This is a genomic window from Burkholderia guangdongensis, from assembly GCF_013403875.1.
GTDB lineage: Bacteria > Pseudomonadota > Gammaproteobacteria > Burkholderiales > Burkholderiaceae > Burkholderia > Burkholderia guangdongensis.
Genome location: NZ_JACBNX010000002.1, coordinates 1 through 57,671, shown reverse-complemented (window position 1 = coordinate 57,671; position 57,671 = coordinate 1). Strand labels below are relative to the sequence as shown.

The following is a 57,671-nucleotide window of genomic DNA, read 5'->3' as shown; positions in this document are numbered from 1 at the left end:
CGACGACGACGATCCGGTCCGCGCCGAAATGGATCGCCGGCGACAGCGGCGCGATCTGCCGGATCGAGCCGTCGCCGAAATATTCGATCTGACCGTCGAGCACGAGCGGCACGGCCGGGAACACGAACGGAATCGCCGACGACGCGAGCAGATGCGACGCCGACAGATCGACGAGCCGCGCGGTGCGCTGCGCGCGCCGCCACGCCTGGATCGGCTCGGCCGCCTGGTAGAACGTCAGATGCCGGCCGCTCGAATAGCTGAGCGCGGTCACCGACAGCGCGTGCAGCGTCCGCGCCTCGAGCATCTGCTCGATCCGGTGGAAGCTCAGCTCGCGCTGCAGCAGATGCGCGAGCGGCGCGTTGTCGAGCAGCCCGCGCGGCGAGCGGCGCGCGGCCCAGCCGAAGCTCATCGCCGCGAGCCAGCGCGCGCCGGCGGCCGCGATCCCGAGCCAGTCGGTGCGGTAGACGTAGTCCGCGCGCAGATGCTCCCAGAAGCCGAGCAGGCGCCGCACGCCGTGCGCGAAGTCGTCCGCGTGGCTCGCGACCGACGTCGCGTTGATCGCGCCGGCCGACGACCCGCAGACGACCGCGAACGGCAGCGTCTGCCGTTGCGGATCGGCATCGGCGGCGATCTCGGCGAGCGCCTTCAGCACGCCGACCTGATACGCGGCCCGCGCGCCGCCTCCCATCAGTACGAGCGCGATCCGCATCGGCCGGCCTGCTGCGTCGAACGCCGCCGCGAGCTCAGGTGCCGCGCTTCGGCGGACGGCTCGCGGGCGTCGACGCCGCCGCCGCGCGCGCCGCGGCGGAGCCCGACGGCTTCGCGCGCTTCGCGGCGGCGGGTTTTGACGCCGGGGCCGCCGAGGCCGCCGCCGGAGCTGCCCGAGTGGCCGGGGCCGGCTGCTCGGGCGCCGCCTCGGCCGGCGCGGCCGCCGGCTCCGCGCCGGGCTGCGCCATCGCGAAGTTCGCGAGCTGGCTGAACTGGGTCTGCAGCAAATTCCACCAGCCGGCCGGATCGAACGCGGCCGCGCCGTCACCATCGGCCGACGCGGCGGCCTCGGCCTTCGGCGGCGGCTCGGCGGCTTTCTCGGCCTTCGCGGCCTTCGCGCCGAGCGGCGCCGCGGCCGCCTGCGCGGCCGCGACGGCCACGTCCTCGGCGGCCGACATCGAGCTCTGCGCGAACGAGCCGAACGCGCGCAGCGTCGCGAGCGTCGCGCGCTGCACCTCGAGCGCCTGGATCGCGGACTGCAGCATGCTGAGATTGAGCTTCAGCCATTGCTCGACCGCGCGCATGTCGGTGATCCGCTTGTCGAGTTCCTCGACGCTCGTGAGCGGCGCCATCATGTCGGACATCGCCGACAGCGACGGCGGCAACCCTTGCGGCATGCCGGGGAAGGTCATCCCGCCGAACGGCGTCATGCGGATCATCTCGAACATCCTGTCGAACATCTCGGCAGGCTTGAAGCCGGCGAAGCCGGAGAACGGGTTGGCACCAGAGGGGTCGGACATTCGGCGTTCCTTCGTGACGGGGAATGGGGAGCGGTGCGCGCGGTTTCCCGGCCAGCCGCCTGACTCGATCATAACGCGCGTCAGAACGGCGCGCCGCCCGGAAAATCGGGCGGCCGGCGCTCGCGCAGCGACTGGATGCCCTCGCGCACGTCCGGGCCTGCGAAGCCCATGAATTCGAGCGCGAGCGACGTATCGAACGTCGGGCCGGCCATCCGCAGCCAGTTGTTCAACGCGTACTTGGTCCAGCGGATCGCGGTCTGCGAGCCGCGCGCGAGCTTCTCGGCGACCTCGTACGCCTTCGGCAGCAGGTCGTGATCGTCGACCGCGAGCGACACGAGGCCGATCCGCTCGGCTTCCTCGCCGCTGACCGGCTCGCACAGCATCAGGTAGTACTTCGCCTTCGCCATCCCGCACAGCAGCGGCCACACGATCGCCGCGTGATCGCCGGCCGCGACGCCGAGCCGCGTGTGGCCGTCGATGATGCGCGCGCTCTTCGCGGCGATCGACACGTCCGCGAGCAGCCCGGCGACGAGCCCCGCGCCGACGGCCGGCCCGTGCATCGCGGACACGATCGGCTTGCCGCAGTTGATCACGTTGTAGACGAGATCGCGCGCCTCGCGCCACACGCGCGCGCGCACGTCGAAGTCGTTCGCCATGCTCTCGACGAGCGCGAGATCGCCGCCGGCGGAGAAGCCCTTGCCCTCGCCGCGAATCACCGCGACGCGCGTGTCGGGATCGCGGTCGACGTCGCGCCAGATATCGGCGAGCTCGCGGTGCATGCGCTCGTCGGCGGTCGCGAGGCCGCTCTTGTTCGCGCCTTCACCGCTCATCACGATTTCGAGGATGCCATGCGGCTGGCGCCGCAGGCGCAGCGCTTCGTAGCCGCTGTACGCTGAGAGGTCCGACATGCGCCGCTCCTTGCCCGGTGGGCGATTTGAATGAAGCCAGTGTAGCGAAGGCCGGCGGGGCGGTCATCGGGCGTAACCCGCCATGCGATGCCGCCGCCCGCCGCCGGGTCATGGCGCACGTCATGCCACCTTCATGTCACCTTCATGCCCCCTTCACGCCACCTTCATGCCGCCCCGTCCACCGGCGCGACCGCCTGCTCGATCGCGCCGAAGATCGACTTGCCGGCGTCGTCGAGCATCTCGATGCGCACCGTGTCGCCGTAGCGCATGAACTCGGTCTGCGGCGCGCCGTGCTCGATCGTCTCGAGGCAGCGCTTCTCGGCGATGCAGCAGTACCCGCGCTTCGGATCCTGGTTCGACACCGTGCCCGAGCCGACGATCGCGCCGGCGCGCAGGTTGCGCGTCTTCGCCGCGTGCGCGATCAGCTGGCCGAAGTGGAACACCATGTCCGCGCCCGCGTCCGGCTGGCCGACCTTCTTCCCGTTCCAGTGGACGATCATCGGCCGGTGCACGCGGCCGTCGCGCCAGTGCTCGCCGAGCTCGTCGGGCGTGACCGCGACCGGCGCGAACGCGGTCGCCGGTTTGCTCTGGAAGAAGCCGAAGCCCTTCGCGAGCTCGGCCGGGATCAGGTCGCGCAGCGACACGTCGTTCGCGAGCGTCACGAGCCGCACCGCCTTCAGCGCATCGTCCGGCGACGCGCCCATCGGCACGTCGGCGGTGATCACCGCGACTTCGGCCTCGAAGTCGATCCCCCACGCCTCGGACGCGCAGACGACGTCGTCGCGCGGCCCGAGAAAGTCGTCGCTGCCGCCCTGGTACATCAGCGGATCGGTCCAGAACTCGGGCGGCATCTGCGCGCCGCGCGCGCGGCGCACGAGCTCGACGTGATTCACGTACGCGGAGCCGTCCGCCCACTGGAACGCGCGCGGCAGCGGCGCCATGCAGTTGCCCGGCTCGAACGCGAACACATGGCGCGCGCGGCCGTGGTTCAGCGCGTCGTACAGCTCGCCCAGCTGCGGCGCGTAGAACGCCCAGTCGTCGACGACGCGCTGCAGCGTCGGCGCGATCGCGTCGGCAATCGCCGCCGTGTGCAGGTCGCGGGACACGACGATCAGCTGGCCGTCGCGCGAGCCGTCCTTCAGCGTTGCTAGTTTCATGGGGGATTCAGCCGTTGTAGTGACGATGGAAGGAATCTATTTTACGATGGTGAATCCGTGCGGCGCGGCGCCGATGCATCCGCCGCGTCCGCTCCGAACACGCTTGCTCATCTTGCCCACCGCGCCCGCGCGCGCCGCTGCCTCATGTCCACCCGCTCCGCTCAAGACGACGATCTCGTCGAATCCGATACCGACTCCGCCGACGCCGGCGACGAAGCCGCCGAGGAAAAGGTCCGCTCCGGGATCCAGTCGATCGAGGTCGGCTTTCGCCTGCTCGACGTGCTGACGAGCGAGCCGCGCGCGATGATGCTGCGCGACCTCGCGCAGCGCGCCGGGATGAGCCCGGCGAAGGCGCATCGCTATCTGGTGAGTTTCCAGCGGCTCGGCGTCGTCGCGCAGGATCCGGTGTCCGGCCGCTACGAGCTCGGCGGCTTCGCGCTGCAGATGGGCCTCGCGCGGCTCGCGCGCGTCGACGGCGTGAAGCTCGCGCGGATCGCGCTGACCGCGCTGCGCGACCAGCTGGACCAGACGGTCGGCATCGCCGTCTGGGGCAACCAGGGGCCGACGATCGTCCACTGGATGGAGTCGAGCCATCCAGCGAAGGCGTCGCTGAAGCTCGGCGACGTGATGCCGCTGCTCGGCTCCGCGACGGGCCTGCTGTTCGCCGCGTATCTGCCGCGCGGCAAGACGGCCGCGATGCTCGAGCGCGAGCTCGCGGACACGCGCCGCTCGCCGCATCACGGCGGCCCGCGCACGCTCGACGAGGTCGACGCGGTGCTCGCCGACGTGCGCGCGCACCAGGCCGCGCGCGTCGAAGGAATGCTGCTGCCGACGATCCACGCGTTCTGCATGCCGGTGTTCGACGCGCTCGGCGAGCTCGCGCTCGCGATCATCGCGCTCGGCCACGAAGGCACGTTCGACATCCGCTGGGGCGGCGAGATCGACACCGCGCTGCGCGCGTGCGCCGGGAAGCTGTCGTACGAGCTCGGCCATCGCCCCGACGCGCGCGACGACTGACGCGGTTATACGGCCGACGCATCATGTGCATCGCGTGCATCATGTAGATCCCGCGCTTTCATCCGCCTTGCCGATGTCGTCTTCCGCCGTCCGCCTCCGTTCCGCTGCACCGCGCCACTGGCTGCGCGCGGGCATCGCGTTCGCGATCGTGATCGCGCTGCACGGGCTCGCGGCGCTCTGGTTCACGCGCCATCGCGAACCGTTCGCGCCGCCCGCGCCCGCCGACGTGCCCGTGCAGATCGCGCTGCTGAAACCCGAGCGGATCGAGCGACAACCGGCGAAGTCGGCCGCGCAACCGGCGAAGCCCGCCGAACCGAAGCCGCACCCCGCACCGGCACCGGCACCGGCGCCAAAGCCCGCGCCCGCGCCGCGCGAGCCCGTGCTGAGCGCGACGCAGACGGACGAGCACGGTGTGCCAAACACGGCCGCCGCGCCTGCATCGGGTGCATCGGGTGCATCGGGTGCATCGGGTGCATCGGGCGCATCGAACGCATCGGGCACCGGCAACGCGGCGGCCGCGAACGGCGCGTCAGCGAACGGCGTCTCCACGCCGGGGCCGGCATCGCACGGTGTCAGGTTCGTCGCGCCGCCGTCCGGCGATCTGCAATACGACAGCTTCTACAACGGCGTGCAGAATTCGATCGGCACGATCCGCTGGCGCACCGACGGACACACCTACGATCTGTCGGTATCGATGCCGGTGCCGTTCGTCGGCCCGTTCCGCTATCGCAGCGAAGGCCGCATCGACGGCTTCGGCATCGCGCCGGACCGCTACGTCGAGCAGCGCGGCCGGCGGCCCGAGGACATCTCGATCTTCAATCGCGAGCTGAAACAGGTGATCTTCACGCGCACGCCGAACAGCGTGCCGCTGCCGGACGGCACGCAGGACCGCTTCAGCATGCTGATCCAGCTCGCGGGCCTCGTGCGCGGCGATCCGGGCATGTACCGGCCCGGCGTGACGCGCGAGTTCTTCGTCGTCGACAACAACAGCGGCGAGACGTGGCCGCTCACGGTAATCGGCGACGAGACCGTACAGACGGCCGCCGGCTTCGTGAGCGCGCGGCACTTCATGCGGCTACCGCGTCGCGCGGGCGACACGCGCCGCATCGACATGTGGCTCGCGCCGTCGCTCGACTGGCTGCCCGTGCGGCTCGTGCAGACCGAGCCGAACGGTTCGCAGATCGAGCTGCTGTGGCACGGGCGCCTCGCCGCGCCCGATGGCGGTGCGGACACGGACAATGCCGGATCGACGTCCGTCCGGCCGGCCGCACCGGCGACGGGCGCATCCGGCACGAACGCGCCGGCGCCGGCGGTCGGGCCGTCGGCGGGCGATTCATCGGGCGATTCGTCGGGCAATTCGGCAGGCGATTCGGCCGATAATTCGACAGGTAATTCGCGGGCCGCGCCGCCGGCCGCAACGTCGTCCGCCACGCCCTCTGCAACGCGCGCTAACATGGGCAACACCCCATGACATTCTTTAACAACTATTTCGGTGCACTGGCGGACAATGAGAAACGTTTTAAAGATGCAAGTGTTCTAACCGTAATACCCCTTGTAGTCGCGGGATCGGGGTACGCAGCGCCAGCCCCTTGAAACCGGCACGGCCCGCCCCAATTAGGGATCAAGGCCAAAGCCACTGCTAAGAGGAGTGCCGCCATGCAAATGATCTACAACAGCCCGAACTACTGCGTCGTCGAATTCGCCCCACAGATCGGCCACCACGCGATGAATGCGGGCGGCTACGAAATCGTCGACAAGAACGCGCAGCGCGAAATCTTCATCGACGGCGAACTCGCCGCCCGCTTCCGCGAACACGTGAAACAGCTGATCGAGGACGAACCGTCGCTCGACGAAGTCGACGAATTCCTCGGCCAGTTCGACAGTCTGATGAATCAGCCCGTCGTGCTGCACTGACGACGCCCCGGCGGCGCGCGAACCGCGCCGCCGTCCGAGCACTCCCATTGACCCCCGCCCGGTCCGCCGCGCGGGGGTTTTGATTGGCGGCGCGCGCAATCGTCGAACGAATGAACGGGCGCCGCGCGAACCCCCTGGCCGAACGGCCAACGCGCGGCGGCACGCGGGCGCACCGGCTACAATGACGGTTTTCCCGATTCGCCGCTCATCCGCCATGTCCGCGCCCGCCACCGCCCGCCGTCCCGCCACGTCCGCCGCGCTCGCCGCTCCGTACACGCGCGGCGCCCAACTCCCCGCGCTGCTGCAACGGCGCATCCTGATCCTCGACGGCGCGATGGGCACGATGATCCAGCAGCACAAGCTCGGCGAGGCTGCGTATCGCGGCGAGCGCTTCAAGGATTTCCCGCGCGACGTGAAGGGCAACAACGAGCTGCTGTCGATCACGCAGCCGCACATCATTCGCGAGATCCACGACCAGTATTTCGCGGCGGGCGCCGACATCGTCGAGACCAACACGTTCGGCGCGACCACCGTCGCGCAGGCCGACTACGGGATGGAAGATCTCGTCGTCGAGATGAACGTCGCGTCCGCGAAGCTCGCGCGCGAATCGGCGGAAAAATACGCGACGCCCGACAAGCCGCGCTTCGTCGCCGGCGCGATCGGCCCGACGCCGAAAACGGCGAGCATCTCGCCCGAGGTGAACGATCCGGGCGCGCGCAACGTCACGTTCGACGAATTGCGCGACGCTTACTACGCGCAGGCGAACGCGCTGCTCGACGGCGGCGTCGACCTGTTCCTCGTCGAGACGATCTTCGACACGCTGAACGCGAAGGCCGCCCTCTTCGCGCTCGACCAGCTGTTCGAAGACACCGGCGAGCGGCTGCCGATCATGATCTCCGGCACCGTCACCGACGCGTCGGGCCGCATCCTGTCCGGCCAGACCGTCGAGGCGTTCTGGAACTCGCTGCGCCACGCGAAGCCGCTGACGTTCGGCCTGAACTGCGCGCTCGGCGGCGCGCTGATGCGCCCGTACATCGCGGAGCTCGCGAAGCTCTGCGACACCTACGTGTCGTGCTACCCGAACGCCGGCCTGCCGAACCCGATGAGCGACACCGGCTTCGACGAAACGCCCGACGTCACGTCCGGCCTGCTGAAGGAATTCGCGCAGGCCGGGCTCGTGAACGTCGCGGGCGGCTGCTGCGGCACGACGCCCGAGCACATCGCCGAGATCGCCAAACGGCTGGCTGGCGTGAAGCCCCGGACGTGGGCAAACTATCGGGAAGAGGTCTGACGGCCTCGATCGACTTTGGGATATCAGAGCATGCCCGCTGTCAGCAAATTGACCATTCAGGGATACAAGTCGATTCGCGACCTGCGCGATTTCGAGTTGACCAATCTCAACGTGCTGATCGGTGCAAACGGCGCCGGGAAATCCAATTTCATCGGCTTCTTTCGCATGCTTGCGGAAATGTATGACCAGCGCCTTCAGCTATATGTACAAAAGCAGGGAGGGCCGGATGCATTGCTGCATTTCTCGCGTAAAACGACTTCGTCACTTCATGCCGAACTCGTCTTCGACAAGTACCGTTATCGCTTCGATCTGGCGCCGACCAACGACAATCGGCTGATCTATGAAAACGAGCGAATCGGGCTCGGCAGCGATTTCCCTCTCAGCCCGGAAGAACTCCCTCCCCCGCTCGGCACGGGACACGCGGAATCGCGTATCAGGAACGCAAAAGACGCGCATTTTCAGACCGTCGGACGCGCGATCGAAAACTGGCGCGTCTACCATTTCCACGATACGGGCGAAACGGCCAAGGTCAAGCAGCCGCACAGCATCAACGACACCCTGCGACTCAAAGCGGATGGCGCGAACCTCGCCGCGTACCTCCGGATGTTGCATACGAAACATGAAGCGCAGTACCGCCTCATCGTCGACTCTGTCCGGCTCATCGCACCGTTTTTCGACGACTTCGTCCATCGCGACGACGACGCCCACGTCATCGAACTGGAGTGGACCGAAAAAGGCAATCCGGACACGCCGTTCAAAGCACACATGCTGTCGGACGGCACGCTACGCTTCATCTGCCTCTGTACGCTTCTGTTGCAGCCCTGGGCGCTGATGCCATCGACCATCCTGATCGACGAACCCGAACTCGGGCTGCATCCGTATGCGATCAACGTTCTCGCCGATCTGCTCAAGCGTACGTCGGAAAGAAGGCAGCTCATCGTGTCCACTCAGTCGGTCGAATTGCTGAATTGCTTCGAGCCATCGGACATCGTGGTCGTCGATCGGGAAGACAATGCGTCGGCTTTTCGGCGCCTCGATGCGGCTTCGCTCGAAAACTGGCTCGAAGAATACTCGCTCGGCGATCTCTGGGAGCGAAACGTGCTTGGCGGGAGACCTTCCTGATGGTCGAATTGATTGTCATCGGCGAAGGCCAGACCGAGGAAGCGTTCGTCAACAGGGTTCTGGCGGCAGCGCTCGCGCCGCGAGGCATCTACGTGACGCCGAGACTTGTCCGCACGTCGTCGGGCCAACGCGGCGGCGCACTCAATCTGGACAGGATCGGCCGCTTCATCGAACGGACGCTCAAGGAGCGTCAGGACACCTACCTGACGACGCTGTTCGATCTTTATGCGCTGGATAAAACCTTCCCGGGAGTCGTGGAAACGCAAGGTTTGCCACCCGCGGATCGCGCCGCGCGCATCGAGGATGCACTTCACGCGCACATCGCATTGACCGGTTGCAGAAGGGAACGATTCCTTCCCTATATTCAGCCTCACGAATTCGAATCGCTGTTGTTCTCCGACACAACCATGCTCTGCCAGATCGAACCGGAATGGGCTGTCCACGCGCCTGAGCTCGCCGAGGTTCGAGCCGGCGTCGCCGATCCCGAATGGATCAACGATTCGCCTCATACCGCCCCGTCGAAGCGACTCGCCATTCTGACGCCTCGTTATCGAAAAGTGCGGCACGGTCCGCTTGCCGCAGAAAAAATCGGACTGGATACAATTCGCGCCCAGTGTCCGCATTTCAGCCAATGGTTCGACCGGATTGCCGCTCTCGAACCGCTTTGATCCATTTTTGTCGCTTTTCTGCCTTTAAAGCCTGATGTCCACAGCCATGACCGATCACACGATGCGCCTCGCCGGCCTCGAGCCGTTCAACGTCACGTCCGGGACGCTCTTCATCAACGTCGGCGAGCGCACGAACGTCACCGGCTCGAAGGCGTTCGCGCGGATGATCCTCAACGGCCAGTTCGACGACGCGCTCGCGGTCGCACGCCAGCAGGTCGAGAACGGCGCGCAGGTGATCGACATCAACATGGACGAGGCGATGCTCGACTCCAAGGCGGCGATGGTGCGCTTCCTGAACCTGATCGCGTCGGAGCCGGACATCGCACGCGTGCCGATCATGATCGACTCGTCGAAGTGGGAAGTGATCGAGGCCGGCCTCAAGTGCGTGCAGGGCAAGGCGATCGTGAACTCGATCTCGCTGAAGGAAGGCGAGGACGCGTTCCGCCATCATGCGAAGCTGATCCGCCGCTACGGCGCGGCGGCCGTCGTGATGGCGTTCGACGAAACGGGCCAGGCCGATACGTTCGAGCGCAAGACCCAGATCTGCAGGCGCTCGTACGAGATTCTCGTCCGCGAATGCGACTTCCCGCCCGAGGACATCATCTTCGACCCGAACGTCTTCGCGGTCGCGACCGGCATCGAGGAGCACAACAACTACGCGGTCGACTTCATCGAGGCGACCCGCTGGATCAAGCAGCACCTGCCGTACGCGAAGATCAGCGGCGGCGTGTCGAACGTGTCGTTCTCGTTCCGCGGCAACGATCCGGTGCGCGAGGCGATCCATACCGTGTTCCTGTACCACGCGATCCAGGCCGGGATGGACATGGGGATCGTGAACGCGGGCCAGCTCGGCGTCTATGCGGATCTCGACGGCGAGCTGCGCGAGCGCGTCGAGGACGTGATCCTGAATCGCCGCGCCGATTCCACCGATCGCCTGCTCGAGATCGCCGACAAGTTCAAGACGGGCGCAGCGAAGAAGGAAGAGAACCTCGAGTGGCGCAACCAGCCGGTCGAGAAGCGCCTCGCGCACGCGCTCGTGCACGGGATCACGAACTTCATCGTCGAGGATACCGAGGAAACGCGGCAGAAGATCGACGCGGCCGGCGGGCGCCCGATCAACGTGATCGAAGGCCCGCTGATGGACGGGATGAACATCGTCGGCGACCTGTTCGGCCAGGGCAAGATGTTCCTGCCGCAGGTCGTGAAGTCCGCGCGCGTGATGAAGCAGGCGGTCGCGCATCTGGTGCCGTTCATCGAGGAAGAGAAGCGCCTGCTTGCCGAAGCGGGCGGCGACGTGCGCGCGAAGGGCAAGATCGTGATCGCGACCGTGAAGGGCGACGTGCACGACATCGGCAAGAACATCGTGTCGGTCGTGCTCCAGTGCAACAACTTCGAAGTCGTCAACATGGGGGTGATGGTCCCGTGCAACGAGATCCTCGCGAAGGCGAAGGAGGAAGGCGCGGACATCATCGGGCTGTCGGGCCTCATCACGCCGAGCCTCGAGGAAATGGCGTACGTCGCGTCCGAGATGCAGCGCGACGACTACTTCCGCGGCAAGCAGACGCCGCTGTTGATCGGCGGCGCGACGACCTCGCGCGTGCACACCGCGGTGAAGATCGCGCCGAACTACGACGGGCCGGTCGTCTACGTGCCGGACGCGTCGCGCTCGGTGTCGGTCGCGTCGAGCCTGTTGTCCGACGAAGGCGCGCAGAAGTACCTCGACGAGCTGAAGACCGAATACGAGCGCATCCGCGTGCAGCACGCGAACCGGAAGACGACGCCGCTCGTCACGCTCGAGCAGGCGCGCGCGAACAAGACGAAGCTCGACTGGGCGGGCTACGCGCCGGTGAAGCCGAAGTTCATCGGCCGCCGCGTGTTCAAGAACTACGACCTCGCCGAGCTCGCGCGCTTCATCGACTGGGGCCCGTTCTTCCAGACCTGGGATCTGGCCGGGCCGTACCCGGCGATCCTGCAGGACGAGGTCGTCGGCGAATCGGCGCGGCGCGTGTTCGCGGACGCGAAGGAGATGCTCGACAAGCTGATCCAGGGCCGCTGGCTCACCGCGAACGGCGTGATTGCGCTGTTGCCCGCGAACACCGTGAACGATGACGACATCGAGATCTACACCGACGAATCGCGCTCGGACGTGCTGCTCACGTGGCGCAACCTGCGCCAGCAGACGGTGCGGCCGGTCGTTGACGGCGTGATGCGGCCGAACCGCTCGCTCGCCGACTTCATCGCGCCGAAGGAATCGGGCGTGGCCGACTACATCGGCATGTTCGCGGTCACCGCGGGGATCGGCGTCGAAGCGAAGGAGAAGCTGTTCGAATCGTCACACGACGACTACAGCGCGATCACGCTGAAGGCGCTCGCGGACCGCTTCGCGGAAGCGCTCGCGGAAGCGATGCACGCGCGCGTGCGCCGCGAGTTCTGGGGCTACGCGAGCGGCGAGACGCTCGACAACGACGCGCTGATCGCCGAAAAGTACGTCGGCATCCGCCCGGCGCCGGGCTATCCGGCGTGCCCGGATCACCTCGTGAAACGCGACATGTTCGCGGCGCTGAACGCGGAGGAAGTCGGGATGAGCCTCACCGATTCGCTCGCGATGCTCCCGGCCGCTAGCGTGTCGGGCTTCTATGTCGCACACCCGGACAGCACGTACTTCTCGGTCGGGAAAATCGGGCAGGATCAGCTCGAAGACTACGCGCAACGGATGTCGCTGTCGCTCGAGGACGCGCGGCGCGCGCTCGCGCCTCAGCTTTGAGCGAGTGGCTAGGATTTAAATCGGATCGTCCGACTCATTGTTCGGCGCGACTTTAACCCCTCCGAGAGGGGGCAAATCATGGCTTAATGGGCTGCTTTTCACGCCCAAAGTGCCGATATTGGTGTTTGACGGTTGGATCAAGCATGTTGCGGCGTCTATCGTTGCCGCCGTGATGGTAGTGTCCCCTTCGTCGGTAATATCTTTGCCGCCGATGCTTTCGCAGTAGCGCTGATGCAACTCATTCAGATCGCTCGGTCGCGAGTGTGGAAAAATGGTAATCGTGCCGTCTGCGTTCTTTTGCGATGGGATTTGTTGATAGAGCTCAGCAATTGAAGCTGCATAACCCGTTGCCGCTATCATGAAAAGCAGCATGCCAACCGTTTTCCTGATCATTAGCGACCCATTGGTTCAAGAGCGGACAATCCCGACAAAAGGCACCCGTTGCGAAAATTCAACAGCCATCCGGTGGGCAGGCTACATTTAACCTAAACATATTGAAAGGTGGCGATCAGCTACTTTTGCATCAGATCAATTTGTGCCTGGACAACGAATTTCATCTGATTGACCCGCGCCCGATCCCTGGTATCAGCCGAAAGCCACGCATACTCGGGCAGCGTCAGCAGCGCAAGCGCGCCGCCCGGCGGCGGACGAAAAAAAACCCGCCTGGCAAGCGGGTTTTTTTGTCACACTCCGGCGCAGCCGGATCGCGTCGCGGGCGGCTCAGAACCCCCAGTGGACGTCGGCGTTCTGCGATTTCGCCTCGCGCAGCATCCCGAGGAACGGCGCGATGCGTTGAGCGAGGCTCGGCGGCACTTCGTGGTGCGGATGGTCCGGTTCGTTCTCGTGGAAATGGCCGGCGTGCTCGCTGCGCTCGTGATTCGCGCGCGCGACCGCGTCTTCCAGCTTCGCAATCGCACCGTCGAGTTCGTCGTACGCGATCACGCCGCGCTCGTCGAGCGACTTGCCGACGAGGCCCAGCACCAGCACCGCGAAATCCTTCAACACCTGGAGGTCCTGTGCCGCCCTGCTCTTGAATGTAATCATCGCAATTTCCCAATCATCTTGTTGTGCGCGCCCCGCGTTCACGCCGGGCACCTGGCCGCATATTAGCACCTGTTAAAATTCCGCGATCCCTGAAAAATGTGCGCCCCGACGGCGCGCCGGCGGGGCCGCGGTCGAGCCCCGCCACCAACGAAGCCTTCTACCAGCATGCTGCCAGCACACAAACTGACTCTCGAAACCCTGCTTGCCGATAGCGTCGAGCAGGTCGCCCACGCGCTGAAGGGCGACGCCGACGCGGCGTTCGTCGTGCCCGCGATCACGCTGGAGCGCCCGAAGGTCGCCGCGCACGGCGACGTCGCGTGCAACGTCGCGATGCAACTCGCCAAGCCGCTCGGCACGAACCCGCGCCAGCTCGCCGAGAAGATCGTCGCCGCGCTCATCGCGCAGCCGGGCGCGCAGGGCCTCGTCGACGCCGCCGAGATCGCCGGCCCCGGCTTCATCAACCTGCGCCTCGCGGCCGCCGCGAAGCAGGCGGTGATCGGCGCGGTGCTCGAGCAAGGCCGCGCGTTCGGCCAGTCCGAGCGCGAAAAGGGCAAGCACGTGCTGCTCGAATTCGTGTCCGCGAACCCGACCGGCCCGCTGCACGTTGGCCACGGCCGCCAGGCGGCGCTCGGCGACGCGCTCGCGAACGTGCTCGGCAGCCAGGGCTGCGCGGTGCACCGCGAGTTCTACTACAACGACGCCGGCGTGCAGATCGGCAACCTCGCGATCTCGACGCAGGCGCGCGCGCGCGGCCTGAAGCCGGGCGACGCGGGCTGGCCGGAAGCCGCGTACAACGGCGAATACATCGCCGACATCGCGCGCGACTACCTGAACGGCGAGACGGTCGCCGCGAAGGACGGCGAGCCGGTCAAGGGCACGGGCGACCCGGACGATCTCGACGCGATCCGCAAGTTCGCGGTCGCATACCTGCGCCACGAGCAGGACATGGACCTGCAGGCGTTCGGCGTGAAGTTCGACCAGTACTACCTCGAATCGTCGCTGTATACGGAAGGCCGGGTCGAGAAGACCGTCGACGCGCTGATCGCGGCCGGCATGACCTACGAGCAGGACGGCGCGCTGTGGCTGCGCACGACCGACGAAGGCGACGACAAGGACCGCGTGATGCGCAAGTCCGACGGCACGTACACGTACTTCGTGCCGGACGTCGCGTACCATGTGACGAAGTGGGAGCGCGGCTTCACGAAGGTGATCAACATCCAGGGCTCGGACCACCACGGCACGATCTCGCGCGTGCGCGCGGGCCTGCAGGGGCTGCACGTCGGGATTCCGAAGGGCTATCCGGACTACGTGCTGCACAAGATGGTCACCGTGATGCGCGACGGCCAGGAAGTGAAGATCTCGAAGCGCGCGGGCAGCTACGTGACGGTGCGCGACCTGATCGAATGGTCGGGCGGCGCCGCGCCGGGCTCGGAGAAATCGCCGGACCAGCTCGACGCGGCGACGATCACGCGCGGCCGCGACGCGGTGCGCTTCTTCCTGATCTCGCGGAAGGCGGACACCGAATTCGTGTTCGATATCGATCTCGCGCTGAAACAGAACGACGAAAACCCGGTCTATTACGTGCAGTACGCGCATGCGCGGATCTGCTCGGTGCTGAACGAGTGGAAGTCGCGCTACAGCGGCAATCTGTCGCAGCCGTCTCAGTTCTCGGGCGCCGACCTGTCCCAGCTCACGAGCAAGCAGGCGACCGCGCTGCTGCAGAAGCTCGCCGAGTACCCGGACATGCTCACGCACGCGGCGAACGAACTGGCGCCGCACGCGGTCGCGTTCTACCTGCGCGACCTCGCTGGCGAATTCCACTCGTTCTACAATGCGGAGCGCGTGCTGGTCGACGACGAGGCGCCGCGCACCGCGCGCATCGCGCTGCTCGCCGCGACCCGGCAGGTGCTCGAGAACGGTCTGGCGATGCTCGGCGTCTCCGCGCCCGAGAAGATGTAAGCCGTCCGCGCCGGGCGACGACCGGCCGGGCCGCGATAGGCCGGGCCGCGAGAAGCCGGACCACGGCAGGCCGCGGCCTGTTGCGGCCCGGCCGTTCCACGATTCTTTTTGCAGGTGACTCAAGCAATGGCACAACCACGCCGCAAGCCGCAACAGTCGAAACAAGCCGGGGGAACATTCATCGGGGTCGTGCTGGGCCTGATCGTCGGCCTGGCGATCGCCGTGGTCGTCGCGCTGTACATCACGCGCTCGCCGTCACCGTTCGTCGCGAAGGTCGCGCCGCCCGCCGACAACGGCGCGAGCCAGCCGCAGCAGATCGACCCGAACCGCGTGCTGCAGGGCAAGACGCCCGGCCAGCCGGTCCCGCAGACCGCGCAGACGCCGCCGAACACCGCGCCCGGCCAGGGCGCCACGTCCGGGTCCGGCATGCTGCCGGCGCCGCAGATCGTCGAGATGCCGCCGTCGGGCAACAACGCGGCGCCGTCCAGCAGCAACGACAGCGAAAACGGCAACGGTAATGACAGCGTCGTGCCGCCGCAACCGGCCGACGTGACGCCGCCGAAGAAGAAGTCGTCGCAAGCCGTCGCAAGCTCGAACGACATCGAGACCGAAACGGCGCGCCAGCCGCAGCCGCGTCCGCAGGCGCCCGCGAAGGCCGCGCAGACGCCGTCGCAGGCGCAGGCCGCCGCGCCGAAATCGCCGTCGCCGGCCGCGATTCTCGCGAACAACATGCCGCAGAAGGCGCCGTCCGCACCGAGCGCGTCCGACACGAACACCGGCTACTTCCTGCAGGTCGGCGCGTACAAGACCGAAACGGACGCCGAGCAGCAGCGCGCGCGCCTCGGCTTCCAGGGTTTCGAGTCGAAGGTGTCGAAGCGCGACGTGAGCGGCGTCACCTATTTCCGTGTGCGCGTGGGCCCGTTCTCGAAATTCGAGGACATGAACTCGGCACGCCAGCGGTTGTCCGACGCTGGTGTCGACACGGCGGTGATCCGCTTCACGAAGCAGTAAGCCCGGCCGCGCCCACGCAGATCCCGTTTCGTTACCCCAGCAACCGATCGACAGTCATAACATGAAAAAACTGCTTAGCACGCTTCTGCTGTCCCTGAGCCTCGCGGCTGGTTTCGCACAGGCATCGCCCGCCGCGCCGGTCGCGGGCAAGGATTACGAAGTGATGAAGTCGCCGCAGCCGACGTCCGCGCCGGCCGGCAAGGTCGAAGTGATCGAATTCTTCTGGTACGGCTGCCCGCACTGCAACGAGTTCGAGCCGACGCTCGAGGCGTGGGTGAAGAAGGACGCCGACAAGATCGACTTCAAGCGCATCCCGGTCGCGTTCCGCGACGATTTCGTGCCGCACTCGAAGCTCTACTACGCGGTGTCCGCGCTCGGCATCGCCGAGAAGGTCACGCCGGCGATCTTCAATGCGATCCACAAGCAGAAGAACTATCTGCTGACGCCGCAGGCGCAGGCCGACTTCCTCGCGACCCAGGGCGTCGACAAGAAGAAGTTCATGGACGCGTACAACTCGTTCAGCGTGCAGGGCGAAGTGAAGCAGGCGGCCGAGGCGATGAAGAACTATGGCGTCGACGGCGTGCCGACGCTCATCGTCGCGGGCAAGTACAAGACGGGCCCCGCGTATACGAACAGCCTCGAGGGCACCGCGCAGGTCCTCGACTATCTGGTGAAGCAGGTCCAGGACAAGAAGCTCTAAGCCCCCTGCCGTCCGATCCCGCGCCGGCATGACCGCCCCGCTGAAGGTCTTCATCACCGGCGCGTCGAGCGGCCTCGGCCTCGCGCTCGCCAGCGAGTACGCGCGCCAGGGCGCGACGCTCGGCCTCGTCGCGCGGCGCGGCGACACGCTCGCCGCGTTCGCGCAACACTTCCCGTCGCTGTCCATCTCGGTCTATCCGGTCGACGTGCGCGACGCCGACGCGCTCGCGCACGCGGCCGCCGCGTTCATCGCCGAGCACGGCTGCCCGGACGTCGTGATCGCGAACGCGGGCATCAGCCAGGGCGCGATCACCGGCCACGGCGATCTCGCCGCGTTCCGCAACGTGATGGACATCAATTACTTCGGGATGGTCGCGACGTTCGAGCCGTTCGTCGGCCCGATGACCGCCGCGAAGCGCGGCACGCTCGTCGGCATCGCGAGCGTCGCCGGCGTGCGCGGGCTGCCCGGCTCCGGCGCGTACAGCGCGTCGAAATCGGCCGCGATCAAGTATCTCGAAGCGCTGCGCGTCGAGATGCGGCCGCACCAGGTCGGCGTCGTGACGATCGCGCCCGGCTACATCCGCACGCCGATGACCGCGCACAATCCGTACCGGATGCCGTTCCTGCTCGACGCCGACCGCTTCGCCGCGCGCGCGGCCCGTGCGATCGCCGAGCGCCGCGCGTTCAGCGTGATCCCGTGGCAGATGGGCGTCGTCGCGAAGGTGCTGCACGTGATGCCGCGCTGGCTCTACGACCGGCTGTTCGAACGCGCGCCGCGCAAGCCGCGCGCGAAGGACTAGGGCCGGTTCACGCCAATAACCGGCTTGCGCTGGCCGCCGGAAGGCGCGCGCGCGATGCCGCCCGTTCTCGCGCCCGTTCTCGCGCCCGTTCTGGCGCCCGTTCCCGCGCCCGTTCCCGCACCCGTTCTGGCGCCGTTTTTCACGCGCGCCGCGCTTTGACGGTATGCTAGTCGTCCGCCGCGCCGCCGCCGGGCGGTGCCCGCATCCCGTCATCGAAAAACCAAAAGCCACGTGGGAGAACCTATGCGCATCAAGCCGTACGCCGCAGCCGCGCTGATCGCCGCCCTGCCGGCCTTCGTCGCCGCGAAACCGCTGACCGTCTGCACCGAATCGAGCCCCGACGGCTTCGACGTCGTTCAGTACAACTCGCTCGTCACGACCAACGCGTCGGCCGACGTGATCTTCAACACACTCGTGTCGTACGACGAAGCCGACAAGAAGGTCGTCCCCGCGCTCGCGGACAAGTGGGAAGCCAGCGCCGACGGCCTGATCTACACGTTCCACCTGCGCCCGAACGTTGCGTTCCAGACCACCGACTACTTCAAGCCGACCCGGCCGCTCAATGCCGACGACGTCGTGTTCACGTTCACGCGGATGATCGACGACTCGAATCCGTGGCACAAGGTCGCCGGCCCGAGCGGCTTCCCGCATGCGCAGTCGATGGGCCTCGCGAAGCTCGTGAAATCGATCGTGAAGGTCGACGACAGCACGGTGAAGTTCGTGCTGAACGAGCCGAACGCGACGTTCGTGCCGATCCTGACGATGGGCTTCGCGTCGATCTACTCGGCCGAGTACGCGGACCAGCTTCAGAAGGCCGGCAAGCAGGCCGACCTGAACGCGAAGCCGGTCGGCACCGGCCCGTTCGTGCTGCGGAGCTACACGAAGGACGCGCTGATCCGTTACGACGCGAACCCGACCTACTGGGGGCCGAAGCCGAAAGTCGACCGGCTGATCTACGCGATCACGCCCGATCCGTCGGTGCGCGCGCAGAAGCTGAAGGCCGGCGAGTGCCAGATCGCGCTGTCGCCGAAGCCGCAGGACGTGCTCGCCGCGAAGACGGACGGCGCGCTGAAGGTCGTGCAGACGCCCGCGTTCATGACCGCGTTCGTCGCGCTGAACACGCAGAAGAAGCCGCTCGACAACGAGAAGGTGCGCCAGGCGCTGAATCTCGCGTTCGACCGCGCGACCTATCTGAAGGTCGTGTTCGACAACACCGCGACGCCGGCGAACAACCCGTATCCGCCGAACACGTGGAGTTACGCGAAGAGCGTCGCGCCCTATCCGTACGATCCCGCGAAGGCGAAGCAGCTCCTCGCGGCGGCGGGCTTCCCGAACGGCTTCTCGACGACGATCTGGGTGCGTCCGGCCGGCAGCGTGCTGAACCCGAACCCGAAAGCGGGCGCGGAGCTGCTGCAGGCCGACCTCGCGAAGATCGGCGTGAAGGCGGACGTGCGGGTGATCGAATGGGGCGAGCTGATCAAGCAGGCGAAGCAAGGGCAGCACGACCTGCTGTTCATGGGCTGGGCCGGCGACAACGGCGATCCGGACAACTACCTGACGCCGCAGTTCAGCTGCAACGCGGTGAAGTCGGGGATCAACTTCGCGCGGTTCTGCGATCCGCAACTCGACAAACTGATCTCGGACGGCAAGGAGACCGCCGATCAGGCGAAGCGCGCGAAGGACTATGAAGCCGCGCAGAAGATCATCCACGACCAGGCGCTGTGGATTCCGCTCGGCTATCCGACCGCGGCCGCGCTCACGCGCGCGAACGTGAGCGGCTACCGCGTGAGCCCGTTCGGACGGCAGAATTTCACGGCGGTGTCGGTGCAGTAAGCCCGCCCGCGCCAAGGCGATCGGGCTTGCCGCCCGATCGTTCCGCTACCTTCCGCTACCTTCCGCTACCTTCCGCTACCTTCCGCTACCGGGAGAAACGCAGCACGCCGTCGTCGCCTTGCGTGCGCTTCAGCTCGCCCGCGAGCCACAGCAGGTTCAGGTGCGCGATCGCCTCGCCGAGCGCGAACGTGATCTGGTGCGTGTCGAGCGTGCGACCCGGGAACATGATCGGCACGATGTCGGCCCCGCTCATCGGCTTCGCGCCGCAGGCCTCGCGCACCTCGGCGAGCCGCGCGTCGTGGTGCGCGCGCAGCTGCGCGACGCGCGTGTGCAGCCCGCGGAACGGCTTGCCGTGCGACGGCAGCACGAGCGTGTCGCCCGCCATCGCCTCGTAGCGGCCGAGCGACTGCAGATACAGCGCGAGCGGATTCGCCTCCGGCTCGAGGTCGAACACCGACACGTTCGTCGAGATTCGCGGCAGCACCATGTCGCCGGAGATCAGCACGCCGTCGGCTTCGCTGTGCAACGCGCAATGTTCAGGCGAATGGCCGAAGCCCGTCACGACGCGCCACGTGCGCGCGCCGATCGTCACCGCGTCGCCTTCGCGCAGCCGCCGATAGCGCGGCGGCACCGCGGGCACGAGATTCGAGTAGTAGCTGGTGCGGTTGCGGAGCTTGTCGAGCGCGGCCGGATCGGCGAGCCCGTGCCGCGCGAAGTGCTCGGCCGCGCCCGGCCCGCCCGCGTTCGAGCCGTTGCCCGACGCGAGCAGGCAGCCGAACGCGTATTCGCCGAGCGTCATCCACAGCCGCACGTCCCAGCGCTTCCGGTCGCCGCCGCCGCAGAGCCAGTCCGCGAGCCCGAAGTGATCCGGGTGGCAGTGCGTGACGATCACGCGCAGCACCGGCAGCCCGTCGAGCTGCGTATCGAAGATCCGCTCCCAGTGCGCGCGGATCGTGTCGGACGAGATGCCGCAGTCGACGATCGTCCAGCCGGGTTGCCCGTCGATCTCGTCGCGCAGCAGCCAGAGGTTGATGTGGTCGAGCGCGAACGGCAGCGGCATGCGCAGCCAGCGCACGCCGGGCGCGACCTCGAACGTTTCGCCTTCGGGCGGCAGCGTGTTCGAGAACGGATAGTCGAGTTGGTGTTCCAGAGCGTTCATCGGTGGGGTGTCTCGTCGTGTCGTGTCGTGTCGTGTGTCCGTCCGGCGCGGCTAACCGCCCGCCGCGCGCCGGCCGCATCCGGTCGATTCTAGCGCCCAACGCCGATCGGCGTCGGCCGGCCCGGTCGCGCATCAAAATAAATTCGCGCCACAATAATCCCCGTACGCGCATCTTTGCGAGAAGATGCACGAAACGTCGACGAACGCCGCGCAACGTGCCACGCCCGGCGCCGGCGCGCGGCGCGGACCGGATGCCATCGGTGCGCCGCGCGAGCGCTAAAATGGCGGTGCTTCCAGCCCCCGTGAGCATGCCCGTTCATGAATCACTTTCCCAAACTGCTGTCGTCGCAGATCGGTTTCGACGTCGCGCAGACGATGCTCGAGAACTTCGACCGCCACTACCGGATCTTCCGCGAAGCGGCCGTCGAAGCGAAGACGCTGTTCGAGCGCGGCGACTGGCATGGGCTGCAGCGGCTCGCGCGCGACCGGATCACGTCGTATGACGATCGCGTCTCGGAATGCGTCGAGCTGCTGGAAGACGAATACGACGCGGAGAACATCGACGACGAGGTCTGGCAGCAGATCAAGCTGCACTACATCGGCCTGCTGACCTCGCACCGCCAGCCCGAGTGCGCGGAGACGTTCTTCAATTCGGTCTGCTGCAAGATCCTGCACCGCTCGTACTTCAACAACGATTTCATCTTCGTGCGGCCGGCGATCGCGACCGAGTATCTCGAGAACGACGAGCCCGCCGGCAAGCCGACCTATCGTGCGTACTACCCGGGCACCGACGGGCTCGCGGTCACGCTCGAGCGCATCGTCACGAACTTCCAGCTCAATCCGCCGTTCGAGGATCTCGCGCGCGACACCGCGTGCGTGATGCAGTCGATCCACGACACGTACGGCAAGTTCGACGAAGCGGTGAATTTCCAGATCCACGTGCTGTCGTCGCTGTTCTTTCGCAACAAGACCGCGTACATCGTCGGGCGCATCATCAACGGCGAGCGCGTCGTGCCGTTCGCGATGCCGATCCGCCATACGCGAGCCGGCGTGCTCGCGCTCGACACCGTGCTGTTGAGCCGCCAGCAGCTGCAGATCATCTTCAGCTTCTCGCATTCGTACTTCCTCGTCGACATGAACGTGCCGTCCGCGTACGTCGAGTTCCTGTGCTCGATCATGCCGGGCAAGCCGAAGGCCGAGATCTACACGTCGGTCGGACTGCAGAAGCAGGGCAAGAACCTGTTCTACCGCGACCTGCTCCATCACCTGTCGCATTCGAGCGACCGCTTCGTCATCGCGCCCGGCATCAAGGGGCTCGTGATGCTCGTGTTCACGCTGCCGTCGTTCCCGTACGTGTTCAAGATCATCAGGGATCACTTCCCGCCGCCGAAGGACACGACGCGCAAGCAGATCATGGAGAAGTATCAGCTCGTGAAGCGCCATGACCGGCTCGGCCGGATGGCCGACACGCTCGAATACTCGAGCGTCGCGCTGCCGCTCGCGCGGCTCGATCACGCGCTCGTGCGCGAGCTCGAGAAGGAAGTGCCGTCGCTGCTCGAATACGAGGGAGACGATCTCGTGATCCGGCATCTGTACATCGAGCGGCGGATGATCCCGCTGAATCTGTATCTGCAGAACGGCACCGACGACGAGGTCGAGCACGGCGTGAAGGAGTACGGCAACGCGGTGAAGGAGCTGATGAAGGCGAACATCTTCCCCGGCGACATGCTGTACAAGAACTTCGGCGTCACGCGGCACGGGCGCGTCGTGTTCTACGACTATGATGAAATCGAGTATCTGACCGACTGCAACATCCGCCGCGTGCCGCCGCCGCGCAACGAGGAAGACGAGCTGTCCGGCGAGCCGTGGTATACGGTCGGCGCGCACGACGTATTCCCCGAGACGTTCGGCCCGTTCCTGCTCGGCGACCCGCGCGTGCGCCGGTATTTCCTCGCGCATCACGCGGACTTCTTCGAGCCCGAGCTGTGGCAAGACAGCAAGGACTCGCTGCTGCGCGGCGAGCTGCCCGACTTCTATGCGTACGATCAGGCGCTGCGCTTCGCGGTGCGCTATCCCGCGCGCTTCGCGACGCCAGGCGCCGGCAACAGCATCGGCAACGACACCCGCAGCGGCGCCGACGATGCCGGCGCCGCACAGCGCGCCGCCTGAGCCCGCCCTTTTATCGACCGGTTTTATCGACCGCTTTTTTCGCCCCGGAATCCACCGCGATGAACACCCAAGACCACCCGCTCTCCCATCTGTTCGCCAACAACGACGCCTGGGTCCAGCGCATGCTCGCCGACGATCCGCAGTACTTCTCGCGCCTCGCCGACCAGCAGGCGCCCGAGTATCTGTGGATCGGCTGTTCCGATTCGCGCGTACCGGCGAACCAGATCATCGGCCTGCCGCCGGGCGAAGTGTTCGTTCACCGGAACATCGCGAACGTCGTCGTCCATACCGACCTGAACTGCCTGTCGGTGATCCAGTTCGCGGTCGACCTGCTGCGCGTGAAGCACATCATGGTCGTCGGCCACTACGGCTGCTCGGGCGTGAACGCGGCGCTGCACAGCCGCCGCGTCGGCCTCGCGGACAACTGGCTGCATCACGTGCAGGACGTGCGCGAACGGCACGCGGCGCTGCTCGACGAATGGCCGGTCGGCGAGGCGCGCTACCGCCGCCTGATCGAGCTGAACGCGATCGAGCAGGTCGTCAACGTGTGCCGCTCGACGATCGTCAACGACGCGTGGGCGCGCGGCCAGCCGCTGACCGTGCACGGGCTCGTGTACGGCGTGCACGACGGCCGGATGCGCAACCTCGGGATGGCGGTGTCGAGCCCCGAAGCGCTCGACTCGACTTATAAACGCTGCGTGACCGCGCTGACCGTGCACGGCCGGCATTCGCCCGATAACGACGTGATCGAGGCCGATGCCGCGCAGTTGACCGACGTCGCCCAAAAGGTGGCGGATACCCTGAAGGAGACGAAACATGGCTGTTGAACACGATTCCATCGTCATCGCGTCCGCGGCGCGCACGCCGATCGCGGGCTTTCAGGGCGACTTCGCGTCGCTCACCGCGCCGCAGCTCGGCAGCGCCGCGATCGCCGCGGCGCTCGCGCGCGCGGGCCTGAGCCCGGAGCAGATCGACGAAGCCGTGATCGGCTGCGTGCTGCCCGCCGGCCAGGGCCAGGCGCCCGCGCGGCAGGCCGCGCTCGGCGCGGGGCTGCCGCTCGGCACGGGCTGCACGACGATCAACAAGATGTGCGGCTCCGGGATGCGCGCGGCGATGTTCGCGCACGACATGCTCGTCGCGGGCTCGGCCGACGTGATCGTCGCGGGCGGGATGGAGAGCATGACGAACGCGCCGTACCTGCTGCCGAAGGCGCGCGGCGGGATGCGGATGGGCCACGGCCAGGTGCTCGACCATATGTTCCTCGACGGCCTCGAGGATGCGTACGAGCGGGGCCGCCTGATGGGCACGTTCGCCGAGGAATGCGCGGGCGAATACGCGTTCACGCGCGAGGCTCAGGACGCGTTCGCGATCGAATCGCTCGCGCGCGCGAAGCGCGCGAACGAGGACGGCTCGTTCGACTGGGAAATCGCGCCGGTGACCGTCGCCGGCAAGAAGGGCGATACCGTCGTGTCGCGCGACGAGCAGCCGTTCAAGGCCGATCCGTCGAAGATTCCGACGCTCAGGCCCGCGTTCAGCAAGACCGGCACAGTGACCGCCGCGAATTCGTCGTCGATCTCCGACGGCGCGGCCGCGCTCGTGATGATGCGCGCGTCGACCGCCGAGAAGCTCGGCGCGACGCCGATCGCGCGCGTGGTCGGGCATTCGACGTTCGCGCAGCAGCCGTCGAAGTTCACGACCGCGCCGGTCGGCGCGATCTCGCGGCTGTTCGCCAGGAACGGCTGGCGCGCGTCCGACGTCGATCTATACGAGATCAACGAGGCGTTCGCGGTCGTCACGATGGCCGCGATGAAGGATCACGACCTGCCGCACGGCAAGGTCAACGTGAACGGCGGCGCGTGCGCGCTCGGCCATCCGATCGGCGCGTCCGGCGCGCGGATCCTCGTCACGCTGATCGGCGCGCTGCGCGCGCGCGGCGGCAAACGCGGCGTCGCGAGCCTGTGCATCGGCGGCGGCGAGGCGACCGCGATGGGCATCGAACTGATCTGAACGCCCGCGGGCGCGAGGGAGGCTGACATGAAAACCGTACTGATCGTCGGCGCGTCGCGCGGCCTCGGCCGCGAATTCGTCCGGCAATACCGGCGCGACGGATGGAACGTGATCGCCACCGCGCGCGACGAAGCATCGCTCGCCGCGCTCCGCGCGCTCGGCGCGCTCGCGCATGCGCTCGACATCACGCAGCCCGCGCAGATCGCGGCGTTCGGCGCGACGCTCGACGGCGAGCGGCTCGATGCGGCCGTCGTCGTGTCGGGCGTCTACGGGCCGCGCACCGACGGCGTCGACGCGATCACCGCCGATGACTTCGACGCGGTGATGCACACGAACGTGCGCGGGCCGATGCAGTTGCTGCCGGTCGTGCTGCCGCTCGTCGAGGACGCGCGCGGCGTGCTCGCGGTCGTGTCGAGCCGGATGGGCAGCATTTCGGAGGCGACCGGCACGACCGGCTGGCTCTATCGCGCGAGCAAGGCGGCGCTCAACGACGTGCTGCGGATCGCGTCGCTGCAGACCCGCCATGCGGCGTGCATCTCGCTGCATCCGGGCTGGGTGCGCACCGACATGGGCGGCGCGCAAGCGGCGATCGATCCCGAAACGAGCGTGACCGGGATGCGCCGCGTGATCGCCGAGGCCGCCGCGGACATCACGCAGGCGAACGGCCGGTTCTTTCAATACGATGGCGTCGAGCTGAGCTGGTGAGCGCCCACTTTCTTTCCTTCCGATGACGGCTTCCCGACCCGATACATGCCCGTGCGGCGGCGCATCGCCGCAGGCGGGCGCCGCCGCGCGCGCGCCGCGTTATGCCGCGTGCTGCGGCCGCTTCATCGACGGCGACGCGTTCGCGCCGACCGCGCTCGAGCTGATGCGCTCGCGTTACAGCGCGTACGTGCTCGGCGCGAACGACTATCTGCGCGCGACGTGGGACCCGCGCACGTGCCCCGCCGATCTCGACGCCGATCCGGATGCGGCCGATGCGCCGAAGTGGATCGGGCTCGCGGTGAAGCGGCATCAGCAGATCGACGAGCGGCATGCGGTCGTCGAGTTCGTCGCGAGGTACAAGATCGGCGGACGCGCGTATCGGCTGCATGAGGTCAGCCGGTTCGAGAAGGGAACGGACGACCGGTGGCGATACGTCGACGGAGAAGTGACGGAGCGGTGAGGAATTGCGTCAACGCAACGCGCCGAATATCGATCCACTATGCCGATTCCCGCATCGCAAAATCGAACGCGAACCCATCGGGTCTCCCATTGATGACTTATGCGAACGACTCGATACCAATAATAAGAAACCCATCACCTCCGCCGTTACCGTCGATTACGACTTCCCGCTCGTCGCCCGCGCGATACGCGCAAATCGATTCGCTCCCCACCCGCAACACCCCGTCCGGCCTGGCAGCGCGCTTGATCGCCAGTATTGCGCACCCTAATTCGAACGCATACTCGCGCCTCAATTAAGCGAACGCTGACAAATACTTGTCGTATCAAACGCCGGGTAATTCCCGCATTGCACAACCCGAAATTGTCCAGCTACGATGAGCGCTCGGTTTCGTCAAAGGACATGGCGGGTTTTGCGAATGGCGTTCAGCAAAGTATTGGTGGGATGGATGGCGGCCTGTGCGCTGTCGGCCGCGCTGGCCGATACGCTGCCGCACGCCGATACCGCTACGACCAGCCCGTTCGCGCACGCCGAGCGCTTCGACTACGAGGGCTCCGGCCTGCCGCAGGTCGCCGCGAATCTCAATGAGCAGATCGTTCGCATTCCGGCCGATGCATCCGGCACGGTGACGCTCGAAGCGACGCTGTTCAAGCCCGACGGCCCCGGCCCGTTCCCGCTCGTCGTGTTCAACCACGGCAAGAACACCGGCGATCTGCATCAGCAGCCGCGCAGCCGCCCGCTCGCGTTCGCGCGCGAATTCGTGCGCCGCGGCTATGCTGTGATCGCGCCGAACCGCCAGGGCTTCGCCGGCTCCGGCGGCACCTATCAGCAGGAAGGCTGCAACGTCGCCCGCAATGGCATCGCGCAGGCCGACGACGTCGCCGCGACGATCCGCTACATGGCGCATCAGCCGTATGTCGACGCATCGAAGATCGTCGTCGCCGGCACGTCGCACGGCGGCCTCGTGTCGCTCGCGTACGGCACCGAAGCCGCGCGCGGCGTGCGCGGCATCATCAATTTCTCGGGCGGGCTGCGCCAGGATCTGTGCGACGGGTGGCAGCACAATCTCGTCGCCGCGTTCGATCAGTACGGCGCGCACACGGCGGTGCCGTCGCTGTGGTTCTACGGCGACAACGACTCCGTCTGGACGCCCGCGCTCGTCGCGCAGATGCGCGACGCGTACCAGTCGCACGGCGCACAGGTGCGGTTCGTCGACTACGGCAGCTACAAGGACGACGCGCATCGGCTCGTGATCGATCGCGACGGCGTCGACGTCTGGTGGCCCGCGGTCGACGCGTTTCTCGCGCAGCTGAACATGCCGACCGCGGTCCGCTTTGCGGTCGCGGAGCCGCACGAGCCGAAGGCGAGCGGCTATGCGTCGATCGACTCTGTCGACGCGGTGCCGTTCGTCGACGAGGCCGGCCGCGACGGCTATCGCCATTTCCTGAGCCAGCATCCGAGCCGCGCGTTCGCGGTGTCCGCCGAAGGCGCGTGGTCGTGGGCCGAAGGCGGCGACGATCCGATGGCGCTTGCGCTCGACAACTGCGCGAAACAGGGCATGGGCTCGTGCCGGCTCTATGCGGTCGACAACCGCGTCGTCTGGCATGCGCCGGAGCAGACCGCCGATCGCGACGACGACGCGCAGGTCGCGCATTCTTCGCTCGCGTCGCGCTGAGCGGCGCCCCCTTTCTTCTCGCGTCGCGCTGAGCGGTTCCTCCCTTCTTCCATCCCTCGGATTCGTTGCGCTTGCATGTGCTTGCTTGTACGTACTTTGCTGCGCATCGCGTCGTCATGTCCGCCGCATCGCGATCGCGCACTCATTTTTCCGTCACGCTCCGCCGTTCCATCGCCCGCGCCGCCGCATGATTTTTTTCGCTGGGGGGTGTCACTCTGACGTCGTCAACTGCGGGCATTTTCCCTGATCGGAATCGTTCCGTCCCGAGCCGCTCCGATCTGCCGCCAACTCCCGCCCAGCAAGGCTTTACGGGATTTTTCGCCGCTAGTGCATCGGCACGCGGAACGCGCTAATCTCTGCCCGTTTGCCGTTCGCACGGCCGGGCGCCGGCCGGCCGAACCATGCCCATTCGCGCGAACGCCACGTCGATCGCGCATCCCGCAACGGAGTCGTCTTGAACACGCACGCACCCGACGCCTGGGTGGCGCGCAGCCTGCGCGCCGTCTGGCATCCCTGTACGCAGATGAAGCATCACGAGCGCCTGCCGCTCATCCCGGTCGCGCGCGGCAGCGGCGCGTGGCTGTATGACCACGACGGCCGCCGCTATTTCGACGCGATCAGCTCGTGGTGGGTCAACCTGTTCGGCCACGCGAATCCGGACATCAACGCGGCACTGAAGGATCAGCTCGACACGCTCGAGCACGCGATGCTCGCCGGTTGCACGCACGAGCCCGCGATCTTGCTCGCGGAGCGCCTGTCCGCGCTGACCGGCCACACGCTCGGCCACGCGTTCTTCGCGTCCGACGGCGCGTCGGCCGTCGAGATCGCGCTGAAGATGAGCTTCCATTCGTGGCGCAATCGCGGGCACGCGCAGAAGAACGAATTCGTCTGCGTCGCGAACGGCTATCACGGCGAAACGATCGGCGCGCTCGGCGTCACCGACGTCGCGCTGTTCAAGGATGCCTACGATCCGCTGATCCGCCACGCGCACGTCGTCGCGTCGCCGGACGCGCGGCAGGCTGCGCAAGGCGAGACCGCCGCCGACGTCGCGAGCCGCGCGCTCGCCGACGTGCGCCGATTGTTCGTCGAACGAAGCGACCGGATCGCCGCGCTGATCGTCGAGCCGCTCGTGCAGTGCGCGGCCGGCTTCGCGATGCACGATCCATCGTACGTGCGCGGGCTGCGCGCGCTCTGCGACGAATTCGGCGTGCATCTGATCGCGGACGAGATCGCGGTCGGCTGCGGCCGCACCGGCACGTTCTTCGCGTGCGAGCAGGCCGGTATCTGGCCGGACTTTCTGTGCCTGTCGAAGGGGATCAGCGGCGGTTATCTGCCGCTGTCGCTCGTGCTCACGCGCGACGACGTGTTCGCCGCGTTCTACGACGACGACACGGCGCGCGGCTTCCTGCATTCGCACTCGTACACCGGCAATCCGCTCGCGTGCCGCGCGGCGCTCGCGACGCTCGACCTGTTCGCGCGCGACGACGTGCTCGCGAGCAACGCGCGCAAATCCGCGGCGATGCGCGACGCGCTCGCGCCGCTCGCCGCGCATCCGAACGTGCGGCACATGCGCGAGCGCGGCACGCTGTTCGCGTTCGACGTGGCGTTCGACGGCGATGCCGCGCGCGACGCTTCTCGCACCTTCTCGCGCCGCTTCTTCGAGCACGCGCTCGAGCGCGAAGTGCTGCTGCGCCCGATCGGCACGACGGTCTACCTGATGCCGCCTTACATCATCGACGACGCGGGCATCGCGTGGCTCGCGCAACGCACGCGCGACACGCTCGATGCGACGCTTGCGGAGCACTCCGAATGAATTTGCTCGAATCCGTGCAACGCGGCCTCGCCGAGCTCGACGCGCAAGGGCTGCGCCGGCGGCTGCGCGTCGCCGATTCCGCGTGCAGCGCGCACATGACCGTCGACGGCCGCGACATCATCGGCTTCGCGAGCAACGACTATCTGGGCCTCGCCGCGCATCCGGCGCTCGTCGCCGCATTCGGCGAAGGCGCCGAGCGCTACGGCTCGGGCAGCGGCGGCTCGCATCTGCTCGGCGGCCACTCGCGCGCGCACGCGAAGCTCGAGGACGAGCTCGCCAGCTTCGTCGGCGCGTTCTCCGACGCGCCGCGCGCGCTCTTCTTCAGCACCGGCTACATGGCGAACCTCGCCGCGATGACCGCGCTGACCGGCAAGGACGCGACGATCTTCTCCGACGCGCTCAATCACGCATCGCTGATCGACGGCGCGCGGCTATCGCGCGCGAAGATCGAGATCTATCCGCACGCGGACACGGCCGCGCTCGCCGCGCTGCTCGACGCATCCGATGCGACGACGAAGCTGATCGTCACCGACACCGTGTTCAGCATGGACGGCGACATCGCGCCGCTCGCGGCGCTCGTCGCGCTCGCGGAGCGGCATGGTGCGTGGCTCGTCGTCGACGACGCGCACGGTTTCGGCGTGCTCGGCCCGCAAGGGCGCGGCGCGCTCGCGGCCGCCGCGCTGCGCTCGCCGCATCTCGTGTACGTCGGCACGCTCGGCAAGGCGGCGGGCGTCGCGGGCGCGTTCGTCTGCGCACACGAAACCGTGATCGAATGGTTCGTGCAGCGCGCGCGCAGCTATATCTTCACGACGGCCGCGCCGCCGGCGGTCGCGCATGCGGTATCCGCGAGCCTGAAGGTGATCGGCGGCGACGAAGGCGACGCGCGGCGCGCGCATCTCGCCGAGCTGATCACGCGCACGCGCGCGTTGCTCCGCGCAACGCGCTGGACGCCGGTCGATTCGCACACGGCCGTGCAGCCGCTCGTGATCGGCAGCAACGAAGCGACGCTCGCGGTGATGGACGCGCTCGACGCGCACGGCCTGTGGGTGCCCGCGATCCGGCCGCCGACCGTGCCGGCGGGCACGTCGCGGCTGCGCGTGTCGCTGTCGGCCGCGCATTCGTTCGACGATCTCGCACGACTCGAAGCGGCGCTCGTTGCCGCGAGCGAGGCATCGGCATGACGAAACAGCCCCCACGCTCACTTCGTTCGCTGCCCCCCGAGGGGGCGGCTGCCGCCCTTGGGGCGGCCCGGCGGACGTCAGCGGCGCTTTCACTTTTCGTCACCGGCACCGACACCGAGATCGGCAAGACCTTCGTGTCCGCCGCGCTGCTGCACGCGTTCACGCGCGCGGGCCTGCGCGCGGCTGCGATGAAGCCGGTGGCAGCCGGCGCATACGAGCGCGACGGCGTGTGGCGCAACGAGGACGCGGACCAGCTCGACGCGGCCGCGAGCGTCGTACTGCCGCCCGAGCTGCGCACGCCGTTCCTGCTGAAGGCGCCGGCCGCGCCGCACATCGTCGCCGGGCAGGAAGGCGTCACGCTCGACATCGACACGATCGTCGCATGCCATCGCGAAGCGGTGCGGCGCGCGGACGTCGTGGTCGTCGAAGGCGTCGGCGGGTTTCGCGTGCCGCTCGGCGCGAAGCATGACACCGCCGACCTCGCGGTCGCGCTCGGGCTGCCGGCGGTGCTCGTCGTCGGCGTGCGGCTCGGCTGCATCAACCACGCGTTGCTGACCGCCGACGCGATCGCCGCCGCCGGCCTGCCGCTCGCCGGCTGGGTCGCGAATCACGTCGATCCGGCGATGTCGTTCGCTGATGAGAACGTCGCGACGTTGCGCGACTGGCTCGCGCGCGAGCACCGTGCGCCGATGCTCGGCCGCATCGCATACATGAGCCCGCCGTCGCCCGAATCCGCCGCGGCGTCGCTCGACGTCGCCACGCTCACCGACGCGCTGCGCGCCGCCGCGCAACGCTGAGCCCCTTACCCGTTTCCACGATTCCACGTTTCCAGGATGAACACGATGACCGAAGCCCAGACCGTCGCCGCGCCGACCCATGCGTCGACCGACGCGCAACCGATCGCCGCGCCGGCCGCGCCGCGCTGGAAAGTCGCAGACGTACTCGCGCTGTTCGAGCTGCCGTTCAACGATCTGATCTTCCGCGCGCAGCAGACGCACCGCGAGCACTTCGACGCGAACGCGATCCAGCTGTCGACGCTGCTGTCGATCAAGACCGGCGGCTGCGAGGAGGACTGCGGCTACTGCTCGCAGTCCGCGCATCACGACACCGGGCTGAAGGCGGAGAAGCTGATGGACGTCGACACGGTGCTCGATGCCGCGCGCGCCGCGAAGGCGAACGGCGCGACGCGCTTCTGCATGGGCGCCGCATGGCGCAACCCGAAGGAGCGCCACATGGCGCCGCTGACCGAGATGGTGCGCGGCGTGAAGGCGATGGGGCTCGAAACGTGCATGACGCTCGGGATGCTCGAGGACGAGCAGGCGCAGCGGCTTGCCGACGCGGGCCTCGACTACTACAACCACAACCTCGACACGTCGCCGGAGTTCTACGGGCAGATCATCTCGACGCGCACGTACCAGGACCGTCTCGACACGCTCGACCGCGTACGCGACGCGGGGATCAACGTGTGCTGCGGCGGGATCATCGGGATGGGCGAATCGCGCCGCGAGCGCTCGGGGCTGATCGCGCAGCTCGCGAACCTGGATCCGTATCCGGAGTCGGTGCCGATCAACAACCTCGTCGCGATCGAGGGCACACCGCTCGCGCATGCGGAGAAGCTCGATCCGTTCGAGTTCGTGCGCACGATCGCGGTCGCGCGGATCACGATGCCGAAGGCGATGGTGCGGCTGTCGGCCGGCCGCGAGCAGCTCGACGATTCGATGCAGGCGTTGTGCTTTCTGGCCGGCGCGAACTCGATGTTCTACGGCGATCAGCTGCTGACGACGAGCAATCCGCGCTCGGAGCGCGATCGGAAGCTGCTCGCGCGCCTGGGGATGCGGGCGGAAGGGGCGGAGCAGTTGCCGGTGGAGACGGCGGAAAAGTGCGGGCGCGCTTCCGCGTAATCGGTTGACGGCGGTTGACGGGCCGGCCGCGTTCGACCGCGCGGCACGTCGGGCGGGGCGGCGGCGCGCGCCGTCACCGCCGCGCGCTCACGCACTCAACGCCTGCTCCCCGTCGATCCAGTCGATATCCCCACACAGCACCCGCAGCACATCCCCCACCCGCACCGCGATCGACAGCGTCACGCACGGCTGCGCCTCGTTGATCGACAGATACGGCCGCGTGACCTGCACGCGCCCCGGCTCCACGATCGCCGAGCGGAAGTACGGCCGCCGCAGCCAGTTCGCGCCCTGCGCGTCCGACAGCGGCAGAAAGCGCGTCTCCGGCGATGCGCGATCGACGCGCAGCACGACGTTGCGCCCCGCCTGCCGCCCGTGCGCGTCGAGCAGAAAGCAGCGCGCCGCATCGTCGAGCGCCAGAAAATTCCAGCAGACCTCGTCGAGCGATTCGCCCGCCGCGAGCCGCTCCGCCGCGCGCTCGAAAGCGCGCAGGTACGGCGCGAGGCGCTGCGCGTCGCGCCGCTCGCGCGCGTCGGCCTGCTGCCGGTAGCGCTCGGTCAGCTCGCCGATGCACGCGGTCGCCGCCGCGCTGTCCGGCAGCCCCGGCGCCGGCCGTCCGAAGAAATGCCCCTGCACGAAATCCGCCTCGCACGCGAGTGCGATCTGCGCCTCGTGCTCGGTCTCGATCCCCTCGACGAGCACGAGCTTGCCCGCCTCGTGCAGCAGCGTGACGAGCCCGTGCAGGATCGCCTCGCGACCGTTGCCGTGCCCGGCATGCGACAGCATCATCCGGTCGAGCTTCACGATGTCCGGATTCATCTGCCAGATCCGCTCGATGTTCGAATGCCCAGCGCCGAAATCGTCGAGCGCGATCAGGAAGCCGAGCGCGCGGAACTCGCGCGTCGCCTCCGCGAGCCGCTCGAGGTCGTCCGCGCGCTGCTCGAGCACTTCGAGCACGATCCGGCGCGGCGCGATCGCGAGCCGCTTCAGGTTCGCGAGCAGCGCCGCCGCCTGGAACGGATCGGTCAGCACGCCCGGATGCACGTTCAGGAACAGCCACTCGCGCTCCGCGCCGAGCAGCGCGAAGTTCTCCAGGTGCAGCGCCTGCGCGAGCCGGTCGAGCTGCAGCAGCTCGCCGTGGCGCGCGGCCTCGCCGAACACGTCGAGCGGCGGCACCGTGCGATCGAGCGTGTCGTGCGCGCGCAGCAGCGCCTCGTAGCCGACCGCGCGCTGGTGCGACAGGCTGAAGATCGGCTGGAACACGCTCGTGAGCGTCAGGTCGTGATGCTGCGCCGCAAGACGCTCGTATCCGGACGTCATCTCGCGTTCGAAACGGTACGGCGACGCGGCGGCGGGGCGCTCCTGATGCGCGGTCGTCATACGGCCCTCCTCCTGTTCCAGTCGCGCGCGCAAGCGCCCGTCGACGGGCGGCACGGCTCGCTGTGTCTCATCGGTATTCCTCGGTGTTTGTGTCGACGTTGCCGTGCTTCAAGCAAACTCCGTGCGCACGCGCTCCATCGGCGCGCGTGAGCGCACCGGCCGCCACTCACCACCCTGCACCGCCTCGCACCGAAAAAGTGCATCCAGCACGTGCACGGCGCACCGTTTCGGTGCCGCCCCCGGATCGCGCGCGCGCGACAGGCTTCGCGGCGCCACGCTACACTCCGTACGGCCGTCTCATTGTCCGACCCCGACGCATCGATGGAAATCGTCTTCACCGTCCTGATCCTGCTGCTGAGCGTCGCGCTGTCCGGCGCGCTCACGCGCGTGCTGCCCTGGCAAGCGCCGCTGCCGCTGATGCAGATCGCGTTCGGCGCGCTGCTCGCGTGGCCGAAGCTCGGTCTGCACGTGGCGTTCGATCCCGATATCTTCATGCTGCTGTTCATCCCGCCGCTGCTGTTCGCGGACGGCTGGCGGATCCCGAAACGCGAGTTGTACCTGCAGCGGCGCGCGATCCTGATGCTCGCGTTCGGACTCGTTTTCATGACGGTACTCGCAGTCGGCTACTTCGCGCATTGGCTGATTCCCGAGTTGCCGCTGCCGATCGCGTTCGCGCTCGCCGCGGTGCTGTCGCCGACCGACGCGGTCGCGCTGTCCGGCATCGCCGGCAAGGGCAGGATTCCCCCGCAGCTGATGCACATTCTCGAAGGCGAGGCGCTGATGAACGACGCGTCCGGCCTCGTCGCGCTGAAGTTCGCGGTCACGGCCGCGATGACCGGGATGTTCTCGCTGCGCGACGCGTCGGTCACGTTCGCGATCGTCGCCGCGGGCGGGCTCGCGACCGGCGCGGCGGTCGCGTGGCTGTTCAGCGCGCTGTCCACGCGGCTGCTGAACGCCGAGCAGGAAGGCGATCCGGCGCCGGGCATCGTGATGACGCTGCTCGTGCCGTTCGCGTCGTACCTGTTTGCCGAGCATCTGGCGCTGTCCGGCGTGCTGGCCGCCGTGTCGGCCGGGATGATGATGAACTACACGAGCTTCTCGCGCCGCAGCACGGTCGCCGCGCGCGTGCGCGCGGAAAGCACGTGGGCGATGATCGAGTTCGTGTTCAACGGGATGGTGTTCATCATGCTCGGGCTGCAGTTGCCGCACATCATCGGCCGCGCGCTGCTCGACGCGCATCAGACGAGCGACGTGCTCGTCGGGATGATGATCGGCTACGTGCTCGCGATGCTGGCCGCGCTGTACGCGATCCGCTTCGCGTGGGTCTGGCTGCTGCGCTGGTTCGAAAGCCGGCGCGCCGCGCGCCGCGGACTGTCGGGCGCGGTGACCGGGCTGCGCACGATCGCGGTGATGACGGTCGGCGGCGTGCGCGGCGCGGTGACGCTCGCGGGCGTGCTGTCGATCCCGGTCGCGCTCCGCAACGGCACGCCGCTCGTCGGGCGCGACATCGCGGTCTTCGTCGCGTCGGGTGTGATTCTCGGCTCGCTCGGCATCGCGGTCGTCGGGCTGCCGCTGCTGCTGCGCGGCATACGCACGACACAGAACCCGCTCGCGGGCGAGGAGCGCGCGGCGCGCGCGGCTGCGTCGCAGGCGGCGATCCGCGCGATCGACGCGTCGCATGGCGCGATCCTGGTCGATCTCGACGAAACCGGCTCCGCGCGCTGCGCGGACGTCGCCGCGCGCGTGATGGACCTCTACCGCCGCCGCCTCGCTGCGCTCGACGACGACATCGGCGCGTCGTCACGCGCGCACGCGAAGCAGGCCGAGACGATGGAGCTGCAGATGCGCATCGCCGCGATCCGCGCCGAGCGCGCGATGCTCTATCAGTTGCGCCGCAAGGGGCAGATTACCGACGTCACGCTGTCGAAGCTGCTGCGCGAGGTCGATCTGTCGGAATCCGCGCTGTCGACGCGCAGGAAGGGGCTCGTCTGACGGGAGACGGCGGCGCCGTATTTCCTCCACCCGGCCCGCCCGGCCGGATTGCCCGGCGCCGGTAAACGGCTTGTTAAGCACATTCTTGAGTTGCTGTATGTGATAGGTGTCACAGCAATCCTCAGCTTGATATTATCCGAGCGCCTGACCGGTTCTTGCCGGGCTTCACCGCCGCACCCTGACAACCCCGCCCTCGCCCGACCGCGCGCTCGCGCCGACTCTCGGGCGCCCGGGGTCGATCCATTCGGACAAAAAACGGGAACCGCGCGCCACACGGGCGTCCCACGCTACAAGGACAGAAAAAATGCGCCGCACTCGCAAGGAAGCCCGCAGCGAATATCCGAAGTTCGTCCCGTGCGCGGGCGTCTTTCTCGCGCTGGTCGGCGCGGGCATCGTGCCCGCGCACGCCGGCTGCAGCCAGGCCGGCACGACCGTCACCTGCAGCGGCATCGCCAATCCGCTCCAGCCCGACTACGCGAACAGCGCCGACAACCTGAACGTCACCGTCAATCCCGGCTCGAGCCTCGGCGTGCTGCTCGGCATCGGCGGCACGTCGCTGGCGCTGCAGGGCAGCGGCGTCACGCTCACCAACAACGGCACCATCGACCCGACCGCGCTCGGCGCGGGCCTCGGCGTGCTGTCGAGCGGCCTGCAGATGGGCAACGCGTCCGCGAGTACCGCAACCGTGACCAACAACGGCACGATCAACGGTACGACGGGCGTCGCGCTGGCGGGCGTGACCGGCATGGCGATCGGCGTCCAGAACGGCACCGGCGGCGTCACGAACATCACGAACACCGGCTCGATCGGCTCGAACCCGTTGATCGGCGCGACGCTGGTCGGCGCGGACGCGCCGGTGGTCGTCGCGTACGGCGGCAGCCTGGTCAACTTCAACAACAGCGGGACGATCAACGGGCGCGTCGCGTTCGAGCCGTCGGGCACGCCCGGGGCCGGCAACACGTTCGTCAACTCGGGGACGATCAACGGCAGCGTGTCGATGGGCGCGAACAGCACGAACAGGTTCACCGCGGACACCGGCTCGTCGGTGAACACGGCCGGCGGCACCGGGTCCGCGATCAACCTGGGCATCGGCGCGACGACGGTCAGTTTCGCGGCGACCGGCACCGTCGACGGCGGCGCGGGCGGCAACAACACGCTCGTGCTGCAGAAGAGCAGCGGCGGCCCGGCCACCGGCTCGATCAGCAACGACACCTATGTGGACTTCGAGCATCTGCAGGTCGACAGCGGCACGTGGACGATCAGCGGCGCGGGAAACTACAACGATGCGACGCTCGCTGGCGGCGTGGCGGTCATCGACAACGCCGCGTCGCTCGGAACCGGCACGATCATGGCCAACGGCGGCGCGATCGAAAGCGCGACCAGCGGATTGAACGTCAGCAACAACGTGAACCTCGCGCTTGGCAGCGGCCTGACGGTGCAGGGAGCAAACGACCTGACGCTGTCGGGCACGATCGGCGGCGCCGAGCAGCTCACGATGAACGGCACCGGCGCGCTGACGCTGACGAACGTCAACTCATACATCAGCGGCACGAACCTGAACAGCGGCAGCCTGATCGTCGGCAACGACGGGGCGCTCGGCACGGGCATGCTGACGGTCGGCGGCTCGGCAACGCTCGACGCCACTTACGCCGCCACGCTCGGCAACGACATCACGATCAACACCGGCGCGGCGCTCACGCTCGGCGGCAGCTACGGCATGACGCTGGCCGGCCAGATCGTGGGGGCGGGCAGCCTCGTCAAGGACGGCCCCGGCACGACGACGCTGACCGGCTTGGACAGCTATACCGGCGGCACGACGATCAACGGCGGCACGCTCGCGCTCGGCGCCGGCGTCAGCCTTGCGGCGACCGGCTCGGTTGATCTCGCGGGTGCCGGCGCCACGTTCGACATCAGCGGCTCGGGTGCCAATCAGACGATCGGCGCGCTGAGCGGCGCGGCCGGATCGAACGTCGCGCTCGGCGCGAACACGCTGACGTTCGGCGATTCGACGAACCAGACGTTCGCGGGCGTCATCGCCGGCACGGCCGGCATCGTGAAGCAAGGCACCGGCACGGAAACGCTGACGGGCACGAATACCTACAACGGCGGCACGACGATCGACGCCGGCACGCTCGCGCTCGGCGCCGGCGGCAGCCTCGTGTCGACCGGCTCGGTCGACCTCGCAGGGGCCGGCGCCACGTTCGACATCAGCGGCTCGGGCGCCAGTCAGACGATCCGCGCGCTGAGCGGCGCGGCCGGGTCGACCGTCGCGCTCGGCGCGAACACGCTGACGTTCGGCGATTCGACGAACCAGACGCTCGGAGCGAGCGTCAGCGGCACCGGCGGTCTCGTCAAGCAAGGCAGCGGCACGCAGACGCTGACAGGCGCGAACACCTATACCGGCGGCACGACGATCAACGCCGGCACGCTCGCGCTCGGCGCCGGCGGCAGCCTCGCGTCGACCGGCAGCGTCGATCTCGCCAATGCCGGAACGGCTTTCGACATCAGCGCCGCCGGCAATCAGACGATCGGCGCGCTGAGCGGCGCGGCCGGATCGAACGTCAATCTCGGCGCGAACACGCTGACGTTCGGCAATTCGACGAACCAGACGCTCGGGTCGAGCGTCAGCGGCACCGGCGGCCTCGTGAAGCAAGGCACCGGCACGCAGACCTTGACGGGCGCGAACACCTATACCGGTGGCACGACGATCAGCGCCGGCACGCTCGCGCTCGGCGCCGGCGGCAGCCTCGCGTCGACCGGCAGCGTCGATCTCGCCAATGCCGGGACGACTTTCGACATCAGCGCGGCGGGCGGCAACCTGACACTCGCCGGCTTGAGCGGCGCGGCCGGGTCGACCGTCGCGCTCGGCGCGAACACGCTGACGTTGAGCGGCACGACGAACGCGACGTTCGCGGGCGGCATCGGCGGCACGGGCGGCCTCGTGAAACAGGGCAGCGGCACGCAGACGCTGACGGGCGCCAGCACGTACGGCGGCGGCACGACGATCGACGCCGGCACGCTCGCGATCGCGCAGGATGCGAGCCTCGGGTCGACGACGGGCGCGCTGACGCTGAACGGCGGCACGCTGCAGACGACGAATACGCTGAGCACGTCGCGCAACGTGACGCTGGCCGGCACCGGCACGTTCGACACGAACGCGGGCACGACGCTGACGCTGTCCGGCAACGTGTCGGGCAGCGGCGCGCTCGTCAAGACGGGCGGCGGCACGCTGACACTGACGGGCGCCGGCACGCACACCGGCGGCACGACGATCGACAGCGGCACGCTCGAAGTCGGAGCCGGCGGCACCCTGTCCGGGCTCGTCACGCTCGCCGGCCCCGGCGCGGTATTCGAGCTCGCGCCGGGCGGCTCGCAGACCGTATCGAGCCTGACCGGCGCGAGCGGCGACATCCTCGTCGGCGGCGGCACGCTGACGGTGGGCAGCGACGGCACGAACCAGACGTACGGCGGCACGGTGAGCGGCGGCGGCACGCTCGTCAAGCAGGGCGCCGGCGCGTGGGTGCTGGACGGCACGAGCAGCGGCTTCAGCGGCACGACCGAAGTCGCCGCGGGCCTGCTCGAGGTCGGCGACATCGACACGCCGGGCGCGGTGCTCGGCGGCAACGTGCTCGTCGATGCGAACGGCACGCTGCGCGGCCACGGCACGATCGGCGGCAACGTCGTGAACGATGGCGTCGTGATGCCCGGTGGCACGATCGGCACGCTGACGGTGAGCGGCAACTACAGCCAGGCCGCGAGCGGCACGCTGTCGATCGAGGTGAGCCCGAGCGCGGGCTCGGCGCTCGCCGTCGGCGGATCGGCCACGCTGAACGGCGTGCTCGCGATCGTCTACGATCCGGGCACCTACTCGGCGCGCCAGTACACGATCCTGAGCGCGGCCAACGGCGTGAGCGGGCGCTTCACCAGCGTGACCGGCACCGCGCAGAGCGGCGCGAATCTCGGGTCGCTCCAGCAGTCCGTCTCGTACGGCAGCAACGCGGTCGATCTCGTGCTCGCCGCCGCGCAGACGACGTCGCCGACCTCGCCGACACCGCCCGTCGTCGTCGCGCCGACCGGGACGAGCATCTACACCGCGCTCGGTACGTCGGCCTCGGTGGGCGCGCAGTCGGCGAACGCCGCGCTGCTCGAGCGGCTCGGCCGCGGGTCGCCCGCCACCGCGGGTTCGCCGAACGGCTGGGTGAACGCGACCGCGTCGCAGACGAAGGTCGGCGGCAACGACGTGCAGCCCGGCTTCCAGTCCAATCAGTACGGCTTCATGGCGGGGCTCGACAACGCGCTGGGCGATGCCATCGTCGGCGTCGCCGCCGGCTACACGCACACGGACATCGACGAGCAGGGCACCGGCGACTCGGGCACGATCGACACGCTGCGCGCGGCGCTGTACGGAAGCCGCCAGGTGGGGCCGGTCGGCTTGTCGGCAACCGCGGGCTACGCGCTCGACTTCCTGTCGCAGAAGCGGCCCTTCGACTCGATCGGCACCGCGCAAGGCGATCACATCGGCCAGGAGTTCACGGCCGCCGGCGAAGCGAGCATGCCGCTGACGCTCGGCAGCCTCGTGCTGACGCCGCGCGTGGGGCTGCGCTACGCGTACTTCCACGGCAACGGCTTCGACGAGAGCGGCGCGAACGGCCAGAACCTGGCGGTCGGCACCGACAACGCGCACAGCCTGCAGCCGTATGCGGAGCTCACGCTGGACCAGGCGTTCGGCAGCACGCTGAAGCCGGTGAACGTGCAGTTACGCGCCGGCTACGCGCGCGAGCTGCTGGACGCGGGCCGGACGATGACGGTGACGGCGCAGGACAGCACGGTATTCGCGGCGCCCGGCACCGGACTGCCGCGCAGCTACCTGACGGCCGGCATCGGCGTGAGCATGCAGCCGCTCAAGTCGCTGACGGTGGCGGTGCGGTATGACGCGCTGATCAATACCGGCCACGCGTCGGCGCAAGCCGCGAACGTGCAGGTGGGGTATCAGTTCTGACGACGTACGCGCGGGCCGCGGACGTCGGTCGACGTCAGCGGCCCGCCTGTTTGCTGTATCGGGATCGTTGTCCGGTGCGGCGTCACTTCGCGACGACGACCGGAATCCCCTTCAGCGCCCCCGCGCCCTTCATTTCGTCGAGCGCGTGCTGCACGGCCGCGCTCGTCGCCGCGTCGATGCCGAGCCGCAACGCGAGTTCGCGCTCCGTGCGCTTCGCGCCCGCGAGATTGCGCAGCTTCACGTGGCCAAAGCCGCGCACGCGCGACGGCAGCTCCGCGAGCTGCGCGACCTGCGCCGCGTTCTCCGCATTCTCCGCGCTCAGCGCCGCGAACGCACGCGCCATCGTCGCCTCGTAGTCGTCGGCGAGCGCACGCTCCATCTTCCGCTCGACCGTGCGGCCGAACGGATCGAGCCACGTGCCGCGCAGCCCGCGCACGCGCGCGAGCGCACCGAGCACCGGCCACATCCACTGGCCGAACACGCGCTTCGCGGGCACGCCGCCGTCGCGGCCCTTCGCGATCGTCGGCGGCGCGAGATTGAACTTCACGCGATAGTCGCGGCCCGCAACACCGTCGAACTGCGCGGCGAGCGACGTGCGGAACGCGTCGTCCGAATAGAGGCGCGCGACCTCGTATTCGTCCTTCACCGCGAGCAGCCGATAGAACGTCGTCGCGACCGCGCGCGCGATCGCGTCGTCGCCGGTCGCGCGCGCCGCCGCGACGAGCGCGCGGTAGCGCTCGACGTAGCGCGCGCCGCCGTAGACGGCGAGCCGCGCTTCGCGATCGGCGACCAGCGCGTCGAGCGAATCGAGCACGACCGGCTGCTGAACCGTGTGACGCGCGTTCCACAGCGCGTCGAGCGCGACCGGATCGCCGGCCGCCATCCGGCCGATCGAGAACGCGAGCTTGTTCATCGGGACCGCGACGTTGTTCAGCTCGATCGCGCGCATCATCGCGGCGAGCGACACCGGCACGAGGCCCAGCTGCCACGCGTAGCCGAGCATCAGGATGTTCGCGCCGATCGTGTCGCCGAGGAACTTCGCGGCGAGCGCCTGCGCGTCGCAGCTCGACAGGAAGCCGTCGCCGGCCGCGTGATGCATCTTCGCGAGCAGCGCGTCGGCGTGCAGGTTCGCGTCCGGGTTCTGCACGAACGACGCGTTCGGGATCTGATGCGTGTTCACGACGATCCGCGAGCGGCCGTGCCGCACCGTCTGCAGCGCGTCGGCGCTCGCGCCGACGACCATGTCGCACGCGAGCAGCACGTCGGCCTGCTGCGTGTCGATGCGCACCTGGTTCAGCCACCGGTCGCTCGACGCGATCCGCACGAACGACAGCACCGAGCCGCCCTTCTGCGCGAAGCCCATGAAGTCGAGCACGGACGCGCTCTTGCCTTCCAGATGTGCGGCCATGCTGACGAGCGCGCCGACCGTCACGACGCCGGTGCCGCCGACGCCCGTCACGAGCATGTCGTACGGCGCCGCGTCGAGATGCGTCGCCGGCTGCGGCAGCGCGTCGATGCGCGCGGCGAGCGCGGCCTCGTCGAACGCGGCGCCCGCGGCTTTCTTCAGCTGTGCGCCCTCGACGGTGACGAAGCTCGGGCAGAAGCCGTTCACGCACGAGAAGTCCTTGTTGCACGACGACTGGTCGATCCGCCGCTTGCGACCGAGCGGCGTCTCGAGCGGCTCGACGGACAGGCAGTTCGACTGCACGCCGCAGTCGCCGCAGCCTTCGCACACCGCGTCGTTGATGAACAGGCGCTTGTCCGGGTCGGGAAACTCGCCCTTCTTGCGGCGGCGGCGCTTCTCGGCCGCGCAGGTCTGGTCGTAGATCAGCACGGTCACGCCGGGCGTTTCGCGCAGCTCGCGCTGCACCGCGTCGAGCTCGCGACGGTGATGGAACGTCGTGCCCTTCGGGAACAGACCGTGATGGCCGTCGTACTTCTCGGGCTCGTCGGAGACGACGACGAACCGCGACACGCCCTCCGCCTCGACCTGCCGCGCGATCTGCGGCACCGAGATGCTGCCGTCGACCGGCTGGCCGCCGGTCATCGCGACCGCGTCGTTGTACAGGATCTTGTACGTGATGTTCGCTTTCGCGGCGACGGCCTGACGGATCGCGAGGATCCCCGAGTGAAAATACGTGCCGTCGCCGAGGTTCTGGAACACGTGCTTCATGTTCGTGAACATCGCGTGCGCGGCCCAGTCGACGCCCTCGCCGCCCATCTGGATCAGTCCGGTCGTGTCGCGCTCCATCCACGACGCCATGAAGTGGCAGCCGATCCCCGCCTGCGCGATCGAGCCGTCCGGCACCTTCGTCGACGTGTTGTGCGGGCAGCCCGAGCAGAAGTACGGCGTGCGGCGCACCGCGTCCGCGTCGTTCGACAGGATCTGCGGCGCGACGAGATCGACGACGCGCTCGCGGCGGTCGAGCGCCGGCTTGTGCCGCGCGAGCCACGACGCGAACACCGGCAGGATCCGCGACGGGCGCAGCTCGCCGAGCTCGGTCAGCAGGCACGCGCCGTCGGCGTCGTGCTTGCCGAGCACGCGCGGGCGCGCGCCGTCCGTGCGGTTGTACAGGTGGTCCTTGATCTGCTGCTCGATCACCGGGCCCTTCTCCTCGATCACGAGCACTTCGGCGAGGCCGTCGACGAACGTGTCGATCCGGTGCATCTCGAGCGGGAACGACAGCCCGACCTTGTAGATCCGCACGCCGGCCGCGTCGAGATCGTCGACCGTGAGGTCGAGCCGGCGCAGCGCTTCCATCAGGTCGAGATGCGCCTTCCCGCACGTGACGATGCCGACGTTCGCGTGCGCGCTCGGCGCGATCCACTTGTCGATGCTGTTCGTGCGCGCGAAGTGGCGCACCGCGTCGAGCTTCGCGGCGAGGCGCGCCTCGATCGTCAGGCTCGGCAGGTCGGGCCAGCGGTTGTGCAGCCCGCCCGCCGGCGGTGCGAAGCCTTCGGGTGCCGGCCAGTGCGTCTGCAGCGCGTCTAGATCGACGGTCGAGCCCGATTCGACGGTCTCGGAGATCGCCTTGAAGCCGACCCATGCGCCGGAGAAGCGCGACAGCGCCCAGCCGTACAGGCCGAATTCGAGCATGTCCGCGATGTTCGCCGGATTCACGACCGGCATGTGCCAGCCGATCATCGCGAAGTCGCTCTGATGCGGCATCGACGACGACACGCAGCCGTGATCGTCGCCCGCGACGACGAGCACGCCGCCGTGCGGCGACGAGCCGTACGCGTTGCCGTGCTTCAACGCGTCGCCGGCGCGGTCGACGCCCGGCCCCTTGCCGTACCACATCGCGAACACGCCTTCGACGGTGCGCTCGGCGTCGGCCTCGACGCGCTGCGTGCCGAGCACCGCGGTGCCGCCGAGTTCCTCGTTGATCGCGGGCAGGAAGCGCACTGCGCTCGCGTCGAGCAGCTTCTTCGCCTTCCACAGCTGCTGATCGACCATCCCGAGCGGCGAACCGCGATAACCGCTGACGAAGCCGGCGGTGTTCAGGTTCTGCGCGGCGTCGAGCGCGCGCTGCATCAGCAGCAGCCGCACGAGCGCCTGCGTGCCGGTCAGGAAGATCCGGCCGCGCGTCGCGCTCAGGTTGTCGGTCAGACGATAGTCGGAAAGGGGGGGCAGGCCGTCGTCGGGCAGGCGGGCGGTCATGGGGCGTCTCCAGAATTGTGCTGTGTCGGCTCGCGCGGTGCGGTCGCGCGTAGTCAGTGGGCTCTATTCTTGAGCGCCGAATGAAGAATGTTTTTTCTCTTCTTGCCGGGATGGGCGGGAGGCGAGAAGAATGGCTTCGTGTTTCGGGGGGATTGAGAAGAATCTTGCGGGAAGGAGACGATGGGGGATCGACCTGGCGCTCGGCGTGCAAAAACAAAACCCCTGTGACACGGGTCACAGGGGTTCGGTTGCTGTAAATCGGTGAGGTCGTGGTGCGGCGTGTCCGCCCCCGTCCGCAGGCAGATGCGTCAGCGGATAATCAGATGGCCGGTAACCGCCACTGCCAGAATGGCTGCAATGACAGCCACGCCGCCGCCTAGCCACTTCGCCACCAGGTCGATGTTCTTCTGCGACCCGGCGAATTCGAGCAGCTTGTTCGTTGCGGACGAATGCAGGATTTTTTCCATAGCGGACTCCTTCGACCACGCGAGTATACCACCGTTGGCGGACCGGCCTTGCCTCAGCCAATCAGGAAGTGCATGGCCGCGAACAGGAACGATGACGTCAGGGTAAGCCAAAACGACACTTTCAGGTTCGTAGGCCAACGCGTCGAAGATGCCGTCACTGCTGGTGCGGGTGCCGCCGGGGCGGCTGGCTGGGCCGCCGCCGGAGCTTGCGCGGCCGTGAGCTGCCGCTCGCGTTCGTCGTGGTACGCCTTGATGCCCATCAGCATGACAAGACCGGCGCTGACAATTGCTATCGCAAAGAAGACCACGATAGCAACCTGCACGACAAAGATGAGATCCGGGCTGGGGGCCGTATCGGCCGCCACTGCGCTGGCGGCAACTGCCCCCTTCACCGCCGCCTGCTGTGCCGCAGCCAAGGCTGCGGCGATTGGCGTCTTCACCTTGTCCAACCAGGTAAATAGCTCGTAAAGCGCCGAAGCCGAGAGTGCGATAGCCGCCCAGAACAACTGCCCGTCCTTGACCGCATCAAAAATCATCCGCTTCGCGACCGGCCAGCCGTACGACGGCGAGACGAGCGCCAGCATGAATATGGGGCCGAGAACGGGAACTCCAATATTGAGCAGCAACCAGTAAAAGGCGTTCATCAGCGGGTCGGATTCCGAGGTAGTGCGAAATCATAGCCGGGACAGAGCACTGCGCTTCACTGGATGACAGGCGTGATGACGATGGTGGGTAAATTGTGCACGCTCCCCGTGGCGCTCGGCCGCGCGTTCGCGCTCGTGTGCGCTCCAGTCGACACCGTGCGGCGGATGGCCCTATTTTCGATTCCGGAGACACATTTTTCGATATTCCCCCAACTCCGCGCCAAACACGACGGATGAGACGTACATCAAACCGTCGATCTGTCCGACGGTAATCGTTTTGAAAACACCCAATAACGAAAACGCGCTCGGCAAGAACCCCGCTGCATGATAGGCCGCACGTGAGGCCAGAATGCGGTTCTCATGCAGATAATTTGGCCAACTGACGATATATCTGCTGATGAGGTACATGCACGAAGCACCGGCAGACTCATAGGCGACGTAGTTCGAGACAAACTGCGCGGAAAACAGCCATAGCAAACACAAGCCGCTTATGCACGCCGCAGCGTTGATTGCCAGCATTCTTAGCACACCTTGCTCGGGCGATATCATCATGATGGGTGATTCAAATATCAAGGAAAGGTGATGGGTGGCGAGCCAGGAGGGTATTCAACCAATGCTCGCCATCTTGAAGTCATCCTAACGAATTACATTGCTAACCGTTAGAACCTGTCAGCGTCGCCACGGAATGTTGCTCCCGATGTAGCCACCTAACGTTGCGCCAAATCCCCCTCCATAGATCGTCCCCGCAGTAGCACCGATTATCGCGCCGCCGACAGTGCCAATACCAGGTACGACCGACCCCACGCCCGCACCGACAAGCCCCCCCGCTTGCGCTCCGCCCCATCGGCCGGCGAGCCAACCCAATCCAGTACCAATCAGCATCCCTTCCCCTTCCGCGCCGGAAACCAAATCGATTTCGCTCCTGCTGAGTTCTTCAACCATCAAGTCACCTCGCAAGTTTGTTTGCAACATGGAGAAAGTCGGACTCCTTAAAAATCACGACAGCCAGATCCTAACAAGAAGCACCAACACACACCCACAATCTCCTTTCAAACCAGCGAGGACTTTGATCCGCCTCAATCTTTCCGATGTGCCGTCGCGCACGCCATTGATGTGTCTGCCAGAAAACGAATCATGGCAAACCATTGCAGACGCCATGGATCAAGCGGTCCCCGCCATCGTCAGCCTGACACCGCCGACAAACGACGCCGATTCGCCCGCTCCACCTCGATTACACTGAAACATTCCCCCACAAGGAGCCGCGATGAAACTCTATTACTGGCCGAAAACCCGCGCGTTCCGTGCGCTGTGGATGCTGGAAGAAATCGGGGCCATATATGAACTCGTGCCGATCGATCTGCACACGCATGAACAAAGCACTGACGCGTTCACGCTCGTCAATCCGATGGCGAAGCTGCCCGCGCTCGACGACGGCGGCGCGCCGTTCGCCGAATCCGGCGCGGTGTTGCTGCATCTCGCCGACCGCTTCCCCGACGCGCGGCTCGGCGTCCCGCCCGGCGATCCGCTGCGCGGGCGCTTCCTGCAGTGGCTGTTCTTCACGCCGTCGTGCCTCGAGCCGGCGATGGCCGAAAAGCTCTCCGGCGCGCCGGGCAATCCGTCCGCGTTCGGCTGGGGCGATCTCGCCCGCGTGCAGCGTGCGCTGATCGAAACTCTCGGCCGCGCGCCGTGGCTCATCGGCGATCGCTTCACCGCCGCCGACCTGCTCGCCGCGAGCACGCTGAAGATCGCGTTCGCCGCACGACTGCTGCCGAACGAAGGTGTGCTCGGCGACTACGTCGCGCGCGCCGAGGACCGCGACGGCTATCGCCGCGCGCTAGCGATCGAACAACGTGAGGCAGAACGGCTGCTGCACCGCTGAAAGCACCTGCGTGCTGCACACCACCGCAGCACGCCAGCCGCCGCATCAATCATGCAGATGCGTGAACACGAAATTCCGCAGCATCGGCATCAACGGCGCCTCGCTGCGCCCGGCCAGCGTCACGATCGCGAGATTCGCATGGCCGGCGGCGACCGGGCTCACCTGCAGCTCGGCCAGCTCGCCGCGCGCGATGCGCTCGCGCGCCGGCGCGACGATCCCGAGAAAGATCGCGTCGCTCGCCTGCGTCACGTCGAGGCACGACAGGATCTCCTCGCAGCGCAGCGTGATCAGCTGCTGCGGATCGCCGTCGGGCCCGAAGCGCTCGCGCATCATTCGCGCCGCCATCTCGCTCAGCGCGGTCGACACGATCGGGTAGCGCCGCATCTGGTCGAGCGTCACGCCGGCCCGCCCCGCGAGCGGGTGCTGGCCGCGCGCGACGAAGCCCGCGCGCAGGTCCGGCAGCCGCTCGATCGCGAGATCCCCGGCGGCGCCGAGCGAATGCACGTCGACGACGATCGCGTCGACGTTGCGCGCGCGCAGCGCCTGGAGCTGCAGCTCGATCGCGCCGCGCGCGATGCTGAGCTTCGCGCGCGGATAGTGATGCGCGACGTGCAGCATCAGCGGCACCGTCAGCATCGCGCCGGGCCCGGAACCGAAACCGACCCGCAGCGTCGTCTCCGCCCCCTGCCGCAGCCGGCTCCCGCTCTGCATCAGCTCGGTCGCCTCGAACACGATCCGCCGCGCGCGCTCGACGACCGTCCGCCCGAACGGCGTCAGCTCGTTGCGCCGCCCGATCCGGTCGACGAGCTTCTCGCCGAGCGCCTCCTCCAGCGCCTGGATGCTGCGGCTCAGCGCCGGTTGCGTCACGTGCGCGCGCTGCGCGGCCTTGCTGAACGACTGCGTGTCGGCGAGCGCGATCAGATGCTGGAGCTGCGCGAAATTCATGGCGTGGTCGGCCCGCCGTTCGATGAGTTCCAGTAATACTAATCCATAGAACAATGCATTGGATTTATTCTCCGGCGCTGTCTAGCATGAACGGCAATTTCACTCGTACCGAGCCCGACATGTACACGGAAGAACTGTTGCAGCACGTGCGGCGCCATGCCGACGAATTCGTCTCGATCCGGCGCGACATCCATCGCCATCCGGAGCTGTCGTTCGACGAGCGGCGGACCAGCGATCTCGTCGCCGAGCGGCTGCGGGAATGGGGCTATCGTGTCGAGCGCGGGCTCGGCGGCACCGGTCTCGTCGCGCAGCTGCGCCGCGGCGACGGCGCGCGCGCGATCGGCATCCGCGCGGACATGGACGCGCTGCCGATCCACGAGGCCACCGGGCTCGAGCACGCGAGCTGCCACACCGGCGTGATGCACGCGTGCGGCCACGACGGCCACACCGCGATGCTGCTCGGCGCGGCGCGCACGCTCGCCGAGCGCGGCCGTTTCTCCGGCACGCTGAACCTGATCTTCCAGCCGGCCGAGGAGTACGGCAAGTCCGACAGCGGCGCCGCGCGGATGCTCGACGACGGCCTGTTCGACAAGTTTCCGTGCGACGCGATCTTCGCGATGCACAACGCGCCGGGCGTGCCGCAGGGGCATCTCGTGTTCCGCGACGGGCCGATGATGGCGTCGTCGGACAAGGTGATCATCACGATTCACGGCGTCGGCGGCCACGGCGCGTCGCCGCACCGCGCGACCGATCCGGTCGTCGCGACCGCGAGCCTCGTGATGGCGCTGCAGACCGTCGTGTCGCGCAACGTCGATCCGCAGGAAACCGCGGTGGTCACGGTCGGGATGATGCAGGCCGGCACCGCGAACAACGTGATTCCGCAGAACGCGCGTCTCGAGCTGACCGTGCGCGCGCTGAAGCCGGCCGTGCGCGACCTGCTCGAGCAGCGGATCGTCGAGCTCGCGCATTCGCATGCACAAGGCTTCGGCGTGAAGGCCGAGGTCGATTACCAGCGCGGCTACTCGGCGCTCATCAACACCGCCGACGAAACCGAGTTCGCGCGCCGCGTCGGCGTCGAGCTCGTCGGGCACGAGCGCGTGACGCCGCAAGGCCCGGCGCTCACCGGCAGCGAGGATTTCGCGTTCATGCTCGAACAGCGCCCCGGCTGCTATCTGCTCGTCGGCAACGGCGACGGCAGCGGCCCGAGCGGCTGCATGGTGCACAACCCCGGCTTCGACTTCAACGACGACAACGTCGTCGTCGGCGCCGCGTACTGGACGCTGCTCGCCGAGCGCTTCCTCGCGGACGGCGCGCCCGCCGCGTAAGCCGCCCGCCGGCGCCGGGATCACCGGGTTCGCCCCGCGCGCCTGGTTCGCCCCGCGCGCTCGGACCACCCGGCGTGCTCGGATCGCCCCCGCGCGCCCGGAACCACCCGGCGCGCCCGGACTGCCAAGCCACCCGGATCGCCCAAACGATCCGCGGCGCCGGCACGCCTGCCGCTCACGCTACGGCGGGCGCCCGCCTGGCCCCAAGACAAGACAAAACAGGAGATATCCGATGAGCACCACGACCGCGCAAGCGGCTTCGGCTGCGCGCCGGGCCGGCCCGGTTTCGCGCAGCGTCGTCGCCGCGACCGTCGCGGGCAACGCGCTCGAATTCTACGACTTCGTCACGTACGCGTTCTTCGCGGTCTACATCGGCCACGCGTTCTTCCCGGCGGCGACGCCGTTCGTCAGCCTGCTCACGTCGGTCGCGGTGTTCGGCGTCGGCTTCTTCACGCGGCCGCTCGGCGGCATCGTGATCGGCGCGTTCGCGGACCGCGCGGGCCGGCGCCCCGCGATGCTGCTGACGATCGGCCTCATCACCGTCGGCACGATGGGGCTCGCGCTGACGCCGTCGTACGACAGCATCGGGATGGCCGCGCCGGTCATCGTCGTGTTGTGCCGGCTCGTGCAGGGCGTCGCGCTCGGCGGCGAGGTCGGCCCATCGACGTCGTTCCTGATCGAAATCGCGCCGCCCGGCAAGCGCGGGCTGTATTCGAGCTGGCAGCTCGCGAGCCAGGGCGTGTCGTCGCTCGCGGCCGGGATCGTCGGGATGACGATGTCGGCACTGCTGACGAAGGCGCAGCTGCAGGCATGGGGATGGCGCGTGCCGTTCGCGCTCGGCCTGCTGCTGATCCCGATGGCGCTCTATCTGCGCCGCCAGATGCCGGAAACGCTCGAGCATGGCGACGGCGCCGCCGCGCACGCGGCCGCCGTGCCCGTCGCGCGCGCGGCGCTCCTCAGGGACAACGCGTGGCTGATGACGCTGAGCGTACTGATCGTGCTCGGCGCGACCGTGTCGACGTACATCGCGCTCTACATGACGACGTTCGCGATCACCGTGCTGAAGCTCCCCGCGACGGTGTCGATGGCCGCCACCGCGGCGTTCGGCGTCGCGACGTTCGTGTTCTCGCTGCTCGGCGGCTGGCTGTCCGATCGCTTCGGACGCAAGCCGGCGATGCTGATTCCGCGTCTCGTGCTGCTGTTCGCCACCTATCCGGCATTCGTGCTGCTGACCGGGCAGAAGGACCTGGCGACGCTCGTCGGCGTCACGGTGCTGCTCGCCGGCGCGACCGCCGCGAGCGGCGCGGCCGGGATGGCGGTCCTGCCTGAACTGCTGCCGCCGCAAGTGCGCGCGCTCGGCCTCGCGATCACCTATGCGATCGGCGTGTCGCTGTTCGGCGGCACGACCCAGTTCGTGATCACCTGGCTGATCGGCACGATGCACAACCCGATGGCGCCCGCATGGTACGTGGTCGGCACGAGCGTCGTCACCGCGCTCGCGATGCTGCTGCTGCCGGAAAGCCGCGACCGGACGCTCGAGCGCTGAATCGAACACTGAAAGCAGCCGCGCACCGCGTTGCGTCGCCCCCATTTCCGTCCCCTCCCCACCCGAAGAGCCTATAAAAATGTTGACCAACGGCCTCCCGACTTCGTCGTCCCCGACTCCGGGCACACCGCGCGCGCGCGTGAAGCGCGCCGCGCGATACGCGGCCTGCACCGCGGCGCTCGGCGCGCTCAGCCATGCGGCGCTCGCCGATTCGTCGAGCCAGTTTCTGCGCAGCGACTACTTCCAGGGCGTGCCGTACGCGACGAGCGCCGCCTATACGCCCGGCGTGACGCTGTACGGTGCCGTCGACCAGTCGATCGGCTTCACCAAGGGCGCACAGACCGCGTTCGTGCAGCAAAGCGGCGGCGAATGGACGTCGAAGATCGGCCTGTACGGCGTCGAGGACCTGGGCGGCGGCTACCGCGTGCGCTTCGCGCTCGAGAACGGCTTCAACGCGGCGAACGGCCAGCTCGGCAGCAAGAACACGCTGTTCAACCGCGAGGCCTGGATCGGCATCGGCTCCGCGAGCACGGGCGAGCTGAAGCTCGGCGTGCAGGACGACGTCGGCGTGCCGCTGTTCATCGACGTGTTCGGCCAGATCGGCTCGGTGTCGACGGTCGCGTACCTGACCGCGTGGACTTACGATCTCGGCCCCGGCGCCAGCTACGAAACGCCGCGCCTGACGAACGCGATCAGCTATTCGTCGCCGTGGTTCGGGCCGTTCAACGCGCAGGTCGCGCTCTCACTGCACGACTCGAGTTCGACCGCGCCAACGATCGCGACGCGCGCGGTTGCGTTCAACTACTACGACGGCCATCTGTTCGGCACGCTGAGCTATCTCGGCAACTACGGGCTGAACGCGCTGACGACGTCGCAGTACGTGCGCACCGACAACTTCGCGGCGGGCGTGCTGTACGACGGCGGGCATTACGTGCTGTCGGCGGGCTACAGCTTTCTCGCGCCGCGGCTCGAAGGCGATCGCGTCGCGTCGCTCTATACGCTCGGCGCGCTGTACCGCTACCGGCAGCGCAACGACTTCCGCGTCGAGCTCGCGTACCGGAGCGTCGGCGGCGCCGGCGACCGCTCGCTCGGCGTGACGCTCGGCTACGACTACAACCTGTCGGCGCGCACCGCGCTGTACGTGCGCGGCGCGCTGCTGCACAACACGGGCGCGGCGCCGTCGTACGGCGGCTATCCGTCGCAGCAACCGACCGTCGACAACATCGTCAATACGTATGCCGGCGCGAACGGTGCGATCGAAACGTACCGGTCGCCGCACGTGCTGCTGGTCGGCATGTATCACAAGTTCTGACGGCTCGCGTCGCGGTGCGGCTCCGCGACGTCGGCCACCGACGCACCCGGCATGCCCGCGTCCGCCGGGGCATTGCGATCGACCGGCACGACGTCGTGAAACCGCGTGTAGTCGATGCACGTGACGCCGTCGTTCTCGTGCATCAGGTCGACGTAGCGGTAATCCCAGCGGATATCGTCGTGCATCCACGCATGCCGCGCCTGCATCACCTGCGCGGTCGTCTCGTCGGAGCCCTCGATCGTGATCAGCAATTGCGCGTCGCGCACGGCGAGCGACTCGGCGGTTTCGCCGTAGAGCGGGCTCGACTCGTCGATTACGTGCATCAGGTTCCAGCCGAGCAGGAAGATCGGATGCTCGCTGCGCACGAGCGCCAGATCGTGAATTTTTCGTAGCGTGTAGCCTTCGTGCGTGCCCTCGATGCGCATCAGCCGCAGCTTCGCGCGCGCTTCGGCGATCACGTTCTGCCGCGCGTTCGCGACGCGCACCATCAGCGTCATCCGCCCGTTCAGCGGCCGCACGATCGCCGAGCGCGCGAACAGGATCTTCGCGCGCGGCCGCGAGAAGCGCGCGAACACGAGCCCGGTCGACAGGGCGACGCCCGACATCCCGATGAAGATCTCGAGCGTCGCGATCGCGTGCGCGTAGACGGTCTGCGGATGCATGTCGCCGTAGCCGACGGTCGCGAGCGTCTCGACGCTGAAGAAGAACGCGCCCGCGAAGCCGCTCGGCGACTGGTTCGCGATCGGCGCGGTGCCGAGCAGGTAGAGGCACGCGAACAGGGTGTTCGTGACGAGGAACAGCGCCGCGAGCGACAGGAAAAACACCGGCCAGTTCACCGTCAGCGCACGGTGATAGAGGTCGCGCCAGCCGGGCGCGGGCATGCCATACGCGATCACGTGCCGGGTGCCCGACCAGATCTTGCGGCCTCGGCCACGGGGAGGAGTGTAGGAAGGATCGACGTTCATCGCGCATCGCCGCTCACGGGAAGCGACGAGCGTAGCATGCGGGGGATAACGGCGGAATATCGGACGATCGGCGGTGGGTCAGTTGAGCATTCGGGCAACGCCCGTGACGGCACCGACGAATGCGGTAGCCCATATGACCGGAAGCCAGCGCGACTCACGTCGCAGCTTGATCCCCTCCTCATGCAGCTTCACCGATTCCGCATGCAGCTTCAAGGTTTCGAACGCCAGCTTCGTTGCCTCGGTCGTCAGCTTGCTGATCTCCGCCTCGGTTTTGAACTTGTCCATGGCCTTTTCCAATTCGATCATCCTCGGGTAGCGTCGGGTAGCGCGCGATGCGCCGCCAATGGAGTGGAATACCCGCTCACGCCGGATCGCCTTACAAATAGCTTCCACACACACAGGGTAGCAAAATTTCCGTGGATGGCGGCTCGAATCGTCGTATTAGTTCTTTTGGCCAATGCGCGCACCCAGCGCGATGCCGCAGTGGTCGCAGTGGCCCCGGTGGCCTGATTCCCGCCTTCGATGCTAAGATCGCCGTTCAGCCCGCATCCCGGTTCTTCCATGTCCGCTCGCCCGCATCCGCTTTCGCTCACCGCCGCCTTCGCGGCACGCGTGCGCGCGTCCGGGCTGAAACTCGCAAAACGACTCCTCGACTGACGGGGCAGTCGCGTCCCGTCAGGCGAAATCGCCGGACGGGATGCTCGCAGGCTCGTTTTTACCCTTGCTGCATGCCTCGCTCCGGCAACTCGCCGGCGGAACGGTCCCCACTTCCGATTCCACCATGAGGCTCACATGCACACTCAATTCGAAGGTATCTGGCTGCCGATCATCACGCCGTTCCACGACGGCGGCGACACGATCGATCACGCGGCGCTCGCGCGGCTCGCGCGCCATTACGCGGATGCCGGCATCGCCGGCTTCGTGTCGGGCGCAACGACCGGCGAAGGCGCACTGCTCGACCCGCACGAGCAGGAGGCCGTCTACACGACGCTGCGCGCTGCGGTGCCGGACCGCCCGATCGTGATCGGGCTGACCGCGAGCGCGACGCGCCATGCGGCCGAGCGGGCGCGCGCGCTCGCGGCACTGCGCCCGGACGGGCTGCTCGCGACGCCGCCCGTCTACGTGCGGCCGACGCAGGACGGCGTGCGACGGCACTTCGAGGCGATCGTCGAGGCCGCGGACCTGCCGCTCCTCATCTACAACATTCCGTACCGGACCGGCGTGAACGTCGAGCTCGACACGCTGCGCGCGTTGTCGCGCGACGCACGCGTCGCGGGCGTGAAGGAGTGCGGCGGTGGCATCGACCGGCTCGCGCGGCTCGTGCGCGACACGCGGCTGAAGATCCTGTCCGGCGACGACGACCAGAATTTCGCGGCGCTCTGCGTCGGCGCGCACGGCGCGATCGCGAGCAGCGCACACGTGCTGCCCGCGTGGCACGTGCGGATCCGCGCGCTGCTGCGCGAAGGGCGGCTCGACGACGCGCGGCGCTTGTCCGCCGCGCTGCAGCCGCTCGTCGCGGCGCTGTTCGCGGAGCCTAATCCGGCGCCAGTCAAGGCGCTGCTCGCCGCGCGGGGCTGGTGCGGCGACGCGCTGCGCCTGCCGTTCGTGCCGGCGAGCGGTGCGCTGCGCGAGCGGTTGCAAGCGCATTGGGAGACTTTGACGGCGACCGAGCCGGTCGCCGGATGAGGCCGATGCACGCGGCGGCCATCCCGGCGGCCGTCGTCGCATCGGTCGTCGCATCGGTCGTCGCATCCGTCGTCGCATCCGTCGTCGCGTCCAGCACCGCGGCCAGTCGCGCGCCGCGCCTGCCGCGCCGCGCGGCCTCGCAATCTCACGCGATGGCGGCCGCAGCGCCCGCGAACGCGCGCCCTGCCCCTGCGTCACGTGCCAGCGCGGGCGCCGCGCATTGCACGAGCGTCTCGATGAAATCCTTCGCGCGCGGCCACGGCCCGTAGCCGGCCGCGGTGTTGACGTGGCCGGCATCGCCCAGATTGACGAACGCGCTGCCGAGCCGCTGCGCGAGCGTGCGCGCATCGGCGAGCGGCATCCACGGATCGGTCTCGCTGCCGATCACGATCGACGGCACCGCGAGCCGCCGCGCGTCGAACGCACCCGCCTGCGTGAATTTCGTCGGGCTCGCGGGCGCGACGAACAGCACGCCGGCGACGTCGCCGACGCCCGGCCGCTGCGCGAGCGCATGCGCGGTGGCGAGGCAGCCATAGCTGTGCGCGGCGAGCACGAACGGGCCGCGCTCGCGCGCGAGCAGCGCGCGCACCGCCTGCGACCAGCGCGCCAGATCGGGCGCGCCCCAGTCGTCCTGCTCGACGCGCAGCGATCGCGGGAACTGCCGCTCGAGCCACGTTTGCCAGTGCGCGGCCTCGCTGCCGCGCAGGCCGGGCACGGTGACGAGACGCGGCGGCCGGGCCGGGTTGCTGAATGCGCGCATGGTTGCCCTCGCTGTGCGGATGACCGGAATCGATTCTGCGACCGGCCGCGCGCGGGCCGAACCAATTTATCGTGCTATGCATTTTCGTCGGGAGGCGAACCGGCGAGCGCCACTCCGCCAGCCAGCATTCATCGCGCCGCCCGTCGTCGCCGACGGCGAATCCCCCCGCGAACCCGTAAAATGTCGGCTTCCCGTCAGCTCGACGCGCCCGAATGCCGGGCGCTCGCAACCTGCCCGCGCCGCGATGAAAATCCTGTTCCAGTCCGCCTCCGACGACATCGACGCGTGGCTCGCCGAGCTGTCGCGCGCGCTACCCGACGCCGAGCTGCGCGCGTGGCGCGACGGCGACGGCGCAAGCGCCGACTACGCGCTCGTCTGGCGCGCGCCGCCCGCGTTCTTCGCGCCGCGCGACGGCCTGCGCGCGATCTTCAATCTCGGCGCCGGCGTCGACGCGTTGCTCGCGCTCGAGCGCGCGCAGCCGGGCACGCTGCCGCGCGGCGTGCCGCTCGTGCGGCTCGAGGATTCGGGGATGGCGCAACAAATGGTCGATTACGTGACGCACGCGGTGCTCCGCTATCTGCGCCGCTTCGACGAATACGACGCGCAGCAGCGCGAGCGCCGCTGGCAGATGCTGGCGCCGCATTCGCGCGCGACGTTCACGGTCGGCGTGCTCGGCGCGCAGGTCGCGCGCGCGCTCGCGGCGCTCGGGCTGCCGGTGCGCGGCTACAGCCGCGGCGCGAAGCAGCTCGACGGCATCGCGACCTACGCGGGCGCCGACGGGTTCGACGCGTTCGTCGACGGCGCGAAGGTGCTCGTGAACCTGCTGCCGAGCACGCCCGACACCGACTCAATCCTGAACGCGCGCACGTTCGCGCGGCTCGCGCCGGGCGCGTACGTGATCAACGTCGCACGCGGCGCGCATCTCGTCGAAGCGGACCTGCTCGACGCGCTCGCGAGCGGCCGCGTCGCCGCCGCGACGCTCGACGTGTTCCACCACGAGCCGCTGCCCGCCGACCATCCGTTCTGGCGCCATCCGCGCATCGCGATCACGCCGCACAGCTCGGCCGAGACGCTGCGCACCGACGCGATCGAGCAGATCGCCGGCAAGATTCGCGCGCTCGAGCGCGGCGCGCCGATCAGCGGCATCGTCGATCTCGCGCGCGGCTACTGACCCGATTCATTCAGCCATCCAGACTGACAGACAGAGAACCAGGAGAATGAAATGAACGCGTCCCACCCGAAACCGTGAGAGCAGAGGAAGGGGTGGATCCTCACGGGCCAACGGCATCGAAGTGCCCAGGTGGAAAATGCACGCATTTCCCGGCAACCGGAGGATCCACGATGAACAGTA

The 57,671-nt window shown here is 68.1% G+C and carries 46 protein-coding genes (1 of these 46 running past the window's edge); 30 read left to right on the top strand and 16 right to left on the bottom strand.

The window, feature by feature from the left end; all coding sequences use genetic code 11:
• From HZI36_RS02800 to HZI36_RS02785, 4 genes are all read right to left on the bottom strand, one after another.
• Positions 1-709 carry the 5' portion of a patatin-like phospholipase family protein gene (locus HZI36_RS02800; protein WP_179401113.1) on the bottom strand. 503 nt of this gene lie to the left of the window's left edge, so the window shows 709 of its 1,212 coding nt (coding positions 1-709); it begins with the start codon at positions 707-709; its stop codon lies beyond the left edge, outside the window.
• A 34-nt stretch (positions 710-743) separates the two neighbouring features.
• A complete protein-coding gene (locus HZI36_RS02795) occupies positions 744-1,508 on the bottom strand; it encodes a PhaM family polyhydroxyalkanoate granule multifunctional regulatory protein (RefSeq protein ID WP_179401112.1) in 765 nt (254 codons plus the stop codon).
• 80 nt (positions 1,509-1,588) lie between these two features.
• Complete coding sequence (locus HZI36_RS02790) at positions 1,589-2,416, bottom strand: enoyl-CoA hydratase/isomerase family protein (RefSeq protein WP_179401111.1); 828 nt, start codon at positions 2,414-2,416, stop codon at positions 1,589-1,591.
• A 164-nt stretch (positions 2,417-2,580) separates the two neighbouring features.
• Positions 2,581-3,573, bottom strand: a complete 993-nt coding sequence (locus HZI36_RS02785; protein WP_179401110.1) for a fumarylacetoacetate hydrolase family protein — start codon at positions 3,571-3,573, stop codon at positions 2,581-2,583.
• A gap of 144 nt (positions 3,574-3,717) precedes the next feature.
• Between HZI36_RS02785 and HZI36_RS02780 the strand changes: the two genes are divergently transcribed.
• The 7 genes from HZI36_RS02780 to metH all read left to right on the top strand — a co-directional run bounded on the left by HZI36_RS02780 (position 3,718) and on the right by metH (position 12,349).
• On the top strand, positions 3,718-4,590 hold the full coding sequence (locus tag HZI36_RS02780; protein ID WP_179401109.1) for an IclR family transcriptional regulator: 873 nt from the start codon (positions 3,718-3,720) through the stop codon (positions 4,588-4,590).
• Positions 4,591-4,663: 73 nt separating this feature from the next.
• Positions 4,664-6,061 carry a DUF3108 domain-containing protein gene (locus HZI36_RS02775; RefSeq protein ID WP_179401108.1) on the top strand — a complete coding sequence of 466 codons (1,398 nt, stop codon included), beginning with the start codon at positions 4,664-4,666 and terminating at the stop codon, positions 6,059-6,061.
• A 185-nt stretch (positions 6,062-6,246) separates the two neighbouring features.
• Complete coding sequence (locus HZI36_RS02770) at positions 6,247-6,504, top strand: BTH_I0359 family protein (RefSeq protein WP_179401107.1); 258 nt, start codon at positions 6,247-6,249, stop codon at positions 6,502-6,504.
• Between the two features lie 214 nt (positions 6,505-6,718).
• Complete coding sequence (locus HZI36_RS02765) at positions 6,719-7,795, top strand: homocysteine S-methyltransferase family protein (RefSeq protein ID WP_179401106.1); 1,077 nt, start codon at positions 6,719-6,721, stop codon at positions 7,793-7,795.
• Between the two features lie 30 nt (positions 7,796-7,825).
• Positions 7,826-8,917 carry an AAA family ATPase gene (locus HZI36_RS02760; RefSeq protein ID WP_179401105.1) on the top strand — a complete coding sequence of 364 codons (1,092 nt, stop codon included), beginning with the start codon at positions 7,826-7,828 and terminating at the stop codon, positions 8,915-8,917.
• Positions 8,917-9,585: a DUF4276 family protein gene (locus HZI36_RS02755; protein WP_179401104.1), complete on the top strand. Its 669-nt coding sequence runs from the start codon at positions 8,917-8,919 to the stop codon at positions 9,583-9,585. Before HZI36_RS02760 ends, HZI36_RS02755 begins: the two co-directional genes overlap by 1 nt.
• Before the next feature lie 46 nt (positions 9,586-9,631).
• Entirely contained in the window at positions 9,632-12,349 is a 2,718-nt protein-coding gene (metH, locus tag HZI36_RS02750; RefSeq protein ID WP_179401103.1) for a methionine synthase, read from the top strand.
• Between the two features lie 15 nt (positions 12,350-12,364).
• Here the strand turns inward: metH and HZI36_RS02745 are convergent, their stop codons facing one another.
• Positions 12,365-12,721, bottom strand: a complete 357-nt coding sequence (locus tag HZI36_RS02745) for a hypothetical protein (RefSeq protein WP_179401102.1) — start codon at positions 12,719-12,721, stop codon at positions 12,365-12,367.
• 348 nt (positions 12,722-13,069) lie between these two features.
• Positions 13,070-13,393, bottom strand: a complete 324-nt coding sequence (locus HZI36_RS02740) for a DUF1840 domain-containing protein (protein ID WP_179401101.1) — start codon at positions 13,391-13,393, stop codon at positions 13,070-13,072.
• A gap of 165 nt (positions 13,394-13,558) precedes the next feature.
• Here HZI36_RS02740 and argS point away from each other — a divergent pair, with 165 nt between their 5' ends.
• From argS to HZI36_RS02715, 5 genes are all read left to right on the top strand, one after another.
• Positions 13,559-15,352 (top strand): arginine--tRNA ligase, encoded by a 1,794-nt coding sequence (gene argS / locus HZI36_RS02735; RefSeq protein ID WP_179401100.1) that lies wholly within the window; start codon positions 13,559-13,561, stop codon positions 15,350-15,352.
• Between the two features lie 126 nt (positions 15,353-15,478).
• A complete protein-coding gene (locus HZI36_RS02730; protein WP_179401099.1) occupies positions 15,479-16,363 on the top strand; it encodes an SPOR domain-containing protein in 885 nt (294 codons plus the stop codon).
• Positions 16,364-16,424: 61 nt separating this feature from the next.
• A complete protein-coding gene (locus tag HZI36_RS02725) occupies positions 16,425-17,063 on the top strand; it encodes a thiol:disulfide interchange protein DsbA/DsbL (RefSeq protein WP_179401098.1) in 639 nt (212 codons plus the stop codon).
• Between the two features lie 28 nt (positions 17,064-17,091).
• Positions 17,092-17,862: an SDR family oxidoreductase gene (locus tag HZI36_RS02720; RefSeq protein ID WP_179401097.1), complete on the top strand. Its 771-nt coding sequence runs from the start codon at positions 17,092-17,094 to the stop codon at positions 17,860-17,862.
• 243 nt (positions 17,863-18,105) lie between these two features.
• The gene (locus tag HZI36_RS02715; protein WP_179401096.1) at positions 18,106-19,695 is read left to right on the top strand and encodes an ABC transporter substrate-binding protein; all 1,590 of its coding nucleotides are present in this window, start codon (positions 18,106-18,108) and stop codon (positions 19,693-19,695) included.
• 85 nt (positions 19,696-19,780) lie between these two features.
• Here HZI36_RS02715 and HZI36_RS02710 read toward each other — a convergent pair whose 3' ends face one another.
• Positions 19,781-20,854, bottom strand: a complete 1,074-nt coding sequence (locus HZI36_RS02710) for an MBL fold metallo-hydrolase (RefSeq protein WP_179401095.1) — start codon at positions 20,852-20,854, stop codon at positions 19,781-19,783.
• Positions 20,855-21,172: 318 nt separating this feature from the next.
• Here HZI36_RS02710 and aceK point away from each other — a divergent pair, with 318 nt between their 5' ends.
• The 10 genes from aceK to bioB all read left to right on the top strand — a co-directional run bounded on the left by aceK (position 21,173) and on the right by bioB (position 32,762).
• Positions 21,173-23,023, top strand: a complete 1,851-nt coding sequence (gene aceK / locus HZI36_RS02705) for a bifunctional isocitrate dehydrogenase kinase/phosphatase (protein WP_179401094.1) — start codon at positions 21,173-21,175, stop codon at positions 23,021-23,023.
• 59 nt (positions 23,024-23,082) lie between these two features.
• A complete protein-coding gene (gene can / locus HZI36_RS02700) occupies positions 23,083-23,850 on the top strand; it encodes a carbonate dehydratase (RefSeq protein ID WP_179401093.1) in 768 nt (255 codons plus the stop codon).
• Positions 23,840-25,030 (top strand): acetyl-CoA C-acetyltransferase, encoded by a 1,191-nt coding sequence (locus tag HZI36_RS02695; protein ID WP_179401092.1) that lies wholly within the window; start codon positions 23,840-23,842, stop codon positions 25,028-25,030. Before can ends, HZI36_RS02695 begins: the two co-directional genes overlap by 11 nt.
• A gap of 27 nt (positions 25,031-25,057) precedes the next feature.
• Positions 25,058-25,735: an SDR family oxidoreductase gene (locus HZI36_RS02690; RefSeq protein ID WP_179401091.1), complete on the top strand. Its 678-nt coding sequence runs from the start codon at positions 25,058-25,060 to the stop codon at positions 25,733-25,735.
• A 22-nt stretch (positions 25,736-25,757) separates the two neighbouring features.
• Positions 25,758-26,195 carry a YchJ family metal-binding protein gene (locus HZI36_RS02685; RefSeq protein ID WP_179401090.1) on the top strand — a complete coding sequence of 146 codons (438 nt, stop codon included), beginning with the start codon at positions 25,758-25,760 and terminating at the stop codon, positions 26,193-26,195.
• Between the two features lie 415 nt (positions 26,196-26,610).
• Complete coding sequence (locus tag HZI36_RS02680) at positions 26,611-27,867, top strand: dienelactone hydrolase family protein (RefSeq protein WP_179401089.1); 1,257 nt, start codon at positions 26,611-26,613, stop codon at positions 27,865-27,867.
• Between the two features lie 454 nt (positions 27,868-28,321).
• Positions 28,322-29,680 carry an adenosylmethionine--8-amino-7-oxononanoate transaminase gene (gene bioA, locus HZI36_RS02675; RefSeq protein ID WP_179401088.1) on the top strand — a complete coding sequence of 453 codons (1,359 nt, stop codon included), beginning with the start codon at positions 28,322-28,324 and terminating at the stop codon, positions 29,678-29,680.
• Complete coding sequence (gene bioF, locus HZI36_RS02670) at positions 29,677-30,861, top strand: 8-amino-7-oxononanoate synthase (protein ID WP_179401087.1); 1,185 nt, start codon at positions 29,677-29,679, stop codon at positions 30,859-30,861. The genes bioA and bioF overlap by 4 nt, the downstream gene beginning before the upstream one ends.
• A complete protein-coding gene (gene bioD / locus HZI36_RS02665) occupies positions 30,858-31,658 on the top strand; it encodes a dethiobiotin synthase (protein ID WP_179401086.1) in 801 nt (266 codons plus the stop codon). Before bioF ends, bioD begins: the two co-directional genes overlap by 4 nt.
• A gap of 45 nt (positions 31,659-31,703) precedes the next feature.
• Positions 31,704-32,762, top strand: a complete 1,059-nt coding sequence (gene bioB / locus HZI36_RS02660; RefSeq protein ID WP_179401085.1) for a biotin synthase BioB — start codon at positions 31,704-31,706, stop codon at positions 32,760-32,762.
• Positions 32,763-32,849: 87 nt separating this feature from the next.
• On the opposite strand, the gene HZI36_RS02655 is transcribed toward bioB, so the two are convergent.
• Positions 32,850-34,139, bottom strand: coding sequence for a sensor domain-containing phosphodiesterase (locus tag HZI36_RS02655; RefSeq protein WP_179401084.1), 1,290 nt, complete (start codon positions 34,137-34,139; stop codon positions 32,850-32,852).
• A 321-nt stretch (positions 34,140-34,460) separates the two neighbouring features.
• Between HZI36_RS02655 and HZI36_RS02650 the strand changes: the two genes are divergently transcribed.
• Both HZI36_RS02650 and HZI36_RS02645 read left to right on the top strand, forming a co-directional pair.
• Positions 34,461-36,131, top strand: a complete 1,671-nt coding sequence (locus HZI36_RS02650) for a Na+/H+ antiporter (protein ID WP_179401083.1) — start codon at positions 34,461-34,463, stop codon at positions 36,129-36,131.
• Positions 36,132-36,435: 304 nt separating this feature from the next.
• A complete protein-coding gene (locus HZI36_RS02645) occupies positions 36,436-41,130 on the top strand; it encodes a beta strand repeat-containing protein (protein ID WP_179401082.1) in 4,695 nt (1,564 codons plus the stop codon).
• Between the two features lie 82 nt (positions 41,131-41,212).
• On the opposite strand, the gene HZI36_RS02640 is transcribed toward HZI36_RS02645, so the two are convergent.
• From HZI36_RS02640 to HZI36_RS02625, 4 genes are all read right to left on the bottom strand, one after another.
• Positions 41,213-44,791 carry an indolepyruvate ferredoxin oxidoreductase family protein gene (locus HZI36_RS02640; RefSeq protein ID WP_179401081.1) on the bottom strand — a complete coding sequence of 1,193 codons (3,579 nt, stop codon included), beginning with the start codon at positions 44,789-44,791 and terminating at the stop codon, positions 41,213-41,215.
• Positions 44,792-45,099: 308 nt separating this feature from the next.
• Complete coding sequence (locus HZI36_RS02635) at positions 45,100-45,258, bottom strand: hypothetical protein (RefSeq protein WP_179401080.1); 159 nt, start codon at positions 45,256-45,258, stop codon at positions 45,100-45,102.
• A gap of 53 nt (positions 45,259-45,311) precedes the next feature.
• On the bottom strand, positions 45,312-45,902 hold the full coding sequence (locus HZI36_RS02630; RefSeq protein ID WP_179401079.1) for a hypothetical protein: 591 nt from the start codon (positions 45,900-45,902) through the stop codon (positions 45,312-45,314).
• 171 nt (positions 45,903-46,073) lie between these two features.
• Positions 46,074-46,421 carry a hypothetical protein gene (locus tag HZI36_RS02625; RefSeq protein WP_179401078.1) on the bottom strand — a complete coding sequence of 116 codons (348 nt, stop codon included), beginning with the start codon at positions 46,419-46,421 and terminating at the stop codon, positions 46,074-46,076.
• Between the two features lie 745 nt (positions 46,422-47,166).
• Here HZI36_RS02625 and HZI36_RS02620 point away from each other — a divergent pair.
• A complete protein-coding gene (locus tag HZI36_RS02620; protein WP_179401077.1) occupies positions 47,167-47,781 on the top strand; it encodes a glutathione S-transferase family protein in 615 nt (204 codons plus the stop codon).
• 45 nt (positions 47,782-47,826) lie between these two features.
• Here HZI36_RS02620 and HZI36_RS02615 read toward each other — a convergent pair whose 3' ends face one another.
• The gene (locus tag HZI36_RS02615; RefSeq protein ID WP_179401076.1) at positions 47,827-48,726 is read right to left on the bottom strand and encodes a LysR family transcriptional regulator; all 900 of its coding nucleotides are present in this window, start codon (positions 48,724-48,726) and stop codon (positions 47,827-47,829) included.
• A gap of 119 nt (positions 48,727-48,845) precedes the next feature.
• Between HZI36_RS02615 and HZI36_RS02610 the strand changes: the two genes are divergently transcribed.
• From HZI36_RS02610 to HZI36_RS02600, 3 genes are all read left to right on the top strand, one after another.
• Complete coding sequence (locus tag HZI36_RS02610) at positions 48,846-50,051, top strand: M20 aminoacylase family protein (RefSeq protein ID WP_179401075.1); 1,206 nt, start codon at positions 48,846-48,848, stop codon at positions 50,049-50,051.
• Positions 50,052-50,283: 232 nt separating this feature from the next.
• On the top strand, positions 50,284-51,597 hold the full coding sequence (locus tag HZI36_RS02605) for an MFS transporter (RefSeq protein ID WP_179401074.1): 1,314 nt from the start codon (positions 50,284-50,286) through the stop codon (positions 51,595-51,597).
• Positions 51,598-51,676: 79 nt separating this feature from the next.
• Positions 51,677-52,909 (top strand): porin, encoded by a 1,233-nt coding sequence (locus HZI36_RS02600; protein ID WP_179401073.1) that lies wholly within the window; start codon positions 51,677-51,679, stop codon positions 52,907-52,909.
• On the opposite strand, the gene HZI36_RS02595 is transcribed toward HZI36_RS02600, so the two are convergent.
• Positions 52,897-53,874 carry an ion channel gene (locus tag HZI36_RS02595; RefSeq protein ID WP_179401072.1) on the bottom strand — a complete coding sequence of 326 codons (978 nt, stop codon included), beginning with the start codon at positions 53,872-53,874 and terminating at the stop codon, positions 52,897-52,899. The genes HZI36_RS02600 and HZI36_RS02595 overlap by 13 nt on opposite strands.
• Before the next feature lie 78 nt (positions 53,875-53,952).
• Positions 53,953-54,159 carry a hypothetical protein gene (locus HZI36_RS02590; protein ID WP_246326942.1) on the bottom strand — a complete coding sequence of 69 codons (207 nt, stop codon included), beginning with the start codon at positions 54,157-54,159 and terminating at the stop codon, positions 53,953-53,955.
• A gap of 507 nt (positions 54,160-54,666) precedes the next feature.
• Between HZI36_RS02590 and dapA the strand changes: the two genes are divergently transcribed.
• Positions 54,667-55,560, top strand: a complete 894-nt coding sequence (gene dapA, locus HZI36_RS02585; protein ID WP_179401070.1) for a 4-hydroxy-tetrahydrodipicolinate synthase — start codon at positions 54,667-54,669, stop codon at positions 55,558-55,560.
• Positions 55,561-55,705: 145 nt separating this feature from the next.
• On the opposite strand, the gene HZI36_RS02580 is transcribed toward dapA, so the two are convergent.
• Positions 55,706-56,320, bottom strand: coding sequence for an RBBP9/YdeN family alpha/beta hydrolase (locus HZI36_RS02580; protein ID WP_179401069.1), 615 nt, complete (start codon positions 56,318-56,320; stop codon positions 55,706-55,708).
• Positions 56,321-56,564: 244 nt separating this feature from the next.
• On the opposite strand from HZI36_RS02580, the gene HZI36_RS02575 reads away from it, so the two are divergent.
• Positions 56,565-57,491: a 2-hydroxyacid dehydrogenase gene (locus tag HZI36_RS02575; protein ID WP_179401068.1), complete on the top strand. Its 927-nt coding sequence runs from the start codon at positions 56,565-56,567 to the stop codon at positions 57,489-57,491.
• The last annotated feature ends 180 nt before the right edge of the window (positions 57,492-57,671 follow it).

Coding starts and splice junctions, on each gene's coding strand:
- HZI36_RS02795 (WP_179401112.1), bottom strand. CDS start 1,508: ATGTCCGACCCCTCTGGTGCCAACCCGTTCTCCGGCTTCGCCGGCTTC.
- HZI36_RS02790 (WP_179401111.1), bottom strand. CDS start 2,416: ATGTCGGACCTCTCAGCGTACAGCGGCTACGAAGCGCTGCGCCTGCGG.
- HZI36_RS02785 (WP_179401110.1), bottom strand. CDS start 3,573: ATGAAACTAGCAACGCTGAAGGACGGCTCGCGCGACGGCCAGCTGATC.
- HZI36_RS02780 (WP_179401109.1), top strand. CDS start 3,718: ATGTCCACCCGCTCCGCTCAAGACGACGATCTCGTCGAATCCGATACC.
- HZI36_RS02775 (WP_179401108.1), top strand. CDS start 4,664: ATGTCGTCTTCCGCCGTCCGCCTCCGTTCCGCTGCACCGCGCCACTGG.
- HZI36_RS02770 (WP_179401107.1), top strand. CDS start 6,247: ATGCAAATGATCTACAACAGCCCGAACTACTGCGTCGTCGAATTCGCC.
- HZI36_RS02765 (WP_179401106.1), top strand. CDS start 6,719: ATGTCCGCGCCCGCCACCGCCCGCCGTCCCGCCACGTCCGCCGCGCTC.
- HZI36_RS02760 (WP_179401105.1), top strand. CDS start 7,826: ATGCCCGCTGTCAGCAAATTGACCATTCAGGGATACAAGTCGATTCGC.
- HZI36_RS02755 (WP_179401104.1), top strand. CDS start 8,917: ATGGTCGAATTGATTGTCATCGGCGAAGGCCAGACCGAGGAAGCGTTC.
- metH (WP_179401103.1), top strand. CDS start 9,632: ATGACCGATCACACGATGCGCCTCGCCGGCCTCGAGCCGTTCAACGTC.
- HZI36_RS02745 (WP_179401102.1), bottom strand. CDS start 12,721: ATGCTGCTTTTCATGATAGCGGCAACGGGTTATGCAGCTTCAATTGCT.
- HZI36_RS02740 (WP_179401101.1), bottom strand. CDS start 13,393: ATGATTACATTCAAGAGCAGGGCGGCACAGGACCTCCAGGTGTTGAAG.
- argS (WP_179401100.1), top strand. CDS start 13,559: ATGCTGCCAGCACACAAACTGACTCTCGAAACCCTGCTTGCCGATAGC.
- HZI36_RS02730 (WP_179401099.1), top strand. CDS start 15,479: ATGGCACAACCACGCCGCAAGCCGCAACAGTCGAAACAAGCCGGGGGA.
- HZI36_RS02725 (WP_179401098.1), top strand. CDS start 16,425: ATGAAAAAACTGCTTAGCACGCTTCTGCTGTCCCTGAGCCTCGCGGCT.
- HZI36_RS02720 (WP_179401097.1), top strand. CDS start 17,092: ATGACCGCCCCGCTGAAGGTCTTCATCACCGGCGCGTCGAGCGGCCTC.
- HZI36_RS02715 (WP_179401096.1), top strand. CDS start 18,106: ATGCGCATCAAGCCGTACGCCGCAGCCGCGCTGATCGCCGCCCTGCCG.
- HZI36_RS02710 (WP_179401095.1), bottom strand. CDS start 20,854: ATGAACGCTCTGGAACACCAACTCGACTATCCGTTCTCGAACACGCTG.
- aceK (WP_179401094.1), top strand. CDS start 21,173: ATGAATCACTTTCCCAAACTGCTGTCGTCGCAGATCGGTTTCGACGTC.
- can (WP_179401093.1), top strand. CDS start 23,083: ATGAACACCCAAGACCACCCGCTCTCCCATCTGTTCGCCAACAACGAC.
- HZI36_RS02695 (WP_179401092.1), top strand. CDS start 23,840: ATGGCTGTTGAACACGATTCCATCGTCATCGCGTCCGCGGCGCGCACG.
- HZI36_RS02690 (WP_179401091.1), top strand. CDS start 25,058: ATGAAAACCGTACTGATCGTCGGCGCGTCGCGCGGCCTCGGCCGCGAA.
- HZI36_RS02685 (WP_179401090.1), top strand. CDS start 25,758: ATGACGGCTTCCCGACCCGATACATGCCCGTGCGGCGGCGCATCGCCG.
- HZI36_RS02680 (WP_179401089.1), top strand. CDS start 26,611: ATGGCGTTCAGCAAAGTATTGGTGGGATGGATGGCGGCCTGTGCGCTG.
- bioF (WP_179401087.1), top strand. CDS start 29,677: ATGAATTTGCTCGAATCCGTGCAACGCGGCCTCGCCGAGCTCGACGCG.
- bioD (WP_179401086.1), top strand. CDS start 30,858: ATGACGAAACAGCCCCCACGCTCACTTCGTTCGCTGCCCCCCGAGGGG.
- bioB (WP_179401085.1), top strand. CDS start 31,704: ATGACCGAAGCCCAGACCGTCGCCGCGCCGACCCATGCGTCGACCGAC.
- HZI36_RS02655 (WP_179401084.1), bottom strand. CDS start 34,139: ATGACGACCGCGCATCAGGAGCGCCCCGCCGCCGCGTCGCCGTACCGT.
- HZI36_RS02650 (WP_179401083.1), top strand. CDS start 34,461: ATGGAAATCGTCTTCACCGTCCTGATCCTGCTGCTGAGCGTCGCGCTG.
- HZI36_RS02645 (WP_179401082.1), top strand. CDS start 36,436: ATGCGCCGCACTCGCAAGGAAGCCCGCAGCGAATATCCGAAGTTCGTC.
- HZI36_RS02640 (WP_179401081.1), bottom strand. CDS start 44,791: ATGACCGCCCGCCTGCCCGACGACGGCCTGCCCCCCCTTTCCGACTAT.
- HZI36_RS02635 (WP_179401080.1), bottom strand. CDS start 45,258: ATGGAAAAAATCCTGCATTCGTCCGCAACGAACAAGCTGCTCGAATTC.
- HZI36_RS02630 (WP_179401079.1), bottom strand. CDS start 45,902: ATGAACGCCTTTTACTGGTTGCTGCTCAATATTGGAGTTCCCGTTCTC.
- HZI36_RS02625 (WP_179401078.1), bottom strand. CDS start 46,421: ATGCTGGCAATCAACGCTGCGGCGTGCATAAGCGGCTTGTGTTTGCTA.
- HZI36_RS02620 (WP_179401077.1), top strand. CDS start 47,167: ATGAAACTCTATTACTGGCCGAAAACCCGCGCGTTCCGTGCGCTGTGG.
- HZI36_RS02615 (WP_179401076.1), bottom strand. CDS start 48,726: ATGAATTTCGCGCAGCTCCAGCATCTGATCGCGCTCGCCGACACGCAG.
- HZI36_RS02610 (WP_179401075.1), top strand. CDS start 48,846: ATGTACACGGAAGAACTGTTGCAGCACGTGCGGCGCCATGCCGACGAA.
- HZI36_RS02605 (WP_179401074.1), top strand. CDS start 50,284: ATGAGCACCACGACCGCGCAAGCGGCTTCGGCTGCGCGCCGGGCCGGC.
- HZI36_RS02600 (WP_179401073.1), top strand. CDS start 51,677: ATGTTGACCAACGGCCTCCCGACTTCGTCGTCCCCGACTCCGGGCACA.
- HZI36_RS02595 (WP_179401072.1), bottom strand. CDS start 53,874: ATGAACGTCGATCCTTCCTACACTCCTCCCCGTGGCCGAGGCCGCAAG.
- HZI36_RS02590 (WP_246326942.1), bottom strand. CDS start 54,159: ATGGACAAGTTCAAAACCGAGGCGGAGATCAGCAAGCTGACGACCGAG.
- dapA (WP_179401070.1), top strand. CDS start 54,667: ATGCACACTCAATTCGAAGGTATCTGGCTGCCGATCATCACGCCGTTC.
- HZI36_RS02580 (WP_179401069.1), bottom strand. CDS start 56,320: ATGCGCGCATTCAGCAACCCGGCCCGGCCGCCGCGTCTCGTCACCGTG.
- HZI36_RS02575 (WP_179401068.1), top strand. CDS start 56,565: ATGAAAATCCTGTTCCAGTCCGCCTCCGACGACATCGACGCGTGGCTC.